The following is a 57671-nucleotide window of genomic DNA, read 5'->3' on the forward strand; positions in this document are numbered from 1 at the left end:
TCAATGCAGGCCTGTTGGTGATTGATATCGAAAAATGGAAAAATGAAAATATACCGCAAAAAATACTGACCTGCGTGGAGGAAAATAAAGATTCAGTGCTTTTAGCAGATCAATATGCCCTTAATGTGGTTTTCGCCAATAAATGGAAAGAGCTTGACCACCGCTGGAACTGCAAGGCTGGTGTAGATGTAAAGGATCCCTTCATCATGCATTTTATTGACATTAAGCCAATTTATTCATCGTATAATGGTAGTCAGTTTTACAAAAACGAATTCTTCCGGTATCTTCAAATGACACCTTGGGCAGACTTTAAAATTGTCCCTAATTATGTCAGGATTTTTAGAAAAGGGTTTTACAAAGTAAAAAAAACGGTCAAAAAAATTTTTGCATTGAAATAAAATAATAAATTTATAAATGTTCAGATCCACACCTGTAAACTGCACTATAAAAGGTCAAAACCAGGAGTGGAAATCTTTTCCAGCTAACCATTATCAGTACATGCAGTCAAAAGCGTTCAATTTCCCACAGGTCACCTTGTTAATTACCCATTTTAACAGGCCGGCCTCCCTTGCCAGATTACTTTCTTCTTTCGCTTCATTAGGCTGCACCTTTGGGGAAATTATCGTATCAGATGATTGCAGTACAGCTGAAAACCTCCAGCAGGTCAAAAAACTCCAGTCGGAATTTGATTTCAAGCTGATCACTACACCAACTAATGCCGGACTAGGAAATAATATTAATAAAGGACAGCGAAATGCGACACTTCCGCTGACGCTTTATGTACAGGAAGATTTTGTTCCACTCGAACTGTTTCCAGAGAAACTGTCTGCATCAATCGGTTTTATGCAGGATGACCCTACTTTGGATATCGTTCGGTTTTATGCCTATCAGCGTTTTCCTTTCCTGAAACCATTTGCCGAAGGTTTCTCCGAAATGCATTTTAATCCTAAAGACATTTTGAGTACCTATAATAAATTCTACCTATATAGTGACCACCCACACCTGAGAAGAAGTGATTTTTTAACCAAGTTTGGAGATTATAAGGAAGGGGTTAATGTAGAAAAGGCAGAATACAGCATGATGATGTCTTTTCTTAAACGCAAGGGCAGAGGATTATTTTATGAGGACTTTAAAGGCCTTTTTGATCAAAAGAACTCAAGTGAAGAACCCAGTACATTTAAGCGGAACTGGAAGCGGCATCCGACCAATATCATGATCAGGGTAGCGAGGCACTTTTACAGACACATTAAATTTAACCTGAACTATTATTTTTAAGTGTGCGCAGCGCTTATCTTTTTGATTGGTGCAACATTACCCAATATTTGCCGACTAAATTACCACAAAACCCCTGGCTGGCATCAGCATAAAAAATGAAAATAGCTACAAAATAACCTGTGACATGCTAAGGAAATTGATTGTTAAAATTTTAGGTTTATATACAAAAATCAGGCACTATAACGTCCCCGCGAATTACCGCTATTTTTTCAGGGACACTTATCTATGTCAGGTCATCCAGTGGAAATACCTGATCAGGGATTATGTAATTAAAGAACCTTACAAAAAAATATCCTTTAGCGGGGAGTTTACTCCTGACCTTGCCTTTGCACTGCCATTTGCCTACTGGCATTTCAAAAACGGTACCCTATTGCAAACCGAAGGGGCAAAATATACCGCCGAGCTGTATTTTTTTTCACCTGAACACCTTGAAACATTCGATTCCAGGACTACGCCGGGAAACTATAATTTTGAAACACCCCGCATTCTTTATAGCCAGAACTACAATATGCGCAAGTGGGCGCAAGTTCCCTTAAAAGAATTGTATAGCAATGAGATTTATCGTTATAGCAAACCTATACTGATTATTGCCAACCGCTATAATATGGAATGGGATGGTCCACCGATCAGTTTTTTAAGCATCGCACTTTTAGACGAACTGATTAACAGATATAAAGCTGAATACCAGATTATTTACAATAGGCCCAGACCTGAACATATCACGAATGACAACAGCGATATTTATGATTTGAACGAATACGGCTGGATTGAACAGCAGCACCCCGAAGTGCTGTTAATGGAAAACATGTTTAAACAGAACCTGGGCAAAGCCAGAAACTTTAACCATTTCCAGCTTATGGTTTACGCAAATGCGGAACATTTTATATCTACACATGGAGGGACAGGTGCATTGGCAAGCTATTTTGGCGGTATTAATATCCTTCTTTCTAAAAAAGGGCCGGAACACTATTTTAATTGTTTTACCAAACTTTACCCTAAATTTTCAGATGCAGCAGTATACCATGCAAAAAGTGACCAGGACGTATTAGAACTGGCAGCAACGCATCTGGGAAAAAAAATATTACATCCAAATCGGTCCTAAATGAGTGAGACAAAAAATAACTATTGGATTAAATCTGGGATTCTCAATATTCTACAGAACTTTTCCGGCACGCTAATCAACCTTGCGATATTTTTCGTACTGGTAAGGCTTCTTACCAAAAATGATTATGGTGTGTGGGGAATTTTTCTGCAGACGGTAACCATCCTCGAAATCATCCGTAATGGTCTTATCCAGAGCGCACTGATTAAATTTATGTCTGGATCTGAAAAAAAAGAGCATTCAGATATCTTTTCTGCAACCCTTACCATTAGCGGAAGCCTTACGGTTGTTTGCATTTTACTGAATCTGATTTTTGCCGGGTACCTTTCCAGACTGCTCAAAGCACCGGAACTTGAACCGATGTTCCACCTGTATAATATTGTATTTATTTTTTCAGGAATCCTGACCCAGTTCAATTGTATTGAGCAGGCCAACTTTAAATATACGGGTGTTCTTTTCAGCGGACTGGCAAGACAGTCCGTATTATGCTTGTTCCTGTTCATATGCCTTTTTTTCCGGATTAAAACTGACCTGATGACACTGGTATACGTACAGATTGTAGCGGTAATCATTAGCATTGCGATCTCCTGGGCTTATGTTAAAAATTTCATTAGCTTCTCTTACCGGTTTAGTAAAGATTGGATCAGCAGGATATTTCATTATGGCAAGTATGCATTCGCTACCTCGGTCAGTTCAATCCTTTCGGGCACAATAGATCAATGGATGCTGGCGGGCATCATTTCCCCGGCTGCTTCCGGCTCCTTCAATATTGCCGTAAGAATTGGTAATCTGATCGATATCCCGACCAATGCCGTGGCCACCATCGTGTTTCCACAAAGTTCCAGGCGTATAGAAACTGAAGGAAAAGAAGCCATCAAATATCTCTATGAAAAATCAGTTGGTACCATCCTGGCCATGGTTATTCCTGCCATCATTTTTATCTATCTATTTGACGGACTAATTATCAAACTGTTAGCAGGAGACAAGTATGCCGATACCGTTCCTATACTCAACATCACTTTACTGTATTGCATATTTGGTCCATTTGGAAGACAGTTTGGGGTAATTATTGATTCCATTGGAAAAACAAGGGTTACTTTTATCATCGTCATCGTGAATACCTGCGTAATTTTGATACTGAACTATTTCCTCATCCGCCGATACGGGGTAATTGGCGCAGCATATGCTACCCTTATCGCCAACATATTCGGTTTTAGCGTATCGCAGGTTATTTTGTGGAGAGAACTTAAGGTGAATGCACTTAACGCATTTATATATGCCTATCGCTTTTATCCCGAATTCATCAATAAATATATATTAAAAAAGGCGAATCTATGATTGGAGTAAAATTTATTGGAAGGCTTGGAAACCAGATTTTCCAATACGCTTTCTTTGAGTATTTAAAAGCAAACAACAAAAGAAAATCGTTTTTTTTTTGTAAATCCCCATCACGCCTATCTGACCAAATATTTTGATCTTGGAACCATAGATAATCTGACCTTATCTTCAAAGCTCTATTCAGTATATACCCGAATGTTGCCCAAAATATTGAAATTCAATGAAATTTATATTGAAAGCATTCAGGTACCAAGGCCGGTAGAAGTAAAAGAATGGACGATTTATAAAGGGTTCTTCCAAACCGATTTTTATGTGAGGAATATTCCGGAAGGGTTTAACATCAAACTTAAAAAGAAATTTACCGATCTTTTTGAGGCAGAATTCGGACCTATTTTCCGGACGAATAAAACGATTGTGGTTCACATCAGAAGAACGGATTACCTGAACTATGGCAAAAGGGACATATCCCTGCCCATGTCTTATTTCAAGACCAGGCTGGACGCCCTTGGCGATACTAAGGACTGTAAAATTTATTTTGTTAGCGATGATATTGAATATGTAAAAACTTATTTTGGCGAACAGCCAAATTATATATTCTCATCAAATAATGAGATAACTGATTTCCAGATTATAAAAAATGCAGATATTGCCATTATTTCCAACAGTAGTTTTGCATGGTGGGCCGCTTATCTTTCAGAGAAAAACAATACGGTTTATGCGCCTAAAAACTGGTTAGGATTCCGTATTGGCAAGGAGCATCCGAAAAGGGTGATGACAGATAAGTTTATATGGTGCGACGTTTTTGATCAAGCTTAATTTTAACAATAACGGATGAGGATACTTCATATTACAGCCTATATTACCGGCGGGGCAGGAATTGCTGTGATGCGGCTTCATCAGGCGCTTTTGGAACAGGGCATCGAATCCGAAGTTCTTTGTATGCATGCCCTAAATGAAAACCTCTCACCTGGGGTATACCAAACCGATCAAAGAAGGCCATTTATGAGCCGTGTTGTCAAGAAACTGGGTATAGATAACAACACCAGAATTATCGGCGGACAAAAAGGTAAATATGAAATTTTTAGCTTTCCTTTTTCCCATTACCGATTGGAAGAGGATGACCGGGTAAAACGTGCAGACCTCATCCACCTCCACTGGATTTCTGATTTTGTGGATATACCGACATTTTTTAAAGCCATTAAAAAACCAATGGTTTGGACCGCTCACGACCTGAACCCTATACTAGGCGGTTTTCACTATGAACAGGACGTGCTTCGTAATACCAACTTCAAAGATGCAGAAGAGCTTCTCCGAAGAAAAAAGCACGAGAGCATTCGCTCATCTGGCATCAGATTTATTGCGAGCAGCACGCTAACCCTTCAAAAAATACAGCAATATCTCCCTGGGGTAGCATGCAACCTGATCCCCTGTGTACTGGATACTGCTGGTTTTAGGCGAATTGATAAGGCGATTTCCAGAGAAGCGCTTAATATGCCCGGAGATTCACTGATACTGGGAACGGGCGCTGACGATCTTGAAAACTACAGAAAGGGCTATTGGCTTTTGCTTGAGGCCATTGCAGGATTAGCACCTGAGGAGAAAAAGTTCATTACCATTTTAACTTTCGGTGCAATTAAAGCAAAAGTTAAAGCGGACAATGAGCAAACCATCAACATCATCCGTTTTGAACCCGTGCACGATAAAAGATTTCATTCATTGCTTTACAGTGCAATGGATTTTTTCATCAACCCCTCACTGGAAGAAACCTTTGGGCTTACCGGCACAGAAGCCATATTGTGCGGAACACCTCTTATTGCATCAGCAACAGGGGGAATGATTGACTATGTTGAGGTTGGTGCAAGCGGATATTTATTTGATCCCGGTGATGCCGCTGAACTGCGGAACCTGATCAGGAAAGCGATCATCTTAAAAAAAGAAAAAGCGTCGACATTTGACGGCTGCAGGGAAAGCCTTATGGAATGGTACAAACTCAACGATCCCATCAGTAAACATATTAATCTGTATAAGGAAATGTTATCTCAAAGACAAAAAAATTAATTCTTACCTGTTTTTTCCTGATAAAATCCAGCAATCAAACTGCTCAATTCTGACATACGCCTTGACCAAGTATTATCTGCAGCAATTGATAACCGATATGCCTTAGCCTCCTCGTTATCATTATTGAGGTAAAAAGAAATTGCTGCAGAAAATTCATCTGCTTGACGGCAATAGCTAACGGAATCGAATGTGAACTCCAGAAGATCCATATTAAAATCTGTTGAAACCACAGGTTTGCCAGTTCCCAAATACTCAAATAATTTAAGCGGAAAAATAGTTGCGCTCACTTCATCCTTTTTAAAGGGAACCATTGCTATATCGAATCCCTTTACCACTGCTGGCATCTCATCGTAGCGCACACTGTCGCGAAAGTAAACATTATGCATTTCTTTAAACCTGAGAGGAACAAATTCCCAGGCGGTAGGCCCAACCAGTACAAAGCTTTTATCAGGATTTATTGCTGCAACCTTGACTAACAGATCGAAATCGATACGACGTTCGATTGCTCCTAAATAACCTATAACCGGTTTGGGGATATCAGATACAGCCGGATGGATCAGCAGATCTGGCTCAAGCGCCCTTGAGGAAACGGTTAGGTCAGCTGCATTGGGGATAAAAAAAGTCTGTTTCTTCTTTTTGATTTTGTCACGGTAAAGTGCTTTACTTGTACAGATCACGAGATCACTATTGCTGATGAGCAAATCTTCGGATACAAATCCATGCCGTTCATCATAACCGGTAATAATTGGGTCTACGCAGTGATAAATCTTCAGTATCGCCTTAGAAAGCATGGTGGAAACGCCAGGATAGTGGAAATTAAATGAATTGATAAATACGAATTCATTAATACCCCTTTCAGCCATAACGCGGTTTATTCTGGCAGAAATCCTGCGTTCGTTCCATAGCAATAACCAACGATAGATACGCCCCTCTGGCAAAAAATTAATGGAGAGGAGCAATGGTAAAATCAAAATCTTTAAATTAGGAAATCCCGAATCCAGAATTCCTTTGGCCCCTTTCCTGAAATGAGGAAGCCTTAAGGCAATATCTGATTGTTGATTTTTCTTGAAGTAGTCTTTAAGCGTATAGGGAAAATCGACATAATATACCTCATTGTTTTCTGCCAAAAATTTAGCGGTATGATAACTGGTGGATTCAAATTTCCAATCAAACCTGGTGGCACCCAGTATTACAATTACCTTATTCTTCAGTTCCATAGTCTTAATGCTTCACAAAAATGATTACCTTTTCCAAATAGCGGATATCCTTTGCGCAACCTTTGAAGGCCAGTTTTTATCCATGAAAGGCTTTTCAAAACCTAGAAAAAATACAGCGCTCAAGGCCAACACCACTGGAATAAAAAGGACCAGCTGCAAGAGCAGATTGATGGTGTAATCATGTGTGAAGGTGAGGTATTTGCTAAAACGAATAAAAAACTCGGCAAAGGGAAGATGAATAAGGTATATGGTATAACACATCCCCCCAATAGCCATTACCCACCTATTGGTAACCAGGCGGTTAATGAGATTTCCTTTAAATGCAGCAATAAAAAAAACAAAAAGACAGATCACTACGGCCACTCTGTTAATGAACTCGAAACCCCAACTCCATAAACCAATAAGCCCTATAATGGAAAGTAAGGCTACAATATCATAAATCTTACCTTTCTTGATTGAAGCCCAATCACAGAGATAAAGGTCTGCCAGCATAAAACCGATCAGAAAATAATGAAGATGGCCGAGGATAGAGAGACTGAACGGTGGCAGATACCACTTAAAGTACTGCTGCAACAACATCAACACCAAAATAAAGCCGATATTCAGTCCTCGTCTGAGACCCTTTTTTGGTATTTTAAAGAAAAAATAGGAAAGAAAAGGCGCAAGAATATAAAACTGGATTTCGATTTCGAGGGTCCAGGTTGGAGGATTGAAAGGCGACCAAACACCATAAAAAATAGCATGGGTATAGGTAATATTGGCAAAATAATGCGGGAGATATTCAAAAAAAGAGACATGGCGCTGAAACACATAAACCAGAAAGAAAATACTGATCCAGAAAATGTAAGGCGGTTCAAGCCGCGTCAGCCTTCTCCAGAAATATTCACCGATACTGATTTTTTTTCCGCTGGCCAGATGGTATGAGGCAAATGGAAGTGCCAAAATAAACCCACTGATGACAAAAAAGATGTAAACACCCAAAAAGCCCCTATAGGCCAAAAAATAAGCAAACGTATCTTCTTTGGGATGCATAAAGTCAATAGCGGTATTCCGCTCAAAACGCTCATTCAAATGCTGTATGAGCACTGGAAGGATCGCAAAAAACCTAAGCCCGTCAATCTCGCTGATGAGTTTCCTTCCTGACGTGACCCTGGCCAGTTTATCGGGTATTGATTGCAGAAATTTATACATTACGCTTACTTTTCTTATATCCTTTGATAAAACCAAATACAAAAAATACGATTGCTGGTATGACCAGGAGTCCTAGTGGCATATTGAAATTAGTTATTTTTTGGGAATTCTATTTTTTTTTCCATCCAGACTATTAGCCATCAATACAAATGACCATGACATGTAGAGAATGATCACTGATGGGAAACCATTCATCACTTCATTGCCATAACTACAGAAAAACAGACCGGCGGTACCGGATGTTAGCGCAATGCATTTCACTTTGAGTCCCTTATCCTGAATGTTCCAAACCGTTCCGCAGCACCTTCCAATCAAATACATAATCAATGAAAACCATATTACAAGCCCCACGGGGCCATACATTACCCAGATTTTAACCCAATAACTATCTGGAGGAATATTTGATAAATATTTTTCTGAATTAAATTTGATCCCATTTAATCCAATACTTCCCACCCCTGCACCAAAGGGTTTGTTCTTCATTAATTCTTTCAGTTTTGCCTGGTTGATCAGCCTGGCATTAAAAGAATCATTGTCGGGATCAACTGCAGTACGCAACCTTACAATCTGGTAATTTCCGCTCCCAATAGTGGTGTATTTAAGAAAACCAATCATCGCTAGGACAAGTAAAAGCCCCGAAAAAAGCACCTTAAAGTTTTTACTTAAAAAAATGGCAAAGATGCTGGCCACCACAAATGCGAAAAAGGCGCCCCTGGTGCCCGAAATTAGCATTCCGTAAAAGAGTATTATTCCGGAAATCCATAGTAAAATCTTTTTCCATTTTTTAAAAGGACCTAAGGCCATTACTATTGTTATTGCCGACAATGCGGCCTGGGAAGCACCAAACTGGCCTGCATCGGTATAAAATGAAAATACCCGGAGCCTGCCATCAATAATATGTGTGGTTGCACCTCCTTCGTCAAGCCAGCGCTGCTCGCCGGCAGAAACCCCTATATGATATTGTTTAATTCCGTAAAGTGTACCTAAAACAGATAGGGAGATGATCATGATAAAAAAAAGATCAAGGTCGCGTTTACTCTTAAACAATAGGAAACCAATGGGGGCGATTAACAACCAGTTAAAGGCTGTAAAACGTACTTCATTTAACCAGCCCAGTAAACTGGCCCCTTCAGGATTGACCAATTCCAGGATGTTAATTGAAAACCAGATGAGCGCGATGAAAATATGATCATTATTAATTTCCTTCCAATCGATTTTTTTATAGTTTACCAGCAGCGACAGCCAGGTAACGCCGAGCAGCACTTCCATGAGGGGGCCAAAAGGTAATCCCGTATTTTTCAGCAAGCCCGCAATAAAAAAACAGTATACCAGATAAACGAGAAAACCAACCTTTGGATTGGAAAATAAGGCAATTGTAAATACAATGCCACCCGCAAAAAGCAGTGCAAAAAAAACGGCATAATACTCCAGCTTAACGGTGAGCAAAGCGGAACCTACAGCAAATGAAAGCATTGCAGCAAGAATGAGCAGCTTTTTTTTCATCTCATATGACAGGTTGGACCACATCATTTGCTGTCATTTTTGAGGCTGTGCCTGGTTGCCACATTTGATTTGCTGGAGAAGACAGATTTGGCTAGAGAAACAAATTGATAAAATATAAACTGAGGAACAAAAACCAGCGCCCTACGAATTCTTTTATCGGTTGTTGTACTTAAAACCGGAATCAAAAAGCTGATTACGTAAATGATCAGAGAAACGAAAATGACCAGTGCCAAAAGCTGACTGGTAAATAGGCTGATGACCATTAATACAACAGCCAGGGATAAGAATATAAACAGTGGGGGCCTTAACAGCACAATACCAAAGATAAACTGATTGATATTGGTACGCACTATTCCTTGATAGAGAATTGAGAAGCCAAACTTAAAATATTTAAACCAGGTGGCGATCCAACGCGATCGCTGGCTTACCAGCTGCTTTGAAGCGGAGGTTTTCTGATCATAAACAATGGCGTCTTCCGCAAAGGCAATTCTTTCACCGCTAGCAATCAAACGGGCCTGAAGTACTTTATCAAATCCGGCGCCCTTAATATCAATATCTTTTAGCATATTGACATAGAGCTGTAGATCGAATGCCATGCCTGAGCCGGCAAGTGTTGCAGATGAACCAAGATCATAGATCAACCTTCCATCATAAAAGTGGTAATAAATATCGCGTGCCGCATCCAGACATGCAATTGTAGTGTCGAGGTTCTTGGCCGACCTAAGCCCCTGTACGGCCTGGAAACCCAGTTCAAAGTACTTGTTTAATCCATTTATCAACTGCGGATGGGCGAGGTTATCGCTATCCATAATCAGTATGGCCTGATGTTGACGCCTGAAATGTTTAATGGCATAAAAGTGAGATGCCGTATTGCTGGCCAAAATATTTTCAGGAAACAAAACTTCAACACGATCATCGGTAAACATAAGTGCCTCTGACGGTTTACAGTTATCCGCAACCACATAGATATGAAAATTGGCATAATCCATATTCAAAAGGGATTTAACGGCATCAGCTACGAAATCTACCTGCTCATAAGCGGTTAAGATAATTCCATAATCCCTAGGATTTGATGCTGAAAGGACAGATTTTGCCGGTTTGACCGAGAACTTCCAACATAAAAACAGAACCATTGGAAAAACAAGATGGAAACAAATGATGATTCCCAGCATGTATAATATCCAATGTCCTATTACAAATGCGTCCATTATCCTTTTGTCTTAAAAAACTCCAGCTCACCCGAACCCATTTCGGCCATATTAAGTATCCACCCCCTAAAAATCCCTGTTTCTTTAAGCATAGCAAGATATGCTTTTTTGTCATCATTGATCGATTCTCCTGATTTGAATACCGCTATGGCATCATTGGTAAAAGAAAGCCATTCCCGCACCAGGCTACTGCCATTAATGGCGGCTACATCAATAATAATCAGGTCGTAAATTCTTTTTGCCTCGTCCAGTTGTTCATTAATCTGCTGCGCGCTGGCAAGTTCCAGAAGAGATCCATCTTTCCCCCGATTGCTTAGCACAGCGGTTGCTTCTTGCTGTGTCTGTTGGCCAGCTTGTTCCTTTCCTTGCAGAAAATCTTCTACAAATTGTCCCTTCACATGATCCTGACTTAGCGACGGATGGGTAAAATTCCCATCTATCAATAATACTTTTCTATTTGTTTTTTCCCATGACCTTGCCAAACATCTGGCAAAAAAGCTTTTCCCTTCGGAAGGGCCAAAGCTGGAAATGACGATTACCTTATCTTGCATCGCCGATTCCAGCTCATATCGGATCGAACGTATGCTGGCCCAAAAATCATGATAGGCCGGATCCTCCCAGGAGCTTTTCAGCGCTTCAAGTGGAGCAGGGAGCTTGGGTATTGTTCCAAGTACGGGTACTGAAGTTTGGGAAGCCAGTGTTTTTGCATCAAGTATCCGGCTGTCCATAATGAAAATTACAAATAAGGCCAGAATACAGAAAACGAGGCTCACAACAGCGCTGAGCACAATCAACGAAAATTTCTTTGACGGCTGCGCGAGGCCGCCAACCCCCAGCTGGACGATATTCATTTTAGATTCAACTCCAGATTCCAGGTTACTCTGATTATATTTGTTCAAGATATCCAGATACTCTTTACTGGCAATATCAACACTCATTTCTAAGGTCTGTACCTCGGCTTCCTGTGGAACTAAATTTTCAAAATCCCGGGTCAGCGAATTAATTTTATTTTCCAGAGAATTTATTCCATAACGGGATATATCCATCTGTATTTCCAGATTGATTTTTTGATTGACCAGCTCTTGTTTAGCATTTAGGGGATTGTTGATGTACTGGTCTGAAGATTTATTGATCTGTTCACTCAGCTGATTTCTAAGCGAATCATAACTTCTTTTATATCTTTCGTCCAGATCGTTTTTGAGGTAGAGGTCGTAAAGGCTACTTAGTTCTGCTTTCGTTTCCACCAAACCCTGGTTTACCCTGGAGAGCCTGGATTCGATATAGCTCCGCTCTTTGGGATTAAACTTTGCATCAATCTCGTTAAGCGCACCCGCATATGAAGCGGTCTTTTCAACAGCTTCCTGTTTTTTGGTATCATAGTCTAAAATCAGGGAATATAACTGCTTAGACTGTTCTGTGAGGTTTAAGACCTTATTTCTGATCTTATAATTCTTCAATCTGGCCATTCTGGCTGCAAGGGTATCCGTTTTTTCAGTGAGCATATTCCTCAAAAAATTATTTGCCTTGCCTTGCGAAGCTTTAGTGAGCGAAGTATAACCTTTGATAAATTCTGCAGAAAGCGTATTTACAATGTAGGCCGCCAGCTCGGGGCTTTCCGCTTCAGATTGTACGGTGATGAAATCACTTTCGCCGGATCGGAATACTGATATTTTGTTTTTAAGTGCGTCAGGATCATAATTCATTGATTTGAGTACCCTTAAAAGCCCATCCTCGTCCGGAATGTTAATATCCAATTCCTCGTTCTTTTCATATTTTTTACGGTATACCTCAATGGCATGGGTAACGGCGTCTTTATTCAGCGTTTCAACAAGGTCACTTTTAGGTTTAAAAGGTTTATTTGAGGTTAGATCGTGTATGATCAGTAAGTAGGATACTTGATTGAGCACCCTTTTCATCCGGATCATTTCAATAAGATTACTAAATTGCTGACGAACCTGCTCACCTTGAACCGCCTCAATAATTACTGACTGTTGCTGAGTTTCATCCACAATCCCTGTTGAAATCTGTGCCTGGGAGATATACGAACTCTTAAGGTTACGCACCAAAAATGTAGTGATGATAATGGTAATCAAAGGGACCAATACCAGTGCCAGACGAAAGCGTTTGACAAATTTTAAAAATTTATATCCTTCAGCCATTATTTTATTTCTTCCAACTTTTTGACTGTTAATTCTTCGAGTGAAATTTTTGCGTTGAGGTAGCTCGCCTCCATTTGGAGCTTGGCCTGCAGCGCATTGCTTAATGAATTAGAAGCGCTGTTGTATTCTGCAAAGGTTACCTCAGCTTTTTGGTACTTGATTTTCATGTTCTCGAAATTACTTTGTGCCGTAAGGTACATGTCGTTAATTGGCGCCAGTGATTTTTGAAACTGAAGAAGTGTAACATATCTGGATTTTACCTGTGCCTCTAACTGAAGAAAATATTCTGCCTGATTAGACTGGGCAATCTTTAACTGTTCTTTTGCTTTTTTGATCTGACTTGGTTTGGTTAGCAGAGAGCCTGGATTAATGGAAATGCCGAACTGATATCCTGTAAGCAGATCAGCGGTCTGTAAATCTACCACAGTATTGGCTGTTGCCTGGTTTGACCGCGCAACATATTGAAAGGATAAGGGTTCCAGCCATGAAAGTCGTGCTCCGGAAAGATCGCTTTTAGCTACATTAATTTGATTACTAAGAGACCCCACCCTCGGATAGTTGGCTTTTGCCGCCGCAACAAGTTTCTCCATGTATAAATAAGAAACTTCACTTAAAATACTTTCTTGAGCGAGAACGCTGTTTAACTTAAGCAAGGTGCAGATAAAAAGCACCATTAACGGCTTGAGTTGGTTTCTAATCATAAAACGATTGCAGTGTAAGGGTCAAATATATGGTTATGATTTAAATTATGCTAATATTGTAAAGATAACCATAATTAAGATTTGTAATGAAATCACTCTTAAAAGTAGTAAAGGAGAATGAAAAACTAAAAAAAATCGTGCATTGGATGATGATCCCGAGCGGAGAGGCCCGTCCAAGAACATGGGTAAGCCTTTTTTTAAACCCTTTCTTTCATAAAAAAGGTAAAAATAGCCGCATCAGATCAAGAACACGGCTGGATGTTTTACCGTTTAACAGTTTCGAAATGGGCGATGACGCGATCATAGAGGATTTTTGTACCATTAATAATGGAGTTGGAGCTGTATACATTGGAAACAGAACACTTATTGGAATGAGTAATGTGGTTATAGGACCAGTAAATATTGGCGACGATGTGATTATTGCCCAAAATGTGGTGATCAGCGGCCTTAACCATGCCTATCAGGATGTTAATCTTCCCATCTCTAAACAACCGGTAACTACCTCCCAGGTTAAAATCGGTAATGGTAGCTGGATCGCGGCGAACGCGGTTATAACAGCAGGAGTTACGATAGGAACACATGTAGTCATTGCAGCAGGTGCAGTGGTTACCAAAGACGTTCCGGATTTTTGTGTAGCAGCCGGTAATCCTGCAAAAGTGATCAAGAAATATGAGCCAAAAACTGGATTATGGTCTAAAACAAGTTGAGCTATCCGGCCAGTTACATCACCCGAACCCTAGTTTGCCGAAAATCAACGGCTTGCAAGCATTTATTGACTTGAGAAATATCAATATTTTGATGAAATATTTAATACTATGAAAATTTGCTTTTAACTTTGCAAGTTAAAGACCAACAAACTATTAATCCAAGTTTATGATAAAAATGTTACGTTTTCAGATAATCGTCGTGTTGTCTCTATGTATCTTTAAAAGCGCTTTTGCCCAGTTTCCTTATGTAGAAAGTTTCCGTTACTCCACCTCGCAGGGAATCATCTTTGGCGGTGCTCCATCTGCTTTTTTAACCGCTGCCGGTAGTGCTTACAATATGGGTACCTCGAGCCATACAGGCACGCCTTTGGATGCGAATGGAAATGGGTACCTAAGGCTGACAAGCAATGTTCAAAATCAGAAAGGCTATGTCATCAATACCACCAACTTTCCTTCGGGTAATGGTCTTAAAGTTGCTTTTGAGTATTATATATACGGTGGAACAGGCGCGGATGGAATCAGTTTTTTTCTTTTTGATGCAAACGCAAATCCATTTGTTATCGGTGGATTTGGTGGCTCTCTTGGATATGCACAGATCACCACCACTACCCCAATCTCTCCCGGGGTGAGTAATGGTTACCTGGCCATCGGACTTGACGAATATGGAAATTTTTCCAATCCAACTGAAGGCAGGCAGGGAGGCATAGGCTTTAAGCCTGGCTCAATAACCCTTCGGGGCAGGGGAAATGGGGCGGCATTAACCTCAGGTAATTATACTTATCTAACCAGTGCAGACCTGAATCAATTCGGTTTCCCCCTTGTAGGAGATGGCGGGCAACGTCAGCCTGATTCTACCAATACAGGATATAGAAGAGTTTATATGGATCTTGCTCCGCAACCTGCAGGAGGCTTTAATGTAACGGTGAGGGTTACCCGTGGAGGAGCAAAACCAATTACTACAACGGTGATCAATAACTTCTATTACGCTGAGGCTGCTCCGGATAACCTGCGTTATGGCTTCGCTTCTTCTACCGGCGACCTGACGAACTTTCACGAGATCAGACAAGTAACTATTGATGCGCATAACCAGACGGGCTTAACAAATCCACTGGCTAAAAATGATGCTTTAACGCTATGCCAGGGAAACCAGGCCGTGGTAGACGTAACCGCTAATGATACGACAACGAACTCTGGTGCGGTATTAAATAAATCAACAATTGACCTTGACCCTAACCAAAATGGAATACAGACTAGTTATACCGTTTCCGGCAAAGGAACTTTTTCCGTAAATTCGGAAGGGAATGTGCAGTTTATACCTGAACAGAACCTCTTTGGCACGGTTTCCGGATCTTACACCGTAAAAGATTCGTATGGAAGAACATCTAACCCGGCAACCATTTCATTAACCTATGTTGCTGCGCCAAGTCAGCCAGATGCCGGGGTGGACCAGCTGCTTAATATTTCTACTTCTACTACAACCTATACGCTGCAGGGCAATAGTACTGGCACCAACAGTGGATTATGGACACAGTCGTCAGGACCAACCGGCGCATCGATAGTAAATCCTCAACAGCCAAATGCAATTGTAAACAACTTGACTGGAGGCATTTATACATTTAAATGGACACTTACTTCTCCAGGAGGATGTCAGCTTTCAGATGAGGTTCAGCTTATTGTAAACCGCATACCTGTAGCTGTTAATGATACCGTAACGACTAGTAAGGATACTAATGTACCCATCAGCATACTTAGCAATGATACTGATGCGGACGGTAATTACACCATCAACCCTTCATCCATCAGCATCAAAAGTCAACCTTTACACGGCACACTTGTTGTTGATCCTGTAAGCGGAATTGTAACTTACAGGCCTGCAGCCAATTACAGCGGATATGATTCATTTGTATATACCATAAAAGATAATTATGGTGCAGAATCTAATACGGCAATCGTCAACATTGCTGTAAATATCAAGCCGGTTGGTGCGGCGGATATTGCCAATACAGCGGCTGATGTGCCTGTAACTATCCATGTACTGGATAATGACCCTGGTAAAGCAGGATCAATTGTTATCAAAAAAACAGATCCACTAAAAGGCACTGTTGTACTTAACCCTGATGGAACATTTACCTACTCACCTAATGCCGGCTTCAGTGGAAAAGACAGCTTTACTTACATCTTGCAAAATAAAGATGGTTTACAATCTGATCCGATCACAGTAACGGTTAACGTGAAACCTTTAGGCAATCCTGATGCAGCCTTTACTGTTACAGGAAATCCCATCACCATAGCGGTGAAAGATAATGACCCCTCCAAAACGGGTACTACGGTCTCTTTACAACTTCCTCCAACAAATGGTACGGTAAGTTTTGATGCCACAGGAAACCCTATTTACACGCCAAATCCGGGTTTCTCAGGAAAAGATAATTTTACCTACACCCTAAAGACTGCCGATGGAGTTTCTTCCGATCCCATCAGTGTAACGGTTTCTGTTAAACCTTTAGGTTCTCCGGATGCCTATACTACTCCTTTTAACCAGTCGATTGAAATTCCTGTAAAAGATAATGATCTTGGTAAAAACGGCACTAGCGTGGTATGGGTAACAGCTCCTAAGAATGGCACTGTAAGCATCAGCACGACCACTGGACTACCTGTTTATACCCCTAATGCAGGCTTTAGCGGACAAGATGTTTTCACCTATATTTTAAGGACCAGTGACGGCATTGATTCAGAGCCAATAACTGTAACAGTAACTGTAAGCCCGGCAATCATCATCACGGCACCTGATATCAGTGTGGAAACACCGGTAAATGGTCCAAAATTAATCAACATTCCTATACCTACAGGCGGAAAGATTACCATCACCAATCCACCTAAAAATGGTACAATAACTTATGATCCGACCACTGGACAGCCGATCTACACCCCTAACCCGGGTTATTCCGGCCCTGATGAGCTCACCTATATTATTATAGATAAGAACGGTACTCCATCTACTCCAGGTAAGGTTACGATTACGGTACTTATTCCGGCCAAAATTGGATTGGCCAAGCGTTTAAAATCAGCGCCCGTTCGAAATCAGGACGGAAGCTATAGTGTTAGCTATTCATTTGTGATCACCAACTTTGGCCAGATAGCCATAAAAGATATCAGTGTAACGGACGATCTGTTTGCCACGTTTAGGGGAAATACCTTTGAAGTACTAAAAATCAGTGCAACAGGTGGATTAACTGCAAATACCAGCTTCAACGGGTCATCTAATAAAAATATGCTTACAGGGAGCAATACCTTAGCTAAATCAGCTTCTGGCACCATTGATATTGACGTTAAGGTATCACTTGATCGGTACGACGGAAGTTTCAGTAACCAGGCTACTGCTGAAGGCTTTTCAGTAAGCGATAACAGTAAAACTACGGATGTATCAACCGATGGGACTAAACCAGATCCCATTACCGCAGGAGATGTCAGCCCATCGCAGCCAACAGTTGTTAACCTGATCAAGGAAGATCTTTTCATCCCAGGAGGATTTTCTCCAAATAATGATGGCATCAACGATTATTTTGTGGTAGGCAATACCAATGGAAAAAAAATCAATCTTGACATTTTCAACCGCTGGGGAAATCTGATCTACCGCTCAAAAAGCTATCAGAACGACTGGAATGGAAAAACAACTGAAGGTATCCATGTGGGAGAAGAAGTTCCGGCAGGAACCTATTATTATATTTTGACTATTGATGGCACAGACAGACGTGTAGGCTATATTACAATTAACAGATAAGATGAAAAGATATATTATAATTTTAATACTGTCACTACTTTTTACTAAAAGTTGGGCCCAGCAGGATGCCATGTATACGCAGTATATGTTCAACACACTTGCCATAAATCCTGCCTATGCCGGAAGCAGGAACCTGGTATCAGCAACTGCACTTTACCGTAACCAGTGGACAGGAATTGAGGGAGCGCCCAGAACCGGGACCTTTACTATAGATGCGCCCATATTAAATAAAAGATTTGGTGTGGGTTTACAGGTTTTTAGCGATAAACTAGGTGTTACGCAAACTACGGGTGGTTCTGCAAGCGCAGCATACCGGATTAGAATGGAAAAAGGAAGTCTGAGCTTTGGCTTACAAGGTTCTATTAGCCATTATAGTGCACGACTTAGCAGCGTTTTATTAAATTCAAATCCTGGCTATGATCCTGCGTTTATGAATGATGCGAGTAAAACACTTTTTAACTTCGGAACGGGGATATATTACAACTCAGACAAATTTTACCTTGGTATAGCTGCACAAGATTTGCTTGGTAATAGCCTGAACAATACCTCCAGCGGCAACAACCTACAGGCCAGGCAGGTTCCACATCTTTTTGTTACTGCAGGTTATGTTTTCCCACTGGCTGAGGACTTTAAGCTGAAACCCTCATTCTTGATCAAAGGGGTAAAAGGTGCTCCTTTAGAAGCTGATCTTAATGCAGCGCTATGGATTAAAAATACATTGGCCATTGGAGCGGGTTACAGGACAAATGCAGACATCAGTGCGCTGCTCGAGGTGCAGGTTAGCCCTCAGATCCGTATTGGCTACAGCTACGACAGAAGCACCACTGAATTGCAAAACTTCAATTCAGGCAGTCATGAGATTATGCTGAGATACGAATTTGGGTTTGAAAAAAACAAAATATTATCACCAAGATTTTTCTAAGTTATGAAATTTGATATTAAAGTAACGCTATTCATATTCCTGGGCCTTACCCTCGCACTTTGTACCTCAATATATGCGCAGAACAATCCACACATTCAAAACGATTTAAATGCAGCGCGTAAGAATTTTAATTCACTCGAATATGTATCTGCAATAAGCAAACTTAGGAAGGTACTGGCAAAAGATTCATCCAATTTAGAGGCATTAGAAATGCTGGCCTACAGTTTCAGGATGACAAAAAATTACCCGGGCGCACTGAAAACTTATCGAAAACTGACCTCACAATCAGCCATGAAAAATGAGTGGGCCTTATATTATGCAGAAAGTTTAGCCAACAATCAACAGTATGAAGAATCAGAGCGGTGGTATAGGAAATACCTCTCATTGGTACCTACTGATAAAAGAGCAGCAGCTTTCGCCTCTACAAACCTGGCCAAGATCAATAAAAATTCAAATCATTGGAAGATAGGTTTTTTGAATATTAACACTCAGGCTTCTGAATATGCTCCGACTTTTTACAAAGAAGGCCTTATGTTTACCAGTAACAGGCAATCGGAAAATTTTTCAAAACATATCTTTAAATGGGACAACACGCCTTTTAGCAAACTCTATTATGTGAATAAACTCGCAGATTTGAAGGTGATTAATCAAGACAGTCTAATCAATTCAAAAAGTTCAGCTGATAAACAGAAAATTAGATATAATGATGATGATACTCCGGAAACCAGTAATGATAACAACGTTTTGTCTGCTTATACCAGTACGATAGAAAGAGATACTTTAAACCTGATTTATGGCCAGAATAAAATGGTGAAAAAGCTAGGTGGAATTTTTAATAATAAATATCATACTGCGGCGGCAGCTGTATTTCCTGATGGATCAATCATTTTTACAGGGAACAATTATTTAAATGGAAAAACCGCTAAGAGTAATGATGGAACCATCAAACTGAAACTTTACACCGCTTATGGGCCTAATCTCAGTGCAACAAAAGAGTTTCCTTATAATAGTAATGAGTACTCTACCGGCCATCCGGCATTAACACCTGACGGAAATATACTTGTTTTTGCCTCTGACCGCCCCGGGGGCTTTGGTGGGACAGATTTATACTATTGCGTAAAAGCTGGCCGAGGCGAATGGACAAGTCCCATTAACATGGGTAAGCTAATCAATACGGAAGGAAATGAAATGTTTCCAAGTTTTGATCATGAAGGAAATCTGTTTTTTGCTTCAACCGGACTTGCCGGTTTTGGAGGATTAGACCTGTTTCAGGTACCACTTAAAGAAATGAAACCAACAACCTCTCCTGTGAATATGGGCGCTCCTATAAACTCATCTAAAGATGACTTTGCTCTTATTATGACTCCAGACGGGAAGAAAGGATATTACAGTTCGAACAGAGAGGGAAATGACAACATTTATGAATTTAGGAGATCTACTTACAAAATTATACTACAGGGAACACTTACAGACGCAAGAACTCGTATACCACTAGCCGGAGGACGTATTCTGATGCATCATCTTGATGGTAATGATACCATTAAAACGGATAACGAAGGACGTTTTAGAAGAGAGCTACCGGCAGAGACAGACTATGAGGTGACGGCTCAAAAACTTGGCTACATTAACAATATACAATTTACCACCTCAGTAGGGATACAAAAGGATTCGGTGATTAATCTTGATATCAGACTGAATAAAACGGAAAGTGCTCAACAGTATGTGCTGAACCATTGCGATTCATTAAAGAGGGTTTTTTCCGTAAAAAATATATACTATGATTTGGATAGATCGGAAATCAGGCCAGATGCCAGGGGTGCACTTAATGAACTCGCAGACCTGATGAGAAAATACCCAGAAATTACGATCATAACTTCCAGCCACTGTGATAGCAGGGCATCAGAAGAATACAATAGAAACCTATCTTTAAGACGTGGTGAATCGGCTAAACAGTATCTGATTGCACGTGGAATACGCTCAGATCGGATCAGAGTGGAGTATTACGGAAAAACCCGGTTAGTTAATCGCTGCTATGATGGCGTTAATTGTTCAGAGGAAGACCAGCAGCTTAACAGGCGGACTGAATTTGATGTGATTTTACAGGGTGTAAACATCACAAGGGAGAATTGTTCAGATAGATAGAATAAAAAGGATTACGATTAGACCTACAATTATTAAATTGAAAAAGCATATCATGATTGATATGCTTTTTTAATTTAATGGAAAAGTAAACGGGTTGAAAGGACTATACATTTTCATTTTGCCTCATTGCACGAAATGTTGCCAAAAGGATGGCCAGATCCAGCCTTAAAGAATATTTTCTGGCATAAAAGTTATCGAGCTTTTTACGCTCCCGTTCAGACATTTCTCCTTTACCCCGCCTACTTACCTGCCATAGACCGGTAAGCCCAGCGGGCGCCAGAAAACGTAAAGCCCATTCATCGGAAGTGAGCGACTTGGCTTCGTAAAGCGGAAGGGGGCGGTTTCCAACAAGAGACATGTCTCCTTTGATTACATTGAAGAGCTGGGGTAGCTCATCTAAGCTATATCTGCGTATAAAAGCGCCAACCTTTGTAATCCTTGGATCATTCTTTATTTTGATAAAAGTAGCTGAGGTACCTTCAGTAGGCGTATACTGGTTGAGTTTTGAAAGTTTAACCAGATCTTCGCTACTTTGATGTCGCATGGAGCGGAATTTAAAAAAATCAAATATTTTATAGCCTGCTCCAACCCGTTTGCTCCTGTAGATGATTGGCCCCTTGGATTCCAAGCGGATTAGAAGCGCTATCAGACTGAACACAGGAATCAACAGAAGAAAAATAAAGCAGGCAACGCAAAGATCAAAAATCCGTTTTTTTATCGGGAACTTAGCTTTTAATTTGATTACAGCAGCTCCGCTTACACGCGGCCGGAAAGAGCGCAGCTTAATCAGGAATTTAATCCTGATGCAAAGATCTTTCACAGGAATCGGGGAAATATACAGATCACTAACATTAAGCATCAAAGCCATTTGAGATAACTTTTGACCAGGTGAGGCAGATAAAAAAATAATCACGATCTCCCTCAGCAAAGTGTTTAGCTTTAGTTTCTCTACAAACTGAAAACATTCCCCCTCTTCATCCACTTCTATTAAAATTGCATCCGGAAGATTAAGCAGGGTCTGCTTTGAAATGAATTCTGCCAGGCTTGCAATTTCCTTATGCGCTTCTACTTTAAAATGGCTTTGTAGTTCTGGAAGAAGTTCAGGTAGGAAGACCTCTCCAGCATACATGATGTGGGTGTAATCACCATTAACGATCCCATTGGCTTTATCATCAGTTGACTGCATGGTTTTCCAGTATATTACTCATAGCCATTTCAAGATCGAGCGGATTGAACGGCTTGGAAAAGTATGCATCAACTTTAAAAGGGATCGCGCTTATTTGAGTGGAGAGATCTTTAATCCCAGAAAGTACAATTATCGGTATATGCCTATAAAGTCCACTGATCTTTAGATTGCTGATGAGTTCAGAGCCACTCATATACGGCATATTGATTTCCGAAATAATAATGTCTGGCATATTTCCCTTATGCAACCATTGCATAGCTTCAACTGATCCCGACTGCATTGAAAGGTTATATCTATCTCCTAAAATTACGCCTAAAAGGTTTAGCATGTGTATTTCTGTATCAATTACCAGAATTTTCTTTAGTTCCATATCGTTAATCTAGATTTAAACAAATTTAACCAGAACCTGTAGAATAAAAAATACATTTTGTTCAATTATTACATTTGTTGACATAGATCAAAAGGAATATATTATTTCATGCACGCTTTTTTAAATGAATTTAATTTATTGCTCAACAATAAATCCAATTGACATGCAAACTGCAAGTGTCGAGGTTATCTTACTTAAAAATCCAATACAGTTTAGGAATGCATGGTCAGCCCGCCTCAAATTTCAAAAAAAGCACGAACTGAAATTGTAACTTAAAAACACATTAATAAAAAAAATGGCCAGCGTACTAAAAGTAACTCAATAATAAAACAGGACTGATTCAGTATTGCTGACGACGGGAAATTACGGGAGGTGAATTTTACTGAATCCTAAAAACCTTTGCTTCAGAATGAACTAAATCTTAATGATTTGAGATGAAATCACGACCAATCAATAATAAATTATAGTCTGCCATCAACCAAATCACGTTGAATAAATGATTTGGTATCGAAGATGACCGATCCTTTCGCTTTAAAAGCGGCATAGTTAATATTTAAGAACTGTTGATGAGCCACTGCTAAAATGATGATGTCATAATGTTCAAAATGATCATTTTGAATCATCTGGATATTATATTCAGCCTTTACTTCAGCAATATTGGCCCATGGATCATATACATCCACCTCCATACTAAAAGATTTAAGTTCTTTGTAAATATCGATCACTCTTGTATTTCTCGTATCCGGGCAATTTTCCTTGAAAGCGAAACCCAATATGAGGGCTTTGGCTCCGTTAATTACCTTATTTCTTGCCACCAACATCTTTATCACTTTGTTGGCGACGAACATGCCCATATTATCATTTACTCTACGTCCAGACAGAATTACTTCGGGCTTATAACCTAAAGCTTCAGATTTATGGACCAAATAATAGGGATCAACACCAATACAATGCCCGCCTACTAAACCAGGCTTATAGTTAAGAAAATTCCATTTAGTAGCAGCAGCAGCCAATACATCCGCGGTATCAATCTCCATGCGGTCGAAAATCAAGGCCAGTTCATTTACGAAAGAGATATTGACATCCCGTTGGGCATTTTCTATCGCTTTTGAGGCTTCGGCAACTTTAATGCTAGGTGCCAGATGTGTACCAGCAGTAATGATTGAAGCATAAAGTTGATCTATTTCAGTAGCAATATCGGGGGTAGAGCCTGAGGTGACCTTTTTTATTTTCGTAAGTGTATTAACTTTATCACCAGGATTTATTCTTTCTGGCGAATAACCACAGAAAAAATCGATGTTATATTTTAAACCTGATTTTTGTTCTAAAACAGGTACACAATCTTCTTCGGTACAGCCCGGGTAAACGGTAGATTCATAAATGACGATATCACCCGATTTAAGTATTCTGCCCAACATTTTACTCGCATCAAGTAATGGCTGCAGATCTGGTCGTTTAAGGTGATCTATAGGCGTTGGTACAGTGACAATATACATGTTACAGGTAGCCAAATCTGCTAATTTAGCACTCAACGTTAAGCCAAATCCAGGCGAGGAAAGCACAGCTTTTAAGTCTTCCAGATTGGCTTCGTGGGTACGATCTTCCAATTGCTTTAGCTCTTCAACACGGCTTTCATTTGTATCAAAACCAATTACTTTATATTTCTTTGCAAATTCGATAGCCAGCGGAAGCCCGACATAACCTAAACCTATAATCGCAATTTGCTTTTTTGTATTCATTTTTCCCTTGGTGATGGTGCAAATATAAGATAAATCAATAATGCTTTATCTGAATCTTTTAACCCCAAAAAAGCACAAAATATTACAAAGAACACGGATTATAGACCGTTTAGTTAGAAATATGGGATGTATTTTTTAGGATAAACTTTTTATTGCCCACTAAGCGATACTTTTAGCACCAGACAACAAAGCTTATAAAATAAAATCGCCGATAAATGACATTGCATTTACCGGCGATTTATAAGGTTATATTTTTAAATCAATTATTTGATTTGTTTTAAAAGATAACTGCCATAACCACTTTTTACCAGTGGAGTGGCAATAGCCTTAAGCTGCTCCGCATCAATAAAGCCCATACGATAGGCGATCTCTTCAATACATCCTATTTTCAAGCCTTGGCGTTCTTCAATAATTTGAACAAATTGCCCTGCTTGCATTAATGAGGTGAAAGTTCCGGTGTCTAACCAGGCCGTTCCACGGCTTAGTACGCCAACTTTTAATTTGCCACGCTCAAGGTAAACTTTGTTCACATCAGTAATTTCATATTCACCACGTGGAGAGGGCTTAACATTTTTTGCAATTTGAACAACCTCATTATCATAAAAATATAAGCCAGGTACGGCATAATCCGATTTAGGCTGAACAGGTTTTTCTTCAATAGAGATGGCCTTTTTTTCTGCATCAAACTCTACTACGCCATAGCGTTCTGGATCTGATACCTGGTAAGCAAATACCACACCCCCATCTGGATCAGAACTGGCCTGTAATAATTTTGCCATACCATCGCCATGAAAAATATTATCACCCAGAACCAAAGCCACTTTATCAGTACCGATAAATTCCTCGCCAATAACAAAAGCCTGAGCTAAACCATTAGGTTCGGCCTGTACAGCATAACTAAATTTACAGCCTAAATTCGATCCATCACCTAATAACTTCTCAAAATTTGGGAGATCATGTGGAGTAGAGATAATTAAGATTTCTTTTATCCCTGCTAACATCAGTGTAGATAAAGGATAATAAATCATCGGTTTATCATAAACCGGCATCATTTGTTTACTACAAGCCAAAGTTAAAGGATGCAAACGCGTTCCACTACCACCAGCTAAGATTATACCTTTCATTCGTATTAGATTTGAGATTTAAGAATTTAGATTAAGGCCCTTACCTTAACATCTGTATTACTTCTATTTATTAATTTGTTTTATACACGCTACCAGGCTATCTCTCCAATAAGGAATTTCGATATTAAAGGTTTCTTTAATTTTAGTTTTATCCATAACTGAAAATGCCGGGCGCAAAGCCTTAGTAGGATAAGCAGATCCAGGAATAGGATTGACTTTAACATTGGTTTGACTTACGTCAAAAATAGCCTTTGCAAAGTCGAACCATGACGTTACGCCTTCATTGCTATAGTGATAAACGCCGTAGGTAGCTTGTCCAGATTCAATAATATCATAGATAGCATTGGCCAGATCAATAGCATAAGTAGGCGTGCCCACCTGATCAGCAATGATATTCAGTTCATCACGTTCTGCGCCAAGTTTAAGCATGGTTTTCACAAAGTTGTTTGCATACTCAGAATACAGCCAGCTGGTACGAATGATAAAATGAGCGGGTAGTTTGGCTTTTACTGCTAACTCACCGTCAAGTTTGGTCACGCCATAAACATTGATTGGTTTTGCTTCATCATCTTCCTTTAACAGTTTCACTTCATTTCCTTCGAAAACGAAATCTGTAGAAACATGAATTAACGTAGCACCGTTTGCCAGGCAGGCTGAAGCGAGATAGGCAGCACCAGTTTCATTAATCGCTTTGGAAAGATCAACTTCGTCTTCTGCTTTATCAACAGCAGTATAAGCTGCACAATTGATTACAAATTCCGGCTGTTCTTTTGTTAAAAGCTCATCTAAACCACTTTCATTTAAAATATTGGCATCCTGCTCGGCCGGAAAAACAATTTCTGTAATTCCTCTTCGCTCTGCAACCACCTTTAAACACTGGCCCAACTGCCCGCCGGCACCAATTACTAATATTTTACTCATATATGTTGTAGTTCGGCAAATGGTTTCAGTAGCAAATCCTTATCAGAAACAGCTTGATCTTCTTCAGGGATTAACCAATTGATATTCAAATCCGAATCGTTATAAATAACGCCGGTTTCTGAAGCTTTATTGAAAAAGTTATCACATTTATATAAAAACTCAGCAGTTTCGCTTAATACCGAAAAACCATGTACGAATCCTCTTGGGATATACAACTGTAATTTATTTTCTGCACTTAAACGCACGGCAATATGTTTACCGTATGTTGGGGAACCGGGACGTACATCTACCGCAACATCCAATACCTCACCCTTGGTTACACGAACGAGTTTGGCCTGGGCAAATTCACCCGTTTGCGCGTGCAAACCACGGATAACCCCATAAGAAGAGTAGGATTGATTATCCTGAACAAATTTTCCTGATAAACCAGTCTTTTCTTCAAAGGTATTTTGATTAAAACTTTCAAAAAAATATCCTCTGGCATCTTCAAATACCCTTGGTTTAATGATCAGGCAGTCTTTTAATCCTGTTTGTTCAATTTCCATTATTTACCGCTGTACTGTTGTTCATAATAAGATTGATAGTTACCAGAAGTAACATTGTTTAACCACTCTTCATTTTGAAGATACCAGTCAACAGTTTTAGCCAACCCTTCTTCAAATTGTAAGCTTGGTACCCAATCTAATTCTTTTTGCAGTTTGGTAGAATCAATAGCATAACGTAGATCATGGCCAGCACGGTCAGTTACATAAGTGATCAATTTAGCAGATTCACCCGCTTCACGACCCAGTTTCTGATCCATAATGGTACAAAGCAGATTGATCAGATCGATGTTTTTCCACTCGTTATGCCCGCCGATATTATAGGTATCTCCTGTTTTCGAATTATGAAAAATTACATCGATTGCCCGGGCGTGATCTTCTACCCATAACCAATCACGTACATTTTCACCCTTACCATAAACAGGCACAGGTTTGTTATTTTTAATATTATTGATCGCTAATGGAATCAACTTTTCAGGAAAATGATGAGACCCATAGTTGTTTGAGCAATTAGAAATTACACAATCCATGCCATAAGTATCGTGATAGGCCCTTACAAAGTGGTCAGAGCTGGCCTTTGATGCAGAATATGGACTATGTGGATCGTAAGCTGTAGTTTCAGTAAACATGCCTTCTTCACCTAAAGCACCATAAACTTCATCTGTACTTACATGATAAAAACGCTTTTTGTCATAATCACCTTTCCAATATTCACGGGCAGCATTTAATAAATTCACAGTCCCGATTACATTGGTGATTACAAAAGCGGTTGGATCAGAAATAGAACGGTCTACATGGCTCTCCGCTGCAAGGTGAATTACGGCATCGAAATTTTCGGCTTTAAACAGCTCAAACATTGCAGTAGCATCCGCAATATCTTCTTTTACAAATCTATAATTAGGTTTATTTTCAATATCAGTTAAGTTAGCCAAATTACCTGCATAAGTAAGTTTATCTAAATTGACGATTTCGTATTGAGGATAGTTATTAACAAAACGGCGAACTACATGGGAGCCAATGAAGCCCGCACCACCAGTAATTAAGATTTTCTTCACGTTATTAAATGATTTTACAGTCGGGCTAAATTAAATGTTTTTTAAACAATAAACAATTTAATTTTGGATTATTAACTTCTGCATTGCTAAAAATCAATTACTGTCTAACGAATTGTTTAAAATATTATTTAGTTATTGCTTTTTAAGTCAATTTCTATAAACACTAACGAAATTAAACCGGTTTTGACTTCTTCACAAGTGTAAATTGTTGGCAAATTATGATTCAAAACTTATTATCATGTTAATTTTTTAACAAAAAAATAATATGGCAAGGCAAAACCTCAACTAAATATAACTTCAACATGAAAGAAATACAGGTAAATAGCTAAATTTTTCAGTATGGAGGTAAGTTTTACTAGATTAAACAAACCATAAAGATGAAGATAATATTATAAATCAAATACAAACCATCAATAACTCACAGCGCTGCCACCGAACTTTCCAATTCCTTATACCACTCTTCACCATATTTCCTGATCAGCGGCCCTTTTAGAAAACTGTATACCGGAACCTTAAGTTCGCGGCCAAATGTACAGGCATCATGGCATATATGCCAACGATCGTAGTTCAACACTTCAAATTCTGGATATTTGGTAATGCGAATTGGGTACAAGTGGCAGGAAATTGGCTTTTGCCAGTCTACAATGCCTTGTTCATATGCTTTTTCAATCGCACATTTGGTAATGCCGCCTTCAAACAATACATAAGCACATTCTTTATTTTTATCTACACAAGGGGTGGTCAGGTCACCATCTTCATCCACTACATAAACTCCTTGTTCTTCAATGGCTTTAATACCTTTTTCGTTTAACAAGTGTTTTATTTTGGGATAAATCTCCTCCAGCACCGCTTTTTCATCATGATCTAAAGGTGCTCCTGAATCACCTTCCACACAGCAGATTCCTTTACATTTGCTTAAATTACAAACAAAGTTTTCCTTCAATACATCTTCGTGCACCAGCACCTGTTCAACTTCTATCATCATTATTCTTTTGCTAAAGCATATTTGAGCCCATTGGCCGATTTTAATTCCATTGTAACTGCACCAACCAATATTTCAACCTGAGCTTTCACCGGCACCCGGTTTCCATCATCGGTTACCCAGAGGTATAACCGGCTATCTTTTTTGAAGATACGCCCAGGCTTGATAGAAGGGCTGAACTTCAAACAGCGGATATTACCTAATTTACTCTTTACCGTTTCTTTACCGATATACTCTACCTCTAAGGCTGAAATTTCATCACCTAAGAAATAGTTCAGTTTAAACTTATCTCCAACCTTGATTTTGCTCATATCCAGGCTCCTGGCAAAATAATAAGCTGAAACGAGGTCAAAGGTCTGTTTGGTTGGTGTATTGAAGGTACCTCTATTAGAAACTACTTTTTTTCCATCCTGATTAAAACGCGCCTTATCCTGTCGTTTATAGCTGGCCTCACGTATATTTTCCTGATAGAAATAAGGTAAAAGATCATTTTTATCAATGTAAGAGTCGTAATGATCTCTTATTTTATAAAAAATATCAAATGTACCAGACGTCTGCGCATCGACCGTAAGTTTGTATGTTGGTTTATTATCAAACTTTAAATCAGAATTAGTTACCTTAATCGTGGCTTCTGCCGCGGTAATAAACCCATACCTTAGTTTATATTGTAAAACTTCACCTTCCTGAAATACAGCTTCTTTCTTCAATGGAAGTTCCTGAGCCATGGTGAAGAGACTACATAGGCCGGCTGTAATTGTAATCAATAATGTTTTCATTGCTTTTGTACTCATTTCTGTGTGTTATGAGGAAAAACCATTTTTAATAGTATGGTTAAATTTTTCCTTTATGAAGATATACAAAAAGCCAACCAAAGTTTAATCTTTCTTATATTCATGCTCACGAACAAGAGATCGATTAATAATATCCCGTTTGAAACACAACTCTGATATATGAGCTTAGAGTCGTCACCCTGAATTCATTTCAGGGTCTGTTTTGAATAAAAGATGCTGAAATAAATTCAGCATGACGATCGCTCAAGGCTAGGGGCTTAAAATTTAATCTTTTCTTTTATACACAGGCACCGTAGAGCATGGCTCACCAAACATAATACTTTTCACAACTGGAGTAAGCAGATTGGTCACTTCTACGTAGGCAGCAACCGGCACTTCAATATCACCACATCCTTTTACCACCACACGTTCATTTGCATAATCCTGGGGATTGATTTTAGCCAATGCCTTGGTAAACAAAACCGCTTCCAAAGTATTTAAATCGCCAAAAACCACTTCGTTTGCATAGGGCTTTAGTTTATTAGCCAACAGCATATAGGCCCATGTTGGCACAATGGCATCTGCAGAACAGGTAATTGCCACATTCTTATCCTGATACTGCGCCCAATCGTGATCCTTTATAAATGCCCGAAAATCTTTCTCCCTTAACATTAAGCCGTGAAACAGATTATCTACAATATCATATACAACCCGTTCGCCCTTATGATAAAAATCTTCAAGGTTCAAAGTAATTAAACCACTATTGGCAACTTTATTGATGATGTTTTCCTGAATTTCCATGACCTTAAATAAAAAAACCGTTCCGACTGATCGTTGGAACGGTTACAAAATTACGTATTTTCTAATTAATAGAATTTCACACGATTGTCTTTTATCTTGGCATTATCCTGTAAAGCCTGGAAAGCTGATCCTAATGAACGCTGACCCAAACTTAACAACATGCTTTCTTTTTGTTTAAACATGTTTGCGATTGGAGCAGGGTTTGTAAATCCATCAACGGTAAATACATAAACACCACGCTCACCCTGAACAGGAGCAGACAATTTGCCCGGCTGTGAACCGAACACACTACCTACCAATGCATTTTCTTGTGCAACACCTGGAATTACAGGATTGGCAAATACCACATTCTGCACTGGATTAACCGGACGGGCAACTTTAGCCGCTACCTGATCGATACTTCCTTTACCTGCGTTAGCTAATTTCTCTTTCAGTTGTTTTGCTTTAACTGCGTTGAGTACCATTGGTTCAATTTCTTTCTTCACATCAGCTAAAGATAAAATACCTTTTGGACTGATGTTGGTTAAACGTGCTACCACATAAGCATTGCTCATGGTATAAATTTCAGGTAAAACATCACCTTTATCTGCCGCGTAAGCATCTTGAATCAGTTTACGTGGGTTATCTAAACCTGCTGCAAATCCTTGTGTTGCGGTAACTTTATCGGCTACGCCTACTTTTAATCCCTTTTGAGTTGCAAGTTTACTGAAATCGTTACCTTTTACATCCGTTAAGAAACTACTTGCAGCTTTGTAAGCTGCTGCCTGGGTTTTGCTACTTGCTGCCAATGCTTTTTCTACATAGGCCAATTTAGCCACTTTAGAAGAACCGATCTGTTTTTCGATTTTAATAACATGGTAACCGAATTGCGATTTTACTACTTTAATATCTCCGGTTTTACCATCAAAAGCAGCATTTTCAAATTCAGGCACCATCGCACCACGTGCAAAAGTACCCAACTCGCCACCTTTATCTTTTGAACCGTCTACACTATAATTTTTAGCCAGTTCCGCAAAATTGCCACCTTTTAAAATTAATCCTTTTAACGAATCAGCTAATTTAAGTGCTTTATCTTCGCCGCCAACTTTAGCTGGATCGATTAAGATATGACTTGCTTTTACCGAATCAGGAGAAATACGGGTAGCCACTACCTTTACAATTTTGTATGAGTTACCACTTAATTTCGGTCCATAGAAGCTGCCTGCAGGTAAAGAAAATACGGCTGAATCAACTGCCGGATCCAATTTACCTTTTGTAATATAAGTGAAAGGAACCTTTACGTCTGAATTGATCGCTGCAAAAAGTGAATCATTTTTAGCCACCTGAAAATCAGCAGCAATTTTATCTACCTGAGCTTTAATGGCCAATGAATCTGCTTTATTTGGGCTGATACTGAAAGTAACATACTCAAAAGCACGTGTTTCCTGCGGATTGTTAAAACGCGCTTTGTTCTGATCATAATATTCCGAATAATCAGCATCAGTTAATTTAACTGATTTATCAGGAATTGAAGCATAATCTAAACTTACATATTTAAAATTGGCCAGTTTGTTACGGTTGTTATATTCATCTGTAGCTTCCAATGATGTTACATAAACCGAATTACGGATTAAGTTAGAATATTTGGTTTGTAAGGCCTGGTTTTTAATCTCCTCCTGTAACATGTTAGATTGCTGCAATGCCTGAGGTTCTTTCGATTTCAAAAAGTTCATCAGGGTAGCACGGTCTAACTGCCCGGTTTGTGGATTAGAAAAATATTGTTTGATCAACGGGCTAGGATTTTGACCTTGTAACAAATCCAGCAATTCGTCTTCCGATATGGTTAAGCCTAAACGATCATACTCTTTAGTTAACAAAACTTTTGCCAACTCGGAGTTCCATGCCTGATCAACAGCCATAGCGGTCATCTGTGCATTGGCGCTACCGCCATATTGTTGTTTCATCTGGTTTACACCCTGATCAACCTTTGGTCCGAACTCATCGATATTGATATCATTACCATCAATAGTTCCTACCACTTTTTGATTTGCCGACCAAAAAGGTTTACCCACGTTAATTGCATCACCTACTAAAAATGCAACAATTGCAAAACCGATTGCAAAGACCAGAATATAGCCTGCACGGTTGCGCAAAAATGTCATTAATCCCATATTGTATTATATAATTTATTTAGTTCTTTTTTAAGAGGGCGCAAGATACAAATTTGCCTTAAAAAAGAAAACACAAAATTTTATTTATCAAGCACCTAATTACTAAGGGGATGGAAGAGGTAAAAATGGATGAAATAAGACGGAATATGGGAGTGAAAATAAGCTTTGGATTTATAGATATGTTGATGGTTTTCCACCACCTCATCCATCTCACATCCCACCTATTACATTCTTTTACGGCGCAACGCCCTCTTTCATATTCAATTCACCATTTCCGCTATCCATTTCGTACGTGCTAAAATCCTGTGGTGCTTTGAAATTTATCCCTTCGCCCACGCTTCCATCAATTCCCTTCACATATACACGTTGGTTGGAATAGAAAATCTTCTTCGATTCGTCCCAAATTAATTCCTGGGAGGAGAAAGTATCGCCCTTACTGCTTTTCACGACTACATTTTTCCGGAATTCGGTTTTGAGCTCATTATCCCTCCTAATCGCATAATCGCAAACGAGGTTTCCATCAATGGAGCCATTAGGGTTATAAAAATCGATGTTAACCCCTTTGATCATTTCCTGATAAGTGCTTCCATTAGCAGGTGTAACCTTATCCAGTATCGGGGCAACTCCTTTTGCTTTGATCCTTGCAGAATCGCTATAAATAATATCTACTCCTAAAGTCCGGTCGCGGGAAAGAATGGTCTTATTGATCGAAACAGCATCTGCTTTTTTTAGATCGTCGTCTCCACAGGAAGCCAGAAAAAAAGGCAATACCAGAAACAGACCATATAAAAATGCTTTCAATTTCATTAATCTACTCGGTACTTACGGAACCAGGTATCGTTCAAGGTAAAACCCAAATGGAAATTAATATACTGTTCTTTAACCAGGTTATTATTCAACGTTCCCCGTTGGCCAAGTTCTGTTGTAAAATTAATTTTATAAAATGCATTACCACCATTAGCAGTAGGTAACGGGAAACCAAAACCTAAAGATGCGCCCATTTGTTTAATATCCTGATTGCCGATTTTGATATACGTTTTATCATAATTGAAACCAATGCGGTAATCTATCCGTTTCATATAACTGTTGTAAGAAAATGCATCAGGTGTCCACTGTCCACCCAAAGATGCTCCCCAGCTATCCTGCAAACCTTGATTTACATCATTGATACTGGTTTTAGACCATTTTCCCATTCTAAAATCGGCACCGATTAACCATTTATCATTCTGTTGGATAGCAATCCCAAAATTGTGCGTTAAGGGTAAAGTAAGGTTAGATTTTCCTTTATTTACCGTATTTAAGGTATCAGCTGCGGTACTTTCATTTCCATCCTGATCTCTGGTATAAAGCGTAGCATAAGAAGTTAGTGTAGAGTTTACTTTTCCAGAAGTGCTTCCGGAGTAACCCAGGGTAACTATCGTTTTCTTGCCTAAAGTGAAATCATACTGGATACCATAAGAGTAACTTAATCCTGCAACACTGTTTTTGGTCTGAAGTTTTGCATTATAAGAGCCTACACTGTTAAATTCTGTAGCGCGGCTGGTTTGAAGATTTCCGAAAATGTATTCCAGGTTACCACCAATCCTTAAGTGATCGCCAAAACGGTAACCATAGCCTAAATAAGCTTTTGATAAACCACCCTCTCCTTCATATAGCTGATTTAAGGTTGTAGTATCAACTTTAACCGTATTCCTGTAGTTATAACCCAGATCAGAATAAGGTAAAATACCAAAACTCAATGCCGATCTTCTGGTAACAGGAGCGGCAAAGGCCAGGTGACTAAAAGTAGAATTAAAACTTGATTCGGTTAAATTGTTGCGGGTCAGATTCGTTACACTTGCACTCATACCAATATCAATAGTGGTTAGCGAAATACCTGCATATGATGCCGGATTCTGCATATTGATGTTATTGAAGCCGGTAACCTTGCTTACTGCGGTAGAGATTCCGCCCATTGCCCTAAACTGGGGCAATAAAGATCCTTTTATATTTCCAAGTCCATATCTGGAATATGGTGATGAAGTGGTAACCTGTGCCTGAGCATTTAAACCACAAACGAGAACGAATATGGCTGCAATATAATTTATTCTTTTGTACATTTTAATCTGCAATAGCTTCATTTAATCCTTTTAACACTAAGTAAGGATCTTTTATAATTTGAGGCGCAAAGATGCTGTTTTGTAATTGTTTATACAAAAAATTAGCATCTCCACCTGTTATAATTACCTTCAGAGCACTTTCTTTTTTATTATTTAGGGCAATAAAGCCTTCAATTTCATTTATTATCCCTTGTAAAACACCGTTTTTTATCGCCGATAAAGTGTCGCTCCCGTCCGGTATATTCTCCCGCTCGTCCCAGTCTATCAATGGCAGGCGACCGGTAAATTCGTGCACAGCCTTAAAACGCATATTAATACCCGGGCTTATACCGCCTCCAAAATATTCCTTCGAGCTACTTAAAACATCGTAAGTGATACAGGTACCCGCATCAACCACTAAACTTGCATTTGCTGGATGTAAGCCATTGGCACCCAAAATAGCTGCCCATCTATCTAACCCAAGGGTGACTGGTGTTTTATATCTGGTTTGCACACCATTCGTTAATAGGGTTGAAAAACGGATATATTCGGTATGTTTTTTTAAAAATACTTCTAATGGCCCGATTTCCTGGTTAACACTACTAATAATAGATTTAGCTGGCGAAAATTTCTCGATCAACTGCGCAAGATCTAGTATTCCAATCTTATTGAAACGCTGATGGTGAACAATTTCTTTATCTGCAAAAACACCCACCTTAACCGCAGAATTTCCAATATCAATGGTTAAACTACGCATTTAAAATCTCCCGCTGCAACTGATATGTTCTTAGCAATTCCAATGACCATTTTTTATCCATCTTAATTAAAACCAAAAAAGCTTTAATTCCAAAATCATCTACAAAGCTATTAATCTTTGTTAAGTTTCATTCTAGTTATTTGTTAAAAAAGGTTAAACAAAAAGAAAATACTGTATCGAAAGCACAAATAAAACGAACAATGTTTCGTAAAACCAACGCTTTTTGGCATTGCTGAAATAGTAGGCTAACAATACCGATCCTGGAGGTACGCAAAGTAAAAAATGCCAGGTCCTGAAATCGGGCTTCAGGTAAAAACTAGCTGCAGAAACAATAAACATGAAAAACAACAGCTGAAAACTTTTTCTTGTACTGATGAAACTCCTGAAGAAATTTTCGCGCAGCTGGAGCGATGCCAATATCATAATTACGGTTACCGGAATGAGTACCAGATAATCATTATAGTTGATTTTAAAAACCGAAGGGAACTTATTGGCCAGTGGCCTCCAAATCTGATAAAATGAGCTTAAATTATCATTCCAGTAATAAAACACCGCCAAAAAAAAGAATACTGTAACAAACCCGACTAAGCCTGCCATCCATTCTCGCCAATTAAACGATCTAAAAAGCAATAGTGCCAAAAAGATCATCATCAACATGGCCATAAAAGGGAAGTAGATTAATGTTCCAGCCCCAATAATCATCCCGATATCAAATATGGTAGTAATGGAATTTGCACTTTTGCCCAGTTTTAAAAACTTATCAATGATCCAGATTAACAAAAAATTGCATAACAATGCCGGACTTAGGATCATAAAAGGCATAAACAAGCTTGTACCGGTAATAAACATCAGTCCCGGCAGAAAACTGGGTTTGGCCAATAGATTATGGTTGTTTACCACCCGGTTGAAAATTAAGGCTTGCACGTAAACCAACAATGCCGCAATAAAAATATTGGTATAGGGGGTAAAGGCATGATCTAAATCAATGTTGATCAGTAAACGCGCAAAGGGTTCCAGGAAATCAAAGTTCAGCTGATCATGCGTTTCCCGAAAAATGGCAATACGTAAAAAGAACGTGTATGCCAGCAAGAATACGAGGTTGATGGGATTTAGCTTTCTAAACTGATTAATCATGCATTTAAAAGAGTAGGCAAAGTAAAGAAAATAATTTAAGAGTAGGAGAAGAAAGATGAAAGCGGAAGGCTTAAAGCTCAAAGGCTAAAGCAGAAAGACCAAGCGTATAGTTCGGGTGTTCAAGAAATTGTCAGCCCGAGCGGAGTCGAAGACCGATTAATAGGTAAAAGCAAAATGCTAAAAAAAATTATCTAGTTTTTTGAAAAGCAGGTTTCTGTTCTTTTCGGCTCCGGTAGCCCTGCCATCCGCTTTATCCCGATAAAAACCTGTGAAACAAGCAAGCAAACCAATCTATAACACAAACCGGTGCTTAATCGGGATGCCCGCTCCTGTCAGGTTTAGCGTACTTGGTACAGTTCGACTGAAACTTAAGCAGAAAAGCCAAAACATAGAGATGCACATAATTGTCCACTGTAGAATTCCACCTTGCAATAAAAGATTGCCTGCCGGCAGCAGGCTGGCTTCGTTGGCCGAAAAGCCTCCTCGAAATGACGTTTAATTTGACTATTAGTCTATCTACTTTGGACTACCGACTCAGGACTGTAGACTTATTACTACGAATTAAACCCTCGCATATTTCTTCACCATATCATCAATAATCTGGGCGGTTTCATCCGGAAAATCAAACTCGTGTTTTTGAGGATTTTCAACCCAGTTTTTAACAATTGGCAACCAGTTACGGGTACTCCCCCAAATTACCGGCAAACCAAATTGTTTTAAAGCATAAGCATTACACTGCTGTTCGAACTGGAAACGCATAGGAGCAACCAACAGTTTTTTCTTTAGATAAAGTGCCTCGGCAGGTCCTTCAAAACCACCACCCGTGAATAAACCTTCGCAGGTAGCCAGACTTTTATTAAATTTTTCGTTACTAACCGGCTCTACAAAAACATTCCCTTCCTGATAGGCCACATTGCTGTGTTTAGAAAAAACCTGCCACGTAACACCTGGGAGTTGTTTAAAAAGCTTTACCAGGCGTTTATCATCTATTGCCGGAAGATAGACCGTATAATGTCCTAAATTTTCGTTTTTCAGGTTTCGGATTTCTGCCCTGATTACAGGCGTATGAATAAAGTTATCATAACGATCGAAATGAAAGCCGATGTGGTATTTGGTAGGTGCGTAACGGCTCAAGATCAGTTTGCCCCAATCCAGCGTTCTTGGGCGAGGTACTTTTTTCGATTTAAATGCAGCCTGATGACTTAACGATACGCATTCTATGCCCTGCAGTTTACAGGCCCAGGCGCTCACAGGTTCAAAATCATTAACGATTAAATTGTACTCTTTGAGCGGCAGTTGCTTCATATCTTTTCTAAAGCGGAAAAGATTCATATTCAACCACGTTTTATAATAGTCTACCCCACCTTTTTTACCAAAGATAAAACTGAAACCATGTAATTGGTACTTTACGGGCTGACTCAATTTTACATCGGCCTGCGTACCACTCACCAAAATATCCAATTCGCCATATTTTTGAAGCAAAGGAATAATCTCCCTCGCTCTGCTGATATGACCGTTACCAGTTCCCTGAATTGCGTAAAGTATCTTCATTTATGCCCGAATATCTAAAATTATTGGGCAATTTCATATTTTATATTCTGCAAAAGAATATTGATGTCCAGTTTGCTCTTTAAATCTTCCGCATCCGAGAGCATTCCTTCCTCCAACTGATCCTTTGTAAAATGCTGGTGTTCATACTTAAACACCGTCCAGGTTTTACTTTGATATTCTAAAGCCGTTAAACTTTCCACCCAATCGCCGCTATTCAGATAAGTTACTTTTCCATCTTCTGTGGCAATTTCTCTTTGCTCAGCCTGATGAATATGGCCACACACTACATACTCATAACGTTTTTCAATAGCCAGTTCTGCCGCAGTTTGTTCAAAACTATTAATGAACTTAACCGCATCTTTAAACTTGGCTTTGATTTTTTTCGAAAAGCTCATTTTTTCCCTTCCAAAAGCAGTCAATACCCAGTTTACAAAACTATTAATGAGGATCAGTGTATCATAACCAACCGCACCTAATTTAGCCAGCCATTTAGAATGCTGCATGGTCACATCAAAAACATCACCATGAAAAAACCATGCTTTTTTTCCATCCAGTTCTAAAATCAATTTATTCTGTAAATGAAAACTTCCCATTTCCATACCGTCAAATTTGCGGAGCATCTCGTCATGGTTTCCGGTAAGATAGTGAACCTGCACACCTTCTGAAACGAATTTCATCAGTTTACGGATGACTTTCATATGCGATTCCGGCCAGTAACTTTTGCTAAACTGCCAGATGTCGATAATATCGCCATTTAAGATTAATGTTTTGGGTTTAATGCTTTTAAGATACTTTAAAAGTTCTTTAGCATGGCAGCCATAAGTACCCAGGTGTACATCAGAGATTACGACTACATCGAGATTTCTTTTTTCCATAAAAAGGGAAAGTTCAGGGGAAAGGATATTATTACCGCCTGGTTTAAGCAGTTTAGAGTTAAATTAATGGTGCTACCACTCTTCTTCCTCATCGAGTTTTACCTCAAAAGGGCTAAAGAAATAAAGTACAACAATTAATAAGCATACGGCAAAGAATGACTCTAACATATTACCTGATTTTCATTACAAAGATAAGACGCTGTATATCAAACAAATGTTACGACATTGTTAAATTTTATTACAACCTGGCTTATGGGTTCATTTGACATTGGTTTATTGGTTATTGCAAACCGCAATTGGACAGTTGGGCCTTGGTATTTTGTTGACTCTGTTAACTAAAGCAAAGGTCGTCATCTCGACCGAAGCAACGCGAAGTGGAGAGATCTATCCAGCAGATCTCTCAGCTACGTTTCACTCCGCTCGAGATGACAATCAGAGGAAGAGATCGGACCAAAAACAAAAACCCCGTAAGATCAAAATCCTACGGGGTTTAAAATATAATTCCAATAAAGCAGTTAAGCTTTAACCGCTTTCTTCTTTTTCTTTTCTTCTGAATAAAAACCAAACCCTAATCCGGCCAACAACAAGATCGATCCTGCCAAAGAGATTTTTTCTCCGGTATAATACGAGGTTGGATGGAAAATAAACTCAAGTTTATGGTTACCTGCCTCTAATTGGGCTGCACGTAAGACGTAATCGGCCCTGAAGTATGGTTTCTCAACTCCGTCAACATACATTTTCCAGCCCTTATCGTAATAGATCTCTGAAAACACTGCAATTGCATCCTTGGCCGTTGAGTATTCGTAAGTTAAATGATCAGGACTGTAGTTGGTCAATTTAATAAATCCTTCCTGACCTGTTCCCAAACGTTTAGTATCGATTAGGTTTTTATAGCATTCGTCGACAATAGCCTCTTTTTTAGCATCAAAACTGCTAATTGCCTTCATTTCTTCATCAGCGTTTTTAGCAAACTGCACGCTTTGTACGAACCAGGCATTACCTGCAGCTGTTGGGTTACGCTGCATTTTATACGACCCGTTTTGCTGATCTTGTGTGATGATGTACTTGGTATTTAACATATCAAGAACGTCCTGGTTTATGCTTTTCGTCATCTGGTTATCTACCAGTTCCTGAAAACGTTTTAACCGCGCGGAATGGAAACCGCCTACAGTTTTATGGAAGTAAGACGTTTCAGCACTTTTGAAGGGATCACCCAGCGATAGATCAAAAACCCTAAAGTTTGGATCTTTATCGGCCGAGATAAAATTATCTACATCCCTTGGCTGGTAGTGGTTATCTAAATCTGATTTGCTTACAAAATTCTGGTTATTTAAGTATCTGCGATCTACCTGCCATAAATCTATCAGTACAAACAAAGCTAATAAGCCAAAAGCCAATTGCATGTTCATCTTTTTGGTGATGAAAGCCCAAGTAATTCCAAAACCTGCCGCTATAAACAATAATGATCGTAAGGCATCAGCACGGGCTAAAGCTACACGATCAGCAACAATGCCATTCAAAATTTCCATTGCCGCAGCACGGTTATTTTGGAGGGTCTGTGTTAAAGCATCTAAAACCTGTGGCTGGTTAGCCTGGGTAAAGCTGAAAAAGGCTGTTGGGATTATTGCAATAATCAATGCGAACCCACCTGTAATACCCGCAGACCATGTTAAACGCTGTACCAAATACTTCTGATCGTATTTACCATCCTGTGCCTCTTTAATTGCTAATACTGCCAATAGGGGAACCAATAAACCAACAACAGCCAAAATAGATTCAACTGCTCTGAATTTGTTATAACCCGGCAGATAATCAAAAAAGATGTCAGAGATAAATGGCAGGTTTTGTCCGAATGATAAGAACAATAATAAAATACTCGATCCCAAAATCCACCACTTCCAACGGTGTTTTACAATAAACAAACCGAAGACAAATAAGAAACAAATAATTGCGCCAAAATAATACGGACCAGATGTACCTGGTTTATTGCCCCAATACTGGTTAGTACCTAAATTCTGTGCAACATAACCAATGGCCTGACGCGGATCTACTCCCTGAAGATTTTTTTCCACCGCTTTATAGGTGTTGCTTTCAGGTTTGATCATTTCATCAATACTGCTTGCACCACCATAAATGTTTGGGATCAGGAACGAGAAACTCTCCCCAACACCCTGGCTCCATTGATAGGCGTATGCTTTATCCAAACCGTTTGCGGGTTCGGCTTTATCAGTTTTTAAGTTAGATTTACCACGAATAGTTTCTTTACCATACTCATATGTCGTCCACAAGGTACCTGCATTAACTAAAACTGACAAGAAAATGCCTGCGATAACATAAGCAACAGATTTACCAAATGCCGCAAGCTGTTTCGCTTTAAAAGCATGATAAAGTTCTATACAGCCTAAAATAAATAAAGCTATAAATAAATAATAGGTCATTTGGATATGGTTAGAGCGGATCTCCAGAGCCATAAAAAGTGCCAGCAGACTACCACCAACTAAATATCGACCTCTTAAGGTGAGGATAATGGCAGCTAAAATAGGAGCAAAAAAGCCGATAGCTAAAGCCTTGTTGCTATGCCCTGCTGCTATAATAATAAAATTATAGGATGTAAATGCAAAGGCGATTGCACCCGCAGCAGCTAACCAAGGATTTATTTTTAATATACAGAATAAAAGGTAGGCTCCTAAAAGGTATAACAAAACCGTTCCAACAGGATCGGGGAATATACCCTTAATTACATCTATACCATAAGTTGTAATATTGAGCGGGTATTGTACCCAAATTTGGTAAGCTGGCATACCACCGAACATCTGGTTGGTCCAAAGCGGACCCTTACCATCTTTCGCCTTAATATCCATAATTTCCTTTTGCATGGCTTTAGCCTGCAAAACATCGCCTTGTTGTGGTGCTTTACCCTGCAAAACGGGACTGAAGTAGGCAAAAGTAATGACTACAAAAAATGCAATAATGGCTAAGTGGACGCCATTTCTATTAAACCAGTTATTCATTAAGGTTTGTTTAAGTTTAAACGAACGTCAAAAATAAAAAATTGGGCGGTATAAAAAAGCAATAAATGAAATGCATGCTGAATAAAAAATTAGATTTGTAGCAAAGAATAGAAATTCAACCTATTTATTATGAGAAAGTTTGTTGTTACAATTGCGATTGCCACCTTATCTTTTTCTTCGTTTGCCCAGATTGTAAGTTTAAGTCATGATGAAATAAAAAAGCTGAAAACGCAGATCAAAAATGATGGACAAACCAAAAAACTATATCAGGGCTTTGAAAAATCGGCATTAAACTATCTAAATGAAAGCCCCAGCCCAATTGATACCATCCGAACGGAAGGATTATTAAAGGGTAATCCAAAAAAGGAAAAAACCAGATTAGCCCTGGCAGATATGAACAAAATGTTTGCTATGGCCTTGCAATATCGGATTACAGATGATCGGAAATATTTAAACAAATGTGCAGAATTTCTTGGTGCATGGGCTAAAATCAATAAGCCAAATGGCGATCCTATTGATGATACGAATCTGGATAAGTCAATCGAGGCTTACGACCTGGTGAAGAACGATCTATCAAGTGCAGATAAAAAACGGGTTGATCGTTGGTTAAGTGAAACAGCACGGGCAGAAATTAACAGCAAGCGAATGAAAGCGGGGAGGGCCACTGCCATCAACAATTGGAACGCACACCGTTTAAAAGTTGTTGGTGAAATCGGTTACACGTTAAACAATCAGGAGTTCATCAAGTGGACCATTGATAATTTAAAAAGCCACATCAACATCAATCTATATCCTGATGGCACAAGTTTGGATTTTAAAGAGCGTGATGCCATGCATTACCATATTTACGACCTGGAACCGATGTTAAAGCTAGCCATTATGATTGATAGGGCGAAGGGGCCAAACTTTTACACCTACCAATCGCCTAAAGGATCTTCGATCAAAAAATCGGTCGAATGGCTGATTCCATATATCAATGGCGAAAAACAACATGAAGAATATGTAAATACGACTGTGAAGTTCGATCGCGATAGGGCAAAAAACAATGAACCTGGATTTGCACCCGGATCAATGTTTAAACCGGATTTAGCTTTGCCCGTATTAAAGCTATCTGTGTATTTTGATGGAAAGCATGCTGATCTGTTAAAAGAAGTAAACAACAATGCTATCAACTGGCAGATGGTACTGGATGAAATTCAACGCCGAAATAACTAAATAAAAAAACGAATAAACTTTCAATAATTTTTGAAAGTTTAAAAATTATATTTTATATTTGTTTATGGAATTGGCAGCAGCGAAATTAAAATTTATAGAAGCCTGGGGGAAATTAGGCTCCGAGTGGGGCATTAACCGTACCATGGCCCAGGTACATGCGTTATTATTAATTTCTCCTGAAGCCCTTACTACTGAAGAAATTATGGAACAGCTCAGCATCTCCAGGGGAAATGCAAACATGACGCTCCGCGATTTAATTGGATGGGGTTTAATTGAAAAACAGCATAAAGCGGGCGAACGAAAAGAGTATTTCTTTGCTGATAAGGATGTTTGGAATATTGCGCGACAAGTAGCTAAAGAGCGCAAAAAAAGAGAGTTAGAACCTGTGTTAAAAGTTTTAAATGAGCTGTCAACAGTAGTGGGCGATGAAAAGGATCCGGATTATAAGACCTTCAAAAAATCAGTTTCCGATATTAACAAACTTGCGATAAATGTTGACAAAACTTTAGAAACGATGCTCAAAGCGGAAGAAAATTGGTTTTGGGGTTCCATATTGAAAGTATTTAAATGAACTGAGGAGGGTGGAGATATAGAGGTTAAGTAGCAAGATGAAAGTAATGAGTATCAAGATGAAAGTATCAAGTATCAAGGGAAATTTACTCTTACACCTGAAAGCCTGCCCCCCCTAAACCTTAAACCTCCATAAAAATAGCCTAACCAATTGTTTGGCTTTATTTTTTAGTTTAAACTTTCATTATTTACTGAAAATATTAAAAATTTAAATAAAATGAAAACGCTTAATAACCATGTGATTTTATTTGACAATGAGTGTCCTATCTGTTATGCCTATACCAAAGCTTTTGTCAAGATAGGAATGTTGTCTCAAAGTGGCAGGGAGGCTTACCAGGAAATGCCATCAAACATTTGCCCACTGGTAAACCATCAAAAGGCAGCCGATGAAATTGCGTTGGTGAATACCGAAACCGGCGAAGTCACTTACGGGATCAAGAGTTTGTTCAAAATTATTGCATATGCCATTCCTTTTTTTAAACCGTTGTTTTTGTTTGGTCCTTTTGTTTATGTGATGCAGCAACTTTATGCATTTATTTCTTACAATCGTAAGGTGATTATCCCGGTTGCAATTAAAGAAAATAGCTTGCAGCCAACTTTTAAATTACGTTATCGGATAACCTTCCTACTTTTTACCTGGTCCATCACGGCTTATATTTTGATTGACTATGCACACCTTTTAACCGATTTTGTTACAATGGGCAGTAATTACCGCGAATACTTAATCTGTGGTGGACAGCTATTCTTTCAGGGTATTATCATCAGCTTTTACAGAAAAGAAAAACTTTGGGATTACCTAGGCAGCATGATGACCATTTCTTTTGCGGGCTCGCTTTTACTCCTGCCCATTATCGTGCTGGATAAATACTTCAACTTTCAGCCACTATTTTTCCTAATTTATTTTTTAATGATTGCGGGATTGATGTTTTTAGAACATATCCGGAGAAGTAAATTATTAAAGCTAGGCTGGTTGATGAGTGTGACCTGGGCACTTTACCGCTTAATTGTTTTGGGTTTAATCTTAATTTTATCATGATCATGAAATACGGAAAAATTATACTTGCTGGTGGAAATGGTTATTTGGGCGGCGTACTCTCAAAATATTTTGGCAGCATGGCCGATGAAGTGATTATTTTGGCCAGAAAGCCACAAGCTGAAAAAGGCAACATTAAAACATTGGTTTGGGATGGCAAAACCATTGGTGATTGGACCCATAGTTTTTCTGGAGCAAACCTCGTAGTTAACCTCTGCGGCAAAAATGTAAACTGCAGATATACGGAGAAAAACAAAAAAGAAATTTTTGAGTCAAGACTGATTCCTACTCAATTATTAGGAAAAGTAATTGAAGAAATGATAAATCCACCGAAACTTTGGATCAATATCACTTCTGCCACTATTTACCGCCATTCAGAGGACCATTCACAAGATGAGTTTACGGGCGAAATTGGTGAAGGATTCTCTGTTGAGGTATGTAAAGCTTGGGAAAAATCCTTTTTCGAAACCAATACACCCAATACCCGAAAGATTGCACTTAGAATGGGCATTGTTTTAGGTTTAGCGGATGGCGCATTTCCACGATTACTTAACCTGGTTAAACTGGGGATGGGTGGCAAACAGGGCAATGGCGAACAGTATGTGAGCTGGATCCATGAAGAGGATGCTGCGGGTAGTATCGAATGGTTACTAAATCATCCGGAAATTAAAGGAGTCGTAAACTGTACAGCACCAGAGGCGATTGAAAACCATGTTTTCATGCGCAGCATCAGAAAGGCCTTTGGCCGTAATTTCGGCTTGCCTGCCCCTGCCTGGTTATTGGCCATTGGCGCAAGAATTATAGGAACAGAAACAGAACTGATTTTAAAAAGCAGGAGGGTTAAACCAGTTGTGCTCCTCGATAGTGGATTTGTATTTAGATATGGAAAAATTGATGAGGCAATGGCAGCTCTGAGCCAGGCGCGATAAAAGCTATTGTAACCAAAACAGATATATGCCGACAATAATCATAAAAACATTGATTAATGCACCTATCAGGCGTTGTTTTGATCTATCCAGAAGTATCGATCTTCATTTACAGTCAATGAGATCATCTAATGAAAAAGCGATAGCTGGAAAAACTAACGGCCTGATTGAGCTGGGTGAATCTGTTACCTGGAGCGCGAGGCACTTTGGCGTCAAGTTTGAAATGACCAATAGGATCAGCCGGATGAAATATCCATCGTTCTTTACAGACGAGATGATTACCGGACCGTTTAAAAAACTCCATCACCAGCACTCGTTCAAAACAATAGGTTTCCAAACAGAAATGACAGACATTTTTGAGTTTCAGGCTCCATTCGGCCTATTTGGCAAGTTAGCGGAAAAAATATTCCTAAAGAACTATCTGCTGAAACTTATTGAAAAAAGAAATGAGGTAATTAAATTTCAGGCTGAATTGTAATGTATGCTATGAATAATTTCATCACGAATTTTAACAAAAAACCCCGAGACAAGTTTGGGGTTTAGTTTTATTTCACTTCTTCGTAATCTACAAAATCGCCAAGCTTATCTGTTTTACTTTGATCAGGTTTTGGGGGCATATAATCTATTGAGATAGAACCTTCAGGCTTCTGCCGACGCTGTTGTTGCTGTCCGGTACCCGGACTCTGCATTTTGCTGGCCAGGTTGTTAAACAGCATGGGTAGAATTAGCCTAATCAACATTCTGATCAGCCAAAGTACCAATATTGTAATAAAAATGAATTTTACTAATGCCATGCTTTAAATTACTGTTGTTACAAATATAGACGACGTAATATTTATTTTGTTACTTTTTAGGCCTTTAATTGCAATCCGATTACAAATATAATACGCAAATAAGGCTATAAAGGTTTTAATAACTGCATTAATCTTCAACAATCTCGGCTACGCGACCAATCTGACCGTCTTCAAGTCTAACCTTTATTCCTCTTGAATGAAATGCGGATGAAGTAAGCAGATCTTTCACCACGCCATAGGTGATGTTTCCAGATCGCTGATCTTTCTTCAATATGATTCCGACTTCCAAGCCCGGATAAATGTCTTTTCTATTTTGCCCGTCCATATGCGCTGTAATAAACTGATGATGAAGATTTCAAAATTCCATAATTATTTTGAAATGTTTCCGAGAAATCTGTTACAATTTTATGGTTTAAAGATTAAAAGCTAGCATTTAATGTGAAAAGCGCCCTGATCAAACCCCGTTATCAAAACCCATAAAATAGCCTTTGCCTATCCTAAGTTATTTATTTACCGAATTTTTCGCCAAACATTTTCTCCAGCGCAAACATTTCATCACGCAGCTTTGCAGCTTGCAAAAAGTCCATATCCTTTGCTGCTTTCTGCATATCCTTCCGGGTGGTATCAATTGCCCTTTGCAGTTCCGCCTTACCCATATATTGTACAATTGGATCTGCTGCAATACTGATCTCTGCATTTTCTACATAAGCTTTAGCTTTATTATCGTTCGCTTTTTGAGAGAAATCGAGCACTGAAGTCTGTTCTAAAATTGCTTCTCTCGATTTGCCAACAGTTTTAGGAACAATACCGTTTTCAAGATTATAGGCAATCTGTATATCTCTACGCCTGTTCGTCTCTGAAATGGTTTTTTCCATACTTTCCGTAATGCCATCAGCATACATAATTACCCGGCCGCGATCATTACGTGCAGCACGACCAATGGTTTGGATCAATGATTTTTCTGACCGCAGAAAACCTTCTTTATCCGCATCCAGAATTGCGACCAAAGTAACTTCTGGTAAGTCCAAACCTTCCCTCAAAAGGTTAATTCCCACTAACACATCAAATTCGCCCAGGCGTAAACCACGCAAAATTTCTACACGTTCTAAAGTTTTAATTTCGGAATGAATATACCTGGTTTTGATGTTCAAGCGATCAAGATACTTCGTTAACTCTTCAGCCATCCGTTTGGTTAGGGTAGTAACCAGTACACGTCCGCCATCTTTTATAGTAAGGTCTATCTCATCCAAAAGATCATCAACCTGGTTAATGGCAGGCCTGATCTCTATAACAGGATCAAGTAATCCGGTAGGCCTGATGACCTGCTCCACAACAACACCTTCTGATTTTTCCAGTTCGTATTCTGCCGGAGTAGCACTCACATAAATGGTTTGTGGTGCAAGGGCTTCGAACTCGTTAAAGTTTAAAGGCCTATTATCTAAGGCGGCAGGCAAACGGAACCCATACTCAACTAAAGATAATTTTCTCGATCGGTCTCCACCATACATGGCCCTGATTTGCGGAACAGTAACATGGCTTTCATCAATAACCATTAAATAATCATCAGGGAAATAATCCAGTAAACAGAAAGGCCGCATACCCGGTTGTCTTCCATCGAAGAAACGGGAATAATTTTCGATCCCTGAACAATACCCCAATTCTTTCATCATTTCAAGATCGAAATTGGTCCGCTCTTCCAGTCTTTTGGCCTCCAACAAATGACGATCGGCAATCAATTGGTTTTTGCGGATCTCTAATTCTTCCTGTATACCCCAAATGGATTGATTAAAGCGGTCTTTTGGTGTAACAAAGAGGTTGGCCGGATAAATAGCCATATCCTCCAGTTTTTCTAGTGTTTTACCTGAAACAGGATCAATTGCCGAAAGTTCTTCAATATCATCTCCGAAAAAAGAAATGCGGTATGCATGATCCAGATAAGCCGGATAAACGTCAACCGTATCGCCTTTTACCCTAAATGTTCCACGTTTAAAGTCTGTGGTAGTCCTTGAATATAAAATCTCGACCAAACTATGTAAAAATGCATTTCTCGAAATCCGCAGCCCTACACCAAAGCGAAAAACCATTCTCGAAAAATCTTCTGGATTACCCATACCATAAATACATGATATTGAAGATACTACGATAATATCTCTCCTGCCACTCATTAGCGATGAAGTGGTACGTAAACGCAATTTCTCGATCTCCTCGTTAATGCTCAGGTCTTTTTCGATATAGGTGTTGCTCGAAGCAATAAAGGCTTCCGGTTGGTAATAATCATAGTAAGAAACAAAGTAATTGACCGAGTTTTCGGGAAAAAAATTCTTAAACTCACCGTAAAGTTGCGCAGCCAGGGTTTTATTGTGACTTAAAATTAAAGTTGGCTTTTGAGTTTGTTCAATTACATTAGCTATCGTGAATGTCTTTCCTGACCCAGTTACACCCAATAAAGTCTGATAATGTTCGTTAGCGTTTACACCATCTACCAGCTGTTTTATCGCATTAGGCTGATCTCCGGTAGGTTTATATTCTGAAGTGATTTTAAATTTCATGAGTATATCAAACTTAATAAAAATTGAGGTTAAATTTTTACGTTTCCTCCTTCACTTATTAAACACATGAGGGGAAGGAGGAAATATAAGACTTAACAACCAAACAGTAAAACAGACGAAAGTCAGGAAAGTTGAAAATTGATTTACATACAACAATTCTTAAATTATAAGGCTGATTTGTTAAATAGAATACTGCCTTTAAAGCATACTAACCTAGTAAATCAAAAGTTGAATTTTCGATTTACTAGGTTTATAATATTTGTAAACGCAAATTATCAGAAATCTTGCAGCCCAATTAAGAAACAGACTTTAAAAATCTCCTGCTATTGCTATTCTTGGGCCACGACAGGTCGGAAAAACGACATTAGCAAAAGATTTAAGCCATGATTACATATACCTTGATATGGAAAATCCAAGGGATGTTGCTAAACTACAGGATGTTTACACTTTTCTTGAAAAGCGAAACCCACCTATCTTCAAATGATATAACAGTAACCAACCTCCGAAATTTTTTGGTGAATGTTTTGCCCCAGATTCAATAAAAAAACTCCCTGTTGAATTATGTTCAACGGGGAGTTTAATAAAATTCGTCATGCTAAACTTTAAGATTCCCAATTATTTGGGAATGACGTTTGGTGAAATAATGATACCTTATTTTCCAGCAGCGGCCTGCATTGGGTTTTTACCAACCGATTGGCCTCTTACAGTTGTGCTTGCTTTCATTTTGTAAGCCTTGAATTTGCTTTCTTTTCCTTTGCCACCCCATGTATTATTTGACGTGTCAATATCAGCAGTTTCGAGCAAGGGATCAATCAAGATAGAAGCTACTTCTTTATCTTTTACGTAAAATTTAGCCGTTTTTGATTCATTATGTCTCCATATTTGTGCTGGAATACGATCAAGTTCCTTTGTACCATCTTTATAGGTAAATTCTACAATGATGGGCATTACCAACCCTCCCTTATTGCTAAAACTCAATTCGTATAGGAACTTATTTTCATATTTGCTTTTTTCTGCTTCCGGAACAACATCTATGGAAAAAGGAAGATTTGTTTTAGTAGATACCGTCGTATCTACAGTTACCATTCCTCTATCGTATTTATAATAAAAATCCTGCGCTGCAGCATTTTTATCTACATAAAAGCTAATTCTCTTGTCCTCGCGGTTTCTGATTTTTGAAATATCCTCAAAAGCATTTACCATCGGTTTATCAATTTTTACCATTCTTGATCTTGCCGCCGGAAGCTCTTTAGGGAATTCTGCTTTGGCAAACCTTACACTGTCTAAAGAAATGTCGCATGGATCGGTTCCATAAAACCAACCTCTCCAAAACCAATCTAAATCTTCGCCACTGGCATCTTCCATGGTACGAAAAAGATCTGCAGGTTGTGGATGTTTAAAAGCCCATCGTCTGGAATACTCCTTAAACGCATAATCAAAAAGTTCTCTTCCCATAATGGTTTCGCGGAGAATATTTAATCCTGTAGCGGGTTTTGAATAGGCATTTGGACCAAAACGTGCAATATTTTCAGAGTTGGTCATAATGGGTTCTAGCTCATCTTTAGGCAGTTTCATGTAATCAACAATGGTATATGCAGGCCCTTTCTTACTTGGAAATTTGTTATCCCAAAGCTCTTCGGTCAGGTATTCTACAAACGAATTCAAACCTTCATCCATCCACGTCCACTGACGTTCGTCGCTGTTTACAATCATGGGGAAAAAGTTGTGACCAACCTCGTGGATGATTACACCAAGCATTCCGTTTTTGGTGCTTTCACTATAAGTTCCATCAACATCGGTACGGCCATAGTTAAAACAGATCATCGGATATTCCATTCCATTTGCAGCTTCGATACTTTGTGCAACCGGGTAAGGGTAAGGAATGGTAAAATCTGAATAGGTTTTAATGGTATGCGCTACTGCACGTGTAGAAAATTTACTGTATAGGTTGTAAGCTTCTTTTCCGTAAAAACTCATACACATTACGGTATTGTTATTAGCCTGAATTTTTTGTGGCATGGCATCCCAGATAAATTTACGGGAAGAAGTCCATGCAAAATCGCGGACATTATTTGCATTAAATACCCATGTTTTTTTTGCTGTAGATTTTTTGGTTTCTGCCAGTTTAGCTTCAGCCAAAGTTTGGATTTCTACTGGTGCAGCAGCCGTTTTTGCAGCATTATACCTGCTTAACTGTGTTGGACTTAAAACAGCACTATAATTGATACACTCGCCAGTTGAACCCACCAAATGATCTGCCGGAACAGTCATTTGAACTTTAAAGTCGCCAAAGGTTAAGGCGAACTCACCTCTTCCGGTAAACTGGTGGTTCTGCCATCCCTGAAAATCGCTGTATACACACAAACGCGGGTACCATTGTGTCATTGTAAATAAATAATTGCCATCCGCTGGGAAAAACTCATAACCACCACGGCCACCAACACTCATCCTGTCCGTAATTTTGTAGTTCCAGCCTATGTTAAAGATAAACTTCTGTCCGGTCCTCAACGCTACCGGCAAATCAACCCTCATCATGGTTTTGTTAACGGTGTATTTTAGGCTTTTGCCCATAGCATCTGTTAGTTTGGTAATATTGATTCCATAACCATTGTTTGCTTTGGAACTCAGCTCGTCTAAAGACTGGGTACTTCCTGCAGTAGGCATTTTGGTCGCATCCTGATAATTGGCATTTCTATCTGTACTGTGCTCATTTTCATCAAGCTGCAGCCAAATATAAGTTAAAGGATCAGGAGAATTATTGGTGTAGGTGATGGTTTCAGCACCCGTTAACAACAGATTTTTTTCATCCAGCTCACATTTAATGTTATAATCAGCACGCTGTTGCCAATATTTTACGCCAGGTGCCCCACTTGCTGTACGCTGTTCGTTAGGGGTAGGTAAAATAGTACCCAACTGCTCAAATTTATTCCCATGGTTACTACCTGGGTTATTCTGAATATTTTGAGCCATAGCCAAACCTCCGGAGAAGAAGAGCAAGCCAGTTAAAGTAAATAGTTTATTCATTGCACATTCATTAAAAAGGAATTCGTTCTAAAGCCATTTTTAAAGCCAGGCTAAATACGGCTGCTGATATAAATAAAACCCAGCTCATTCGTTTTATGCGGGTATAATTAAAAACTAAAAAGGTAATTAAAAGAATCATAATTACCATGAAAACCTGTCCGGCCTCTAAACCTAAATTGAAACCAAACAGGCCCCAGCCAATGTTCTGATCTTTAGCCAACATGATCCGGATGGAGTTTGCAAAGCCCATTCCGTGGATAAGCCCAAAACCCAATGCCAAAAAGTAATTGATTTTGATTGATTTTAAGGAGAAATCTTTTCTGAATAAATTACTGATCGCCGTAATGACGATGGTACATGGAATCAAAAATTCTACCCATTTACTATCAAACCTGATAATATCCAGTACACTTAAAAGTAAGGTAAGTGAATGGCCAATGGTAAATGCTGTAACCAATATGAGCACCTGCTTTAAATTAACATAGCTGTAAATAGCCACAAGAGCTAAAACGAATAGCTGGTGATCTAAAGCATCGGCACTAATAATGTGCTCCCAACCCAATTTAAAATAAAAGATAAAATCTTGTAAGGGCATGAATAATAAGCTAACTATTGGAACCAGATAGTTTACAATAGCTAAAATTATACTTTTTAATTATAAAAACACCAAATATTCCCCAAACAAAAGCATAAATCCTAATTTTGTTACTATTTTGGTGATTAAAACCCATTATTTGGTTTAGCTTTAAGTTATAACTTTGCTGTTAATTAACAAAAAATGATACGTAAATTAAGATATATCCTTCTGTTTTTGTGCTGTGCTTTTTTTTCTGTAAAAGCGGGAACAAATCATCCTTTGCACGTAAGTACAACAGAAGTTAACTTTAATGCAAAAGATAAAACGTTAGAGTTAAGCTGTAAAATCTTTTCCGATGATTTCGAGGCAATTTTGTCTAAATCATACAAACAAAAAACTGATTTAAGCAATCCAAAAATGAAAAGTGCGATGGATGAATTGGTAAAAAAGTACCTGCTCTCTCATTTACAGCTAAAAGCCAATGGCAAGGCTGTTACCATGAACTATATCGGGTTTGAGATCGATCATGAAGCCACCAATATTTACCTGGAAGTTGAAAAAGTGGCAGCTTTAAAATCTATTGAAATTAACGACAGTATTTTATACGATATGTTTGATGATCAGATGAGCATAATACATGTGGTTAAGGGCAGCAACCGCAAAAGCACTAAAATCCTTTACCCTGAAAAAAAATTCGTGGCAAACTTTTAACTGTACTTTTTGTATTAGATATGATCTGGCGTTAAATTACTGTTAATTAATGGTCAATATCTTAAGTTAATATTAGGCTAGGATAAATTTCTTGTAATCTTTTTTTAAATACCCGTTGTTAAAATAAGTTATGCAGCTAATCATCTTCTCCAATATTTTAACGCCCCGGATTAAATATATCTTCAATTTCATTTTTAAAGATATTCTTAAAACAGAAATAGAATTTACGGGCAACAGCCAATATTTTCTGCAGAGTGAAAACATCAAAATCAGCTATGGCGATGAGCCTTTGGGAGAAGAACTTTTTTTTAAAAGCACACCTTTGCTTTTTTCCAACAAATTAGAAAACATTAAACCTAAAACCGTTTCATTTGGCGAATACCAGGTACCATTTCCGGTCGATCGCTCTGCTTTACCGTTCGATGTTTTTGCGGCGTCCTTTTTTATGATTAGCCGGTACGAAGAATACGTTCATCAGCAAAATACGGAAGAAGCCTTCAAGGCGTCAAAAAGTTATCAGCATAAGTGGCGTCTGCTCAATAAACCGGTTATTGATGAGTGGGCATTGATGGTTAAAAGTATCATCATGAAGAAGTATCCAAACTTTAAATTTCAGGAAAAGAAATTTCAGCACCAGCCCACCATCCATTTCAATATGTTAACCCATTTGCCTGAAGGTTTTTTAAACCGGGCCAAATTTATTTTCAGTGCGGTTTTTAAAAAGGAAAATAATTACCTGAATGCCAAATTTGACAGGTTAACAGGAATTGGGATTAACAATGAGCAAGTACTTGATCAGGTTGAAGAAATGTTTACTTCAAAGAAAAGCAATGCACTTTATTTTGTCGGTTTTCCTGATGTTTCGATGGATTATATCAGAACGGATCGCATTTCTAAAACTTTGAATAATCAATCGCTTGGTTTGTTAAGACCCTGTGCCAGCAACAACCAAAAAATGACTGAAATTAAAGAAGGTTTGATGAAGCTAAAAAAGGTATATCCGAATCTCATCAAGCTAACCAGCCAACAGTTAGATGTGCTAAAATTCCCCATATGTTATTTAAATATTCTGAACTCTGGCATCACAGCTGATTATTCTATGGGTTATGAAAACGTGACGGGGTTCCGGGCGGGAACATGTACACCATTTAACTGGTATGATCTTCAGCTAGAAAAGGTAACACCACTAGTGGTTAATTCTTATTGCTTAACCGACCACACCTTACAATTTTTAACAAGAGAAGCGGCAATAAAAGAAATACACCAATGTATTGATGCTGTTAAAGTCGTGAATGGGACTTTCTATAGTAGCTGGAACTTGAAAAGTTTGTCAGATCATCCCAAATACAGGAAGTTAAAATCAGTTTTCAAAGAAATGCTTCATTATGCAGGGAATTGATTTTAGCTTAAAATTTTTAGCCTATAATTGCTACATTTAGTGATTAAACAAACATTGCTGCAAATCTATAATATCCAAAAAACATCATGATTTTTGATATCAGTAAGACAAAATCTATCGCTAATACTTTCATTGCAGAACTTCGGGATGAGCACATCCAAAAAGATTCCATGCGTTTTCGTAAAAACATGCAGCGGCTTGGCGAATTTTTTGCCTACGAGATCAGCAAATCATTGAAATATACCAATCAGGATATCGTCACCCCTTTAGGGGTATCAACTTGCGCAGTTTTGTCCGAACAACCCGTTCTGGCTACTATACTCAGGGCCGGACTTCCACTTCAACAGGGGCTATTAAACATCTTTGATAAAGCCGAATGCTGCTTTATTTCTGCTTATCGTAAAGCGGATAAGGGAGAAGATTTTATTATTCAAATGGATTACATTTCTACTCCGGATCTGGATGGGAAAGTGTTGATCATGGCTGATCCGATGCTGGCTACCGGACAGAGTATGGTAATGTGCTGTAAAGAGCTGATTAACCGCTACAAAATTGCCGAGCTTCATATTGTTGCTGCAATAGCCAGCGCCGAAGGTATTGCCCATGTACGCGCCAACCTGCCCAAGGCAAAACTTTGGCTGGGGGCGATAGATCAGGAAATGACCAGTAAATCTTACATCGTACCAGGGCTTGGCGATGCAGGGGATTTAGCCTATGGAGAAAAGGTTTAAGTCAGTACTTAGTTTGAAATCTTTAGTCCAGAGTCCTTAACGTTCAATATAAAATGAATATCCTGTTTGTCTGCAGTAGGAATAGATGGCGTAGTGCAACTGCAGAAGCCATGTATAAAAATCACCCTGAGCATCAGGTGCGATCAGCTGGAACCGAACCATCGGCAAGGATTAAAATCAATTCAAAATTGATCATTTGGGCTGATTTGACTTTTGTGATGGAGAAAAAACACAAACAAAGAATTACCGAACGTTTTACTGATGAAGTTTACGAAAAAGAAATAATCACGTTGGATATCCCGGATGATTATCAATACATGGATAGGGAGCTTATTGAAGAAATTGATTTAAAAGTTGCCCATTATCTCACCGAACCTGGATAATCATCATATCTTTTGGTATCGCATCCAATGTCATTAACTTAAGGGCCTTAACCGTAGATGTAGGCAGATCATACGGAGCTTAATCTGTTTGCATCCTTTTCATCTGTAGTTAAATTATCCTATAGGTTGGTGTCGAACCGATCGAAATAGATTTAGGAAATGAGCATGCAGTGGTATTTGGCGGAATGTAGCCCCGCTTTTCGCTTTACTCCGTTTCACTTCGTGCCCGCTTCAATCGCCTGCCCGTACAGGCGGGGGTTTAGGAACAAGGGTTTGTGCACTCTTTAACCGGAAATGAACAAAAGGCAATAAATAATCAAACTCAGATTATCTGTAAATTAAAGATCATTAAGTTACATTTGAGAAAATATTATAAATGAAAAAACACATCTTCTTCGACCTTGACCATACCATTTGGGATTTTGACCGCAATGCCGAAGAAACACTAAACGAACTTTACCATACTTATAAGTTAGATACACTTGGACTTCAATCTTGCGCAGACTTTATCAGTACCTATACCGAAAATAACCATCAGTTATGGGCTGATTATCATCTGGGTAAAATCACCAAAGATTTTTTAAGAGCCGAACGCTTTAGCAAAACTTTTATTCAATTGGGTATTCATCCTGACGCAGTGCCCCATCAGTTTGAAGATGATTATGTGAGTATTTCGCCTACCAAAACCAATCTTTTTGAAGGTGCAGAAAATGTTTTGGGTTATCTACAGCAAAAATACACCCTGCATATTATTTCCAATGGTTTCAAGGAAACCACCTTAACTAAAATGCATCTCTCGAATCTTAACCCGTATTTTGAGAACGTCATTATTTCTGAAGATGTAGGTGCAAACAAACCCAGTCCCATTATTTTTGAATATGCCTTGGATAAAGCAAAAGCAGTAAAGACAGAAAGCATTATGATTGGTGATAGTCTGGAAGCCGATATCTATGGTGCATTAAATTTTGGCATGGAAGCCATCTTTTTTAATCCTTTGAGAAAAGAAAAGCCCGAGGAAGTAAAAAAGGAAATCTTTCATTTAGAAGAATTGTTAACACTTTTTTAATCTACCCCGCTTTTGTCTCATTTTGTCATTTGTTTGGCATTAACCTAAACACGCACAAATAAAACCTTAATTAACATGAAAAAAACATCTTTTTAGGACTGGCAATGCTGTTAGCTAACCTGATTTTCGTCCAAAACAACCGCAGATCTGCAGAAGTCTTTTTATAAAACGTTGATCCGGGCAAATACAATGTATCTCTGGATGAAGAACTCACTTCTTCTTCGAATGATAGGTCCCGCTTTTACGATGTCTACAATACTACACCGATGCTATCCATTACCCAGGGCAATACAACGGTTCTAAAACAACGGATTAGAGTGGTTCCAGACCAAAGACTTGTTTTAAG

General features: G+C 38.9%; 51 protein-coding genes (2 of these 51 running past the window's edge). 22 read left to right on the forward strand and 29 right to left on the reverse strand.

From position 1 onward, the window contains the following. The 6 genes from PGN18_RS09530 to PGN18_RS09555 all read left to right on the forward strand — a co-directional run. Positions 1–398, forward strand: the 3' end of a protein-coding gene (locus PGN18_RS09530; RefSeq protein WP_335319234.1) for a glycosyltransferase family 8 protein. The gene continues 502 nt to the left of window position 1, outside the view; only the last 398 of its 900 coding nucleotides appear in the window; the start codon falls outside the window, past its left edge; it ends in the stop codon at positions 396–398. A gap of 16 nt (positions 399–414) precedes the next feature. Continuing rightward, positions 415–1275, forward strand: a complete 861-nt coding sequence (locus PGN18_RS09535; RefSeq protein WP_335319235.1) for a glycosyltransferase — start codon at positions 415–417, stop codon at positions 1273–1275. Positions 1276–1399: 124 nt separating this feature from the next. Continuing rightward, complete coding sequence (locus PGN18_RS09540) at positions 1400–2377, forward strand: hypothetical protein (RefSeq protein WP_335319237.1); 978 nt, start codon at positions 1400–1402, stop codon at positions 2375–2377. After that, positions 2378–3715: a flippase gene (locus PGN18_RS09545; RefSeq protein ID WP_335319239.1), complete on the forward strand. Its 1338-nt coding sequence runs from the start codon at positions 2378–2380 to the stop codon at positions 3713–3715. Positions 3716–3910: 195 nt separating this feature from the next. Next, positions 3911–4531, forward strand: a complete 621-nt coding sequence (locus tag PGN18_RS09550) for an alpha-1,2-fucosyltransferase (RefSeq protein ID WP_335319240.1) — start codon at positions 3911–3913, stop codon at positions 4529–4531. Between the two features lie 15 nt (positions 4532–4546). Continuing rightward, positions 4547–5773: a glycosyltransferase gene (locus tag PGN18_RS09555; protein WP_335319241.1), complete on the forward strand. Its 1227-nt coding sequence runs from the start codon at positions 4547–4549 to the stop codon at positions 5771–5773. On the opposite strand, the gene PGN18_RS09560 is transcribed toward PGN18_RS09555, so the two are convergent. The 6 genes from PGN18_RS09560 to PGN18_RS09585 all read right to left on the reverse strand — a co-directional run bounded on the left by PGN18_RS09560 (position 5770) and on the right by PGN18_RS09585 (position 13752). Then, complete coding sequence (locus tag PGN18_RS09560) at positions 5770–6990, reverse strand: glycosyltransferase family protein (protein ID WP_335319243.1); 1221 nt, start codon at positions 6988–6990, stop codon at positions 5770–5772. The genes PGN18_RS09555 and PGN18_RS09560 overlap by 4 nt on opposite strands. Before the next feature lie 24 nt (positions 6991–7014). Beyond that, complete coding sequence (locus tag PGN18_RS09565; protein ID WP_335319245.1) at positions 7015–8181, reverse strand: acyltransferase family protein; 1167 nt, start codon at positions 8179–8181, stop codon at positions 7015–7017. A 93-nt stretch (positions 8182–8274) separates the two neighbouring features. After that, entirely contained in the window at positions 8275–9684 is a 1410-nt protein-coding gene (locus tag PGN18_RS09570; RefSeq protein ID WP_335319247.1) for an O-antigen ligase family protein, read from the reverse strand. A gap of 23 nt (positions 9685–9707) precedes the next feature. Next, complete coding sequence (locus tag PGN18_RS09575) at positions 9708–10892, reverse strand: glycosyltransferase (protein ID WP_335319249.1); 1185 nt, start codon at positions 10890–10892, stop codon at positions 9708–9710. Beyond that, a complete protein-coding gene (locus PGN18_RS09580) occupies positions 10892–13051 on the reverse strand; it encodes a GumC family protein (RefSeq protein ID WP_335319251.1) in 2160 nt (719 codons plus the stop codon). Before PGN18_RS09580 ends, PGN18_RS09575 begins: the two co-directional genes overlap by 1 nt. Further along, positions 13051–13752, reverse strand: a complete 702-nt coding sequence (locus tag PGN18_RS09585) for a TolC family protein (RefSeq protein WP_335319253.1) — start codon at positions 13750–13752, stop codon at positions 13051–13053. The genes PGN18_RS09580 and PGN18_RS09585 overlap by 1 nt, the downstream gene beginning before the upstream one ends. 86 nt (positions 13753–13838) lie before the next feature. Between PGN18_RS09585 and PGN18_RS09590 the strand changes: the two genes are divergently transcribed. The 4 genes from PGN18_RS09590 to PGN18_RS09605 all read left to right on the forward strand — a co-directional run bounded on the left by PGN18_RS09590 (position 13839) and on the right by PGN18_RS09605 (position 21301). Beyond that, on the forward strand, positions 13839–14459 hold the full coding sequence (locus PGN18_RS09590; protein ID WP_335319256.1) for an acyltransferase: 621 nt from the start codon (positions 13839–13841) through the stop codon (positions 14457–14459). 166 nt (positions 14460–14625) lie between these two features. Continuing rightward, the gene (locus PGN18_RS09595) at positions 14626–18237 is read left to right on the forward strand and encodes an Ig-like domain-containing protein (RefSeq protein WP_335319258.1); all 3612 of its coding nucleotides are present in this window, start codon (positions 14626–14628) and stop codon (positions 18235–18237) included. Position 18238: 1 nt separating this feature from the next. Continuing rightward, the gene (locus PGN18_RS09600; RefSeq protein WP_335319260.1) at positions 18239–19159 is read left to right on the forward strand and encodes a PorP/SprF family type IX secretion system membrane protein; all 921 of its coding nucleotides are present in this window, start codon (positions 18239–18241) and stop codon (positions 19157–19159) included. A 3-nt stretch (positions 19160–19162) separates the two neighbouring features. Next, the gene (locus PGN18_RS09605) at positions 19163–21301 is read left to right on the forward strand and encodes an OmpA family protein (RefSeq protein WP_335319262.1); all 2139 of its coding nucleotides are present in this window, start codon (positions 19163–19165) and stop codon (positions 21299–21301) included. A 103-nt stretch (positions 21302–21404) separates the two neighbouring features. Here PGN18_RS09605 and PGN18_RS09610 read toward each other — a convergent pair whose 3' ends face one another. The 18 genes from PGN18_RS09610 to PGN18_RS09695 form a co-directional block, all read right to left on the reverse strand. Beyond that, positions 21405–22487 carry a sugar transferase gene (locus PGN18_RS09610; protein ID WP_335319264.1) on the reverse strand — a complete coding sequence of 361 codons (1083 nt, stop codon included), beginning with the start codon at positions 22485–22487 and terminating at the stop codon, positions 21405–21407. Beyond that, the gene (locus PGN18_RS09615; RefSeq protein ID WP_335319266.1) at positions 22474–22857 is read right to left on the reverse strand and encodes a response regulator; all 384 of its coding nucleotides are present in this window, start codon (positions 22855–22857) and stop codon (positions 22474–22476) included. Before PGN18_RS09615 ends, PGN18_RS09610 begins: the two co-directional genes overlap by 14 nt. 461 nt (positions 22858–23318) lie before the next feature. Continuing rightward, positions 23319–24596, reverse strand: coding sequence for a nucleotide sugar dehydrogenase (locus PGN18_RS09620; RefSeq protein WP_335319268.1), 1278 nt, complete (start codon positions 24594–24596; stop codon positions 23319–23321). 263 nt (positions 24597–24859) lie between these two features. Beyond that, entirely contained in the window at positions 24860–25720 is an 861-nt protein-coding gene (rfbA, locus tag PGN18_RS09625) for a glucose-1-phosphate thymidylyltransferase RfbA (RefSeq protein WP_335319271.1), read from the reverse strand. Positions 25721–25783: 63 nt separating this feature from the next. After that, positions 25784–26641 (reverse strand): dTDP-4-dehydrorhamnose reductase, encoded by an 858-nt coding sequence (gene rfbD / locus PGN18_RS09630; RefSeq protein ID WP_335319272.1) that lies wholly within the window; start codon positions 26639–26641, stop codon positions 25784–25786. Continuing rightward, on the reverse strand, positions 26638–27186 hold the full coding sequence (rfbC, locus tag PGN18_RS09635; protein ID WP_335319273.1) for a dTDP-4-dehydrorhamnose 3,5-epimerase: 549 nt from the start codon (positions 27184–27186) through the stop codon (positions 26638–26640). The genes rfbD and rfbC overlap by 4 nt, the downstream gene beginning before the upstream one ends. Then, on the reverse strand, positions 27186–28238 hold the full coding sequence (rfbB, locus tag PGN18_RS09640; RefSeq protein WP_335319274.1) for a dTDP-glucose 4,6-dehydratase: 1053 nt from the start codon (positions 28236–28238) through the stop codon (positions 27186–27188). Before rfbB ends, rfbC begins: the two co-directional genes overlap by 1 nt. Before the next feature lie 418 nt (positions 28239–28656). After that, entirely contained in the window at positions 28657–29220 is a 564-nt protein-coding gene (locus PGN18_RS09645) for a DUF3109 family protein (protein WP_335319490.1), read from the reverse strand. 2 nt (positions 29221–29222) lie between these two features. Further along, positions 29223–29996 (reverse strand): DUF3108 domain-containing protein, encoded by a 774-nt coding sequence (locus PGN18_RS09650; RefSeq protein WP_335319491.1) that lies wholly within the window; start codon positions 29994–29996, stop codon positions 29223–29225. 279 nt (positions 29997–30275) lie between these two features. Beyond that, complete coding sequence (locus PGN18_RS09655) at positions 30276–30791, reverse strand: DUF2480 family protein (protein ID WP_335319276.1); 516 nt, start codon at positions 30789–30791, stop codon at positions 30276–30278. Positions 30792–30856: 65 nt separating this feature from the next. Further along, positions 30857–32941, reverse strand: a complete 2085-nt coding sequence (locus PGN18_RS09660) for a peptidylprolyl isomerase (RefSeq protein WP_335319278.1) — start codon at positions 32939–32941, stop codon at positions 30857–30859. A gap of 234 nt (positions 32942–33175) precedes the next feature. Then, positions 33176–33748 carry a hypothetical protein gene (locus PGN18_RS09665; protein WP_335319279.1) on the reverse strand — a complete coding sequence of 191 codons (573 nt, stop codon included), beginning with the start codon at positions 33746–33748 and terminating at the stop codon, positions 33176–33178. Next, positions 33748–35040 carry an OmpP1/FadL family transporter gene (locus PGN18_RS09670; RefSeq protein ID WP_335319280.1) on the reverse strand — a complete coding sequence of 431 codons (1293 nt, stop codon included), beginning with the start codon at positions 35038–35040 and terminating at the stop codon, positions 33748–33750. Before PGN18_RS09670 ends, PGN18_RS09665 begins: the two co-directional genes overlap by 1 nt. A gap of 1 nt (position 35041) precedes the next feature. Continuing rightward, positions 35042–35776: a type III pantothenate kinase gene (locus tag PGN18_RS09675; RefSeq protein ID WP_335319281.1), complete on the reverse strand. Its 735-nt coding sequence runs from the start codon at positions 35774–35776 to the stop codon at positions 35042–35044. A 153-nt stretch (positions 35777–35929) separates the two neighbouring features. Further along, positions 35930–36910 carry a DUF6427 family protein gene (locus tag PGN18_RS09680; protein WP_335319282.1) on the reverse strand — a complete coding sequence of 327 codons (981 nt, stop codon included), beginning with the start codon at positions 36908–36910 and terminating at the stop codon, positions 35930–35932. A gap of 561 nt (positions 36911–37471) precedes the next feature. Next, positions 37472–38461 carry a glycosyltransferase family protein gene (locus PGN18_RS09685; RefSeq protein WP_335319283.1) on the reverse strand — a complete coding sequence of 330 codons (990 nt, stop codon included), beginning with the start codon at positions 38459–38461 and terminating at the stop codon, positions 37472–37474. Between the two features lie 20 nt (positions 38462–38481). After that, positions 38482–39336 carry a UDP-2,3-diacylglucosamine diphosphatase gene (locus PGN18_RS09690; RefSeq protein ID WP_335319284.1) on the reverse strand — a complete coding sequence of 285 codons (855 nt, stop codon included), beginning with the start codon at positions 39334–39336 and terminating at the stop codon, positions 38482–38484. A gap of 515 nt (positions 39337–39851) precedes the next feature. Next, positions 39852–42347, reverse strand: coding sequence for a YfhO family protein (locus PGN18_RS09695; RefSeq protein ID WP_335319286.1), 2496 nt, complete (start codon positions 42345–42347; stop codon positions 39852–39854). A 129-nt stretch (positions 42348–42476) separates the two neighbouring features. On the opposite strand from PGN18_RS09695, the gene PGN18_RS09700 reads away from it, so the two are divergent. The 5 genes from PGN18_RS09700 to PGN18_RS09720 all read left to right on the forward strand — a co-directional run bounded on the left by PGN18_RS09700 (position 42477) and on the right by PGN18_RS09720 (position 46569). Continuing rightward, complete coding sequence (locus PGN18_RS09700; protein ID WP_335319288.1) at positions 42477–43562, forward strand: alginate lyase family protein; 1086 nt, start codon at positions 42477–42479, stop codon at positions 43560–43562. A gap of 64 nt (positions 43563–43626) precedes the next feature. Next, the gene (locus tag PGN18_RS09705; protein WP_335319289.1) at positions 43627–44133 is read left to right on the forward strand and encodes a GbsR/MarR family transcriptional regulator; all 507 of its coding nucleotides are present in this window, start codon (positions 43627–43629) and stop codon (positions 44131–44133) included. 216 nt (positions 44134–44349) lie between these two features. Next, positions 44350–45168 carry a DUF393 domain-containing protein gene (locus tag PGN18_RS09710; protein WP_335319290.1) on the forward strand — a complete coding sequence of 273 codons (819 nt, stop codon included), beginning with the start codon at positions 44350–44352 and terminating at the stop codon, positions 45166–45168. Positions 45169–45170: 2 nt separating this feature from the next. Then, entirely contained in the window at positions 45171–46094 is a 924-nt protein-coding gene (locus PGN18_RS09715) for a TIGR01777 family oxidoreductase (RefSeq protein WP_335319291.1), read from the forward strand. Between the two features lie 25 nt (positions 46095–46119). Further along, complete coding sequence (locus PGN18_RS09720; RefSeq protein ID WP_335319292.1) at positions 46120–46569, forward strand: SRPBCC family protein; 450 nt, start codon at positions 46120–46122, stop codon at positions 46567–46569. Positions 46570–46636: 67 nt separating this feature from the next. Here PGN18_RS09720 and PGN18_RS09725 read toward each other — a convergent pair whose 3' ends face one another. The 3 genes from PGN18_RS09725 to uvrB all read right to left on the reverse strand — a co-directional run bounded on the left by PGN18_RS09725 (position 46637) and on the right by uvrB (position 49434). Continuing rightward, the gene (locus PGN18_RS09725; protein ID WP_335319293.1) at positions 46637–46885 is read right to left on the reverse strand and encodes a DUF4834 family protein; all 249 of its coding nucleotides are present in this window, start codon (positions 46883–46885) and stop codon (positions 46637–46639) included. 127 nt (positions 46886–47012) lie between these two features. Next, on the reverse strand, positions 47013–47210 hold the full coding sequence (locus tag PGN18_RS09730) for a YwbE family protein (protein WP_335319295.1): 198 nt from the start codon (positions 47208–47210) through the stop codon (positions 47013–47015). 181 nt (positions 47211–47391) lie between these two features. Continuing rightward, on the reverse strand, positions 47392–49434 hold the full coding sequence (uvrB, locus tag PGN18_RS09735; RefSeq protein ID WP_335319296.1) for an excinuclease ABC subunit UvrB: 2043 nt from the start codon (positions 49432–49434) through the stop codon (positions 47392–47394). 325 nt (positions 49435–49759) lie between these two features. Between uvrB and PGN18_RS22395 the strand changes: the two genes are divergently transcribed. Next, positions 49760–49918: an AAA family ATPase gene (locus PGN18_RS22395; RefSeq protein WP_442955350.1), complete on the forward strand. Its 159-nt coding sequence runs from the start codon at positions 49760–49762 to the stop codon at positions 49916–49918. Between the two features lie 167 nt (positions 49919–50085). Here the strand turns inward: PGN18_RS22395 and PGN18_RS09740 are convergent, their stop codons facing one another. Then, positions 50086–52458 (reverse strand): M1 family metallopeptidase, encoded by a 2373-nt coding sequence (locus PGN18_RS09740; RefSeq protein ID WP_335319297.1) that lies wholly within the window; start codon positions 52456–52458, stop codon positions 50086–50088. 10 nt (positions 52459–52468) lie between these two features. After that, positions 52469–53053: a HupE/UreJ family protein gene (locus PGN18_RS09745; protein ID WP_335319298.1), complete on the reverse strand. Its 585-nt coding sequence runs from the start codon at positions 53051–53053 to the stop codon at positions 52469–52471. 183 nt (positions 53054–53236) lie between these two features. Between PGN18_RS09745 and PGN18_RS09750 the strand changes: the two genes are divergently transcribed. The 6 genes from PGN18_RS09750 to PGN18_RS09775 all read left to right on the forward strand — a co-directional run. Further along, entirely contained in the window at positions 53237–53746 is a 510-nt protein-coding gene (locus PGN18_RS09750) for a DUF6702 family protein (RefSeq protein ID WP_335319299.1), read from the forward strand. Between the two features lie 130 nt (positions 53747–53876). Further along, positions 53877–55145 carry a DUF7033 domain-containing protein gene (locus tag PGN18_RS09755; protein WP_335319300.1) on the forward strand — a complete coding sequence of 423 codons (1269 nt, stop codon included), beginning with the start codon at positions 53877–53879 and terminating at the stop codon, positions 55143–55145. Between the two features lie 86 nt (positions 55146–55231). Continuing rightward, positions 55232–55876 (forward strand): uracil phosphoribosyltransferase, encoded by a 645-nt coding sequence (gene upp, locus PGN18_RS09760; protein ID WP_335319301.1) that lies wholly within the window; start codon positions 55232–55234, stop codon positions 55874–55876. A 53-nt stretch (positions 55877–55929) separates the two neighbouring features. Further along, on the forward strand, positions 55930–56259 hold the full coding sequence (locus PGN18_RS09765) for a low molecular weight protein tyrosine phosphatase family protein (protein WP_335319302.1): 330 nt from the start codon (positions 55930–55932) through the stop codon (positions 56257–56259). A gap of 376 nt (positions 56260–56635) precedes the next feature. Beyond that, a complete protein-coding gene (locus PGN18_RS09770) occupies positions 56636–57325 on the forward strand; it encodes a YjjG family noncanonical pyrimidine nucleotidase (protein WP_335319303.1) in 690 nt (229 codons plus the stop codon). Positions 57326–57591: 266 nt separating this feature from the next. Further along, positions 57592–57671, forward strand: the 5' portion of a protein-coding gene (locus PGN18_RS09775) for a DUF4476 domain-containing protein (RefSeq protein WP_335319304.1). It continues 430 nt past the right edge of the window; 80 of the gene's 510 nt are visible here — the first part of the coding sequence; the start codon lies at positions 57592–57594; its stop codon lies beyond the right edge, outside the window.

This window comes from Pedobacter terrae (genome assembly GCF_036946585.1).
Lineage (GTDB): Bacteria > Bacteroidota > Bacteroidia > Sphingobacteriales > Sphingobacteriaceae > Pedobacter > Pedobacter terrae_C.

Bases quoted from the DNA above. Each gene is read 5' to 3' on its own strand.
- PGN18_RS09610 (WP_335319264.1), bottom strand. From the start codon at position 22,487: ATGCAGTCAACTGATGATAAAGCCAATGGGATCGTTAATGGTGATTAC.
- PGN18_RS09585 (WP_335319253.1), bottom strand. From the start codon at position 13,752: ATGATTAGAAACCAACTCAAGCCGTTAATGGTGCTTTTTATCTGCACC.
- PGN18_RS09770 (WP_335319303.1), top strand. From the start codon at position 56,636: ATGAAAAAACACATCTTCTTCGACCTTGACCATACCATTTGGGATTTT.
- PGN18_RS09540 (WP_335319237.1), top strand. From the start codon at position 1,400: ATGCTAAGGAAATTGATTGTTAAAATTTTAGGTTTATATACAAAAATC.
- PGN18_RS09620 (WP_335319268.1), bottom strand. From the start codon at position 24,596: ATGAATACAAAAAAGCAAATTGCGATTATAGGTTTAGGTTATGTCGGG.
- PGN18_RS09645 (WP_335319490.1), bottom strand. From the start codon at position 29,220: ATGATAGAAGTTGAACAGGTGCTGGTGCACGAAGATGTATTGAAGGAA.
- PGN18_RS09605 (WP_335319262.1), top strand. From the start codon at position 19,163: ATGAAATTTGATATTAAAGTAACGCTATTCATATTCCTGGGCCTTACC.
- PGN18_RS09555 (WP_335319241.1), top strand. From the start codon at position 4,547: ATGAGGATACTTCATATTACAGCCTATATTACCGGCGGGGCAGGAATT.
- PGN18_RS09690 (WP_335319284.1), bottom strand. From the start codon at position 39,336: ATGGAAAAAAGAAATCTCGATGTAGTCGTAATCTCTGATGTACACCTG.
- PGN18_RS09580 (WP_335319251.1), bottom strand. From the start codon at position 13,051: ATGGCTGAAGGATATAAATTTTTAAAATTTGTCAAACGCTTTCGTCTG.
- PGN18_RS09665 (WP_335319279.1), bottom strand. From the start codon at position 33,748: ATGAAATTGAAAGCATTTTTATATGGTCTGTTTCTGGTATTGCCTTTT.
- PGN18_RS09575 (WP_335319249.1), bottom strand. From the start codon at position 10,892: ATGGACGCATTTGTAATAGGACATTGGATATTATACATGCTGGGAATC.
- PGN18_RS09740 (WP_335319297.1), bottom strand. From the start codon at position 52,458: ATGAATAAACTATTTACTTTAACTGGCTTGCTCTTCTTCTCCGGAGGT.
- PGN18_RS09710 (WP_335319290.1), top strand. From the start codon at position 44,350: ATGAAAACGCTTAATAACCATGTGATTTTATTTGACAATGAGTGTCCT.
- PGN18_RS09615 (WP_335319266.1), bottom strand. From the start codon at position 22,857: ATGGAACTAAAGAAAATTCTGGTAATTGATACAGAAATACACATGCTA.
- PGN18_RS09535 (WP_335319235.1), top strand. From the start codon at position 415: ATGTTCAGATCCACACCTGTAAACTGCACTATAAAAGGTCAAAACCAG.
- PGN18_RS09650 (WP_335319491.1), bottom strand. From the start codon at position 29,996: ATGAAAACATTATTGATTACAATTACAGCCGGCCTATGTAGTCTCTTC.
- PGN18_RS09755 (WP_335319300.1), top strand. From the start codon at position 53,877: ATGCAGCTAATCATCTTCTCCAATATTTTAACGCCCCGGATTAAATAT.
- PGN18_RS09655 (WP_335319276.1), bottom strand. From the start codon at position 30,791: ATGGAAATTCAGGAAAACATCATCAATAAAGTTGCCAATAGTGGTTTA.
- PGN18_RS09715 (WP_335319291.1), top strand. From the start codon at position 45,171: ATGAAATACGGAAAAATTATACTTGCTGGTGGAAATGGTTATTTGGGC.
- PGN18_RS09660 (WP_335319278.1), bottom strand. From the start codon at position 32,941: ATGGGATTAATGACATTTTTGCGCAACCGTGCAGGCTATATTCTGGTC.
- PGN18_RS09700 (WP_335319288.1), top strand. From the start codon at position 42,477: ATGAGAAAGTTTGTTGTTACAATTGCGATTGCCACCTTATCTTTTTCT.
- PGN18_RS09600 (WP_335319260.1), top strand. From the start codon at position 18,239: ATGAAAAGATATATTATAATTTTAATACTGTCACTACTTTTTACTAAA.
- rfbA (WP_335319271.1), bottom strand. From the start codon at position 25,720: ATGAAAGGTATAATCTTAGCTGGTGGTAGTGGAACGCGTTTGCATCCT.
- rfbC (WP_335319273.1), bottom strand. From the start codon at position 27,186: ATGGAAATTGAACAAACAGGATTAAAAGACTGCCTGATCATTAAACCA.
- PGN18_RS09545 (WP_335319239.1), top strand. From the start codon at position 2,378: ATGAGTGAGACAAAAAATAACTATTGGATTAAATCTGGGATTCTCAAT.
- PGN18_RS09670 (WP_335319280.1), bottom strand. From the start codon at position 35,040: ATGTACAAAAGAATAAATTATATTGCAGCCATATTCGTTCTCGTTTGT.
- PGN18_RS09560 (WP_335319243.1), bottom strand. From the start codon at position 6,990: ATGGAACTGAAGAATAAGGTAATTGTAATACTGGGTGCCACCAGGTTT.
- PGN18_RS09695 (WP_335319286.1), bottom strand. From the start codon at position 42,347: ATGAATAACTGGTTTAATAGAAATGGCGTCCACTTAGCCATTATTGCA.
- PGN18_RS09565 (WP_335319245.1), bottom strand. From the start codon at position 8,181: ATGTATAAATTTCTGCAATCAATACCCGATAAACTGGCCAGGGTCACG.
- PGN18_RS09685 (WP_335319283.1), bottom strand. From the start codon at position 38,461: ATGAAGATACTTTACGCAATTCAGGGAACTGGTAACGGTCATATCAGC.
- PGN18_RS09570 (WP_335319247.1), bottom strand. From the start codon at position 9,684: ATGAAAAAAAAGCTGCTCATTCTTGCTGCAATGCTTTCATTTGCTGTA.
- PGN18_RS09725 (WP_335319293.1), bottom strand. From the start codon at position 46,885: ATGGCATTAGTAAAATTCATTTTTATTACAATATTGGTACTTTGGCTG.
- PGN18_RS09595 (WP_335319258.1), top strand. From the start codon at position 14,626: ATGATAAAAATGTTACGTTTTCAGATAATCGTCGTGTTGTCTCTATGT.
- PGN18_RS09675 (WP_335319281.1), bottom strand. From the start codon at position 35,776: ATGCGTAGTTTAACCATTGATATTGGAAATTCTGCGGTTAAGGTGGGT.
- PGN18_RS09590 (WP_335319256.1), top strand. From the start codon at position 13,839: ATGAAATCACTCTTAAAAGTAGTAAAGGAGAATGAAAAACTAAAAAAA.
- PGN18_RS09750 (WP_335319299.1), top strand. From the start codon at position 53,237: ATGATACGTAAATTAAGATATATCCTTCTGTTTTTGTGCTGTGCTTTT.
- PGN18_RS09765 (WP_335319302.1), top strand. From the start codon at position 55,930: ATGAATATCCTGTTTGTCTGCAGTAGGAATAGATGGCGTAGTGCAACT.
- PGN18_RS09680 (WP_335319282.1), bottom strand. From the start codon at position 36,910: ATGATTAATCAGTTTAGAAAGCTAAATCCCATCAACCTCGTATTCTTG.
- uvrB (WP_335319296.1), bottom strand. From the start codon at position 49,434: ATGAAATTTAAAATCACTTCAGAATATAAACCTACCGGAGATCAGCCT.
- PGN18_RS09730 (WP_335319295.1), bottom strand. From the start codon at position 47,210: ATGGACGGGCAAAATAGAAAAGACATTTATCCGGGCTTGGAAGTCGGA.
- PGN18_RS09705 (WP_335319289.1), top strand. From the start codon at position 43,627: ATGGAATTGGCAGCAGCGAAATTAAAATTTATAGAAGCCTGGGGGAAA.
- PGN18_RS09745 (WP_335319298.1), bottom strand. From the start codon at position 53,053: ATGCCCTTACAAGATTTTATCTTTTATTTTAAATTGGGTTGGGAGCAC.
- PGN18_RS09720 (WP_335319292.1), top strand. From the start codon at position 46,120: ATGCCGACAATAATCATAAAAACATTGATTAATGCACCTATCAGGCGT.
- rfbD (WP_335319272.1), bottom strand. From the start codon at position 26,641: ATGAGTAAAATATTAGTAATTGGTGCCGGCGGGCAGTTGGGCCAGTGT.
- upp (WP_335319301.1), top strand. From the start codon at position 55,232: ATGATTTTTGATATCAGTAAGACAAAATCTATCGCTAATACTTTCATT.
- PGN18_RS09550 (WP_335319240.1), top strand. From the start codon at position 3,911: ATGTTGCCCAAAATATTGAAATTCAATGAAATTTATATTGAAAGCATT.